54 protein-coding genes and 1 pseudogene (1 of these 55 cut by a window edge) are annotated in these 57,671 nt (G+C 38.7%); 22 read left to right on the top strand and 33 right to left on the bottom strand.

From position 1 onward, the window contains the following. Positions 1-328: 328 nt before the first annotated feature. From JMN32_RS07700 to JMN32_RS07645, 12 genes are all read right to left on the bottom strand, one after another. On the bottom strand, positions 329-1,060 hold the full coding sequence (locus tag JMN32_RS07700) for a sensor histidine kinase (protein WP_202855729.1): 732 nt from the start codon (positions 1,058-1,060) through the stop codon (positions 329-331). A gap of 43 nt (positions 1,061-1,103) precedes the next feature. Next, the gene (locus JMN32_RS07695) at positions 1,104-1,577 is read right to left on the bottom strand and encodes a hypothetical protein (protein ID WP_202855728.1); all 474 of its coding nucleotides are present in this window, start codon (positions 1,575-1,577) and stop codon (positions 1,104-1,106) included. A 306-nt stretch (positions 1,578-1,883) separates the two neighbouring features. Beyond that, positions 1,884-2,540, bottom strand: coding sequence for a response regulator transcription factor (locus JMN32_RS07690; protein ID WP_202855727.1), 657 nt, complete (start codon positions 2,538-2,540; stop codon positions 1,884-1,886). Positions 2,541-2,547: 7 nt separating this feature from the next. After that, positions 2,548-2,910 (bottom strand): response regulator transcription factor, encoded by a 363-nt coding sequence (locus JMN32_RS07685; RefSeq protein WP_202855726.1) that lies wholly within the window; start codon positions 2,908-2,910, stop codon positions 2,548-2,550. Then, on the bottom strand, positions 2,888-5,257 hold the full coding sequence (locus JMN32_RS07680; RefSeq protein WP_202855725.1) for a hybrid sensor histidine kinase/response regulator: 2,370 nt from the start codon (positions 5,255-5,257) through the stop codon (positions 2,888-2,890). The genes JMN32_RS07685 and JMN32_RS07680 overlap by 23 nt, the downstream gene beginning before the upstream one ends. Continuing rightward, positions 5,247-5,429 (bottom strand): HAMP domain-containing histidine kinase, encoded by a 183-nt coding sequence (locus JMN32_RS07675; RefSeq protein WP_202855724.1) that lies wholly within the window; start codon positions 5,427-5,429, stop codon positions 5,247-5,249. The genes JMN32_RS07680 and JMN32_RS07675 overlap by 11 nt, the downstream gene beginning before the upstream one ends. Positions 5,430-5,476: 47 nt before the next feature. Then, the gene (locus JMN32_RS07670) at positions 5,477-6,001 is read right to left on the bottom strand and encodes a response regulator (RefSeq protein WP_202855723.1); all 525 of its coding nucleotides are present in this window, start codon (positions 5,999-6,001) and stop codon (positions 5,477-5,479) included. Further along, a complete protein-coding gene (locus tag JMN32_RS07665; RefSeq protein ID WP_202855722.1) occupies positions 5,994-6,425 on the bottom strand; it encodes a response regulator in 432 nt (143 codons plus the stop codon). The genes JMN32_RS07670 and JMN32_RS07665 overlap by 8 nt, the downstream gene beginning before the upstream one ends. An 11-nt stretch (positions 6,426-6,436) precedes the next feature. Then, on the bottom strand, positions 6,437-8,974 hold the full coding sequence (locus tag JMN32_RS07660) for a PAS domain-containing protein (RefSeq protein ID WP_202855721.1): 2,538 nt from the start codon (positions 8,972-8,974) through the stop codon (positions 6,437-6,439). Positions 8,975-9,209: 235 nt separating this feature from the next. Beyond that, positions 9,210-10,028, bottom strand: a complete 819-nt coding sequence (locus tag JMN32_RS07655; protein ID WP_238354379.1) for a toxin-antitoxin system YwqK family antitoxin — start codon at positions 10,026-10,028, stop codon at positions 9,210-9,212. Positions 10,029-10,138: 110 nt separating this feature from the next. Beyond that, complete coding sequence (gene htpG / locus JMN32_RS07650; RefSeq protein ID WP_202855720.1) at positions 10,139-12,031, bottom strand: molecular chaperone HtpG; 1,893 nt, start codon at positions 12,029-12,031, stop codon at positions 10,139-10,141. A gap of 273 nt (positions 12,032-12,304) precedes the next feature. Next, positions 12,305-12,787, bottom strand: a complete 483-nt coding sequence (locus JMN32_RS07645) for a DUF4293 domain-containing protein (RefSeq protein ID WP_202855719.1) — start codon at positions 12,785-12,787, stop codon at positions 12,305-12,307. Between the two features lie 69 nt (positions 12,788-12,856). Between JMN32_RS07645 and JMN32_RS07640 the strand changes: the two genes are divergently transcribed. From JMN32_RS07640 to JMN32_RS07615, 6 genes are all read left to right on the top strand, one after another. Then, a complete protein-coding gene (locus JMN32_RS07640; protein ID WP_202855718.1) occupies positions 12,857-14,056 on the top strand; it encodes a thiolase family protein in 1,200 nt (399 codons plus the stop codon). A gap of 15 nt (positions 14,057-14,071) precedes the next feature. Next, positions 14,072-14,701 carry a chloramphenicol acetyltransferase gene (locus JMN32_RS07635; protein WP_202855717.1) on the top strand — a complete coding sequence of 210 codons (630 nt, stop codon included), beginning with the start codon at positions 14,072-14,074 and terminating at the stop codon, positions 14,699-14,701. Continuing rightward, positions 14,698-15,441, top strand: coding sequence for a tRNA pseudouridine(38-40) synthase TruA (gene truA, locus JMN32_RS07630; RefSeq protein ID WP_202855716.1), 744 nt, complete (start codon positions 14,698-14,700; stop codon positions 15,439-15,441). Before JMN32_RS07635 ends, truA begins: the two co-directional genes overlap by 4 nt. A gap of 47 nt (positions 15,442-15,488) precedes the next feature. Continuing rightward, positions 15,489-17,222, top strand: coding sequence for an ABC transporter ATP-binding protein (locus tag JMN32_RS07625; protein WP_202855892.1), 1,734 nt, complete (start codon positions 15,489-15,491; stop codon positions 17,220-17,222). A gap of 154 nt (positions 17,223-17,376) precedes the next feature. Continuing rightward, positions 17,377-18,099 (top strand): hypothetical protein, encoded by a 723-nt coding sequence (locus JMN32_RS07620; protein ID WP_202855715.1) that lies wholly within the window; start codon positions 17,377-17,379, stop codon positions 18,097-18,099. Positions 18,100-18,428: 329 nt separating this feature from the next. After that, positions 18,429-18,950 (top strand): hypothetical protein, encoded by a 522-nt coding sequence (locus JMN32_RS07615; RefSeq protein WP_202855714.1) that lies wholly within the window; start codon positions 18,429-18,431, stop codon positions 18,948-18,950. Positions 18,951-19,350: 400 nt separating this feature from the next. Here the strand turns inward: JMN32_RS07615 and JMN32_RS07610 are convergent, their stop codons facing one another. Further along, on the bottom strand, positions 19,351-21,141 hold the full coding sequence (locus JMN32_RS07610; RefSeq protein ID WP_202855713.1) for an ABC transporter ATP-binding protein: 1,791 nt from the start codon (positions 21,139-21,141) through the stop codon (positions 19,351-19,353). A 224-nt stretch (positions 21,142-21,365) separates the two neighbouring features. On the opposite strand from JMN32_RS07610, the gene JMN32_RS07605 reads away from it, so the two are divergent. The 7 genes from JMN32_RS07605 to coaE all read left to right on the top strand — a co-directional run bounded on the left by JMN32_RS07605 (position 21,366) and on the right by coaE (position 26,651). Further along, positions 21,366-22,469: a Glu/Leu/Phe/Val dehydrogenase gene (locus tag JMN32_RS07605; protein WP_202855712.1), complete on the top strand. Its 1,104-nt coding sequence runs from the start codon at positions 21,366-21,368 to the stop codon at positions 22,467-22,469. A gap of 110 nt (positions 22,470-22,579) precedes the next feature. After that, positions 22,580-23,722, top strand: a complete 1,143-nt coding sequence (gene nusB, locus JMN32_RS07600) for a transcription antitermination factor NusB (protein ID WP_202855711.1) — start codon at positions 22,580-22,582, stop codon at positions 23,720-23,722. A gap of 12 nt (positions 23,723-23,734) precedes the next feature. Next, complete coding sequence (locus JMN32_RS07595) at positions 23,735-24,052, top strand: YtxH domain-containing protein (RefSeq protein ID WP_202855710.1); 318 nt, start codon at positions 23,735-23,737, stop codon at positions 24,050-24,052. 80 nt (positions 24,053-24,132) lie between these two features. Beyond that, on the top strand, positions 24,133-24,672 hold the full coding sequence (locus JMN32_RS07590; protein ID WP_238354378.1) for a DUF1573 domain-containing protein: 540 nt from the start codon (positions 24,133-24,135) through the stop codon (positions 24,670-24,672). 105 nt (positions 24,673-24,777) lie between these two features. Beyond that, positions 24,778-25,104, top strand: coding sequence for a preprotein translocase subunit YajC (gene yajC / locus JMN32_RS07585; RefSeq protein WP_202855709.1), 327 nt, complete (start codon positions 24,778-24,780; stop codon positions 25,102-25,104). A 13-nt stretch (positions 25,105-25,117) separates the two neighbouring features. Continuing rightward, entirely contained in the window at positions 25,118-26,059 is a 942-nt protein-coding gene (locus JMN32_RS07580) for a YbbR-like domain-containing protein (RefSeq protein ID WP_202855708.1), read from the top strand. Continuing rightward, positions 26,049-26,651: a dephospho-CoA kinase gene (coaE, locus tag JMN32_RS07575; RefSeq protein WP_202855707.1), complete on the top strand. Its 603-nt coding sequence runs from the start codon at positions 26,049-26,051 to the stop codon at positions 26,649-26,651. The genes JMN32_RS07580 and coaE overlap by 11 nt, the downstream gene beginning before the upstream one ends. Positions 26,652-26,780: 129 nt before the next feature. Here the strand turns inward: coaE and JMN32_RS07570 are convergent, their stop codons facing one another. The 3 genes from JMN32_RS07570 to JMN32_RS07560 form a co-directional block, all read right to left on the bottom strand. Continuing rightward, positions 26,781-27,389 carry a hypothetical protein gene (locus JMN32_RS07570; RefSeq protein WP_202855706.1) on the bottom strand — a complete coding sequence of 203 codons (609 nt, stop codon included), beginning with the start codon at positions 27,387-27,389 and terminating at the stop codon, positions 26,781-26,783. Positions 27,390-27,720: 331 nt separating this feature from the next. Further along, positions 27,721-28,776 (bottom strand): lysylphosphatidylglycerol synthase transmembrane domain-containing protein, encoded by a 1,056-nt coding sequence (locus tag JMN32_RS07565; RefSeq protein WP_202855705.1) that lies wholly within the window; start codon positions 28,774-28,776, stop codon positions 27,721-27,723. After that, positions 28,777-29,526 (bottom strand): segregation and condensation protein A, encoded by a 750-nt coding sequence (locus JMN32_RS07560; protein WP_202855704.1) that lies wholly within the window; start codon positions 29,524-29,526, stop codon positions 28,777-28,779. It abuts the gene before it with no gap. 188 nt (positions 29,527-29,714) lie between these two features. Between JMN32_RS07560 and dxs the strand changes: the two genes are divergently transcribed. Together dxs and JMN32_RS07550 are read left to right on the top strand one after the other, a co-directional pair. Beyond that, positions 29,715-31,640 (top strand): 1-deoxy-D-xylulose-5-phosphate synthase, encoded by a 1,926-nt coding sequence (gene dxs / locus JMN32_RS07555; protein ID WP_202855703.1) that lies wholly within the window; start codon positions 29,715-29,717, stop codon positions 31,638-31,640. 3 nt (positions 31,641-31,643) lie between these two features. Then, positions 31,644-32,414, top strand: coding sequence for an alpha/beta fold hydrolase (locus tag JMN32_RS07550; RefSeq protein WP_202855702.1), 771 nt, complete (start codon positions 31,644-31,646; stop codon positions 32,412-32,414). Here JMN32_RS07550 and JMN32_RS07545 read toward each other — a convergent pair. Next, positions 32,411-32,563: a hypothetical protein gene (locus JMN32_RS07545; protein ID WP_202855701.1), complete on the bottom strand. Its 153-nt coding sequence runs from the start codon at positions 32,561-32,563 to the stop codon at positions 32,411-32,413. The two genes, JMN32_RS07550 and JMN32_RS07545, sit on opposite strands and share 4 nt — an antisense overlap. Positions 32,564-32,815: 252 nt before the next feature. Here JMN32_RS07545 and JMN32_RS07540 point away from each other — a divergent pair, with 252 nt between their 5' ends. Beyond that, positions 32,816-34,864: a S9 family peptidase gene (locus JMN32_RS07540; protein ID WP_238354377.1), complete on the top strand. Its 2,049-nt coding sequence runs from the start codon at positions 32,816-32,818 to the stop codon at positions 34,862-34,864. Between the two features lie 62 nt (positions 34,865-34,926). Here JMN32_RS07540 and JMN32_RS07535 read toward each other — a convergent pair whose 3' ends face one another. The 4 genes and pseudogenes from JMN32_RS07535 to JMN32_RS27715 all read right to left on the bottom strand — a co-directional run. Continuing rightward, positions 34,927-35,511 carry a hypothetical protein gene (locus tag JMN32_RS07535; protein ID WP_202855699.1) on the bottom strand — a complete coding sequence of 195 codons (585 nt, stop codon included), beginning with the start codon at positions 35,509-35,511 and terminating at the stop codon, positions 34,927-34,929. Next, complete coding sequence (locus tag JMN32_RS07530; RefSeq protein ID WP_202855698.1) at positions 35,504-35,998, bottom strand: RNA polymerase sigma factor; 495 nt, start codon at positions 35,996-35,998, stop codon at positions 35,504-35,506. The genes JMN32_RS07535 and JMN32_RS07530 overlap by 8 nt, the downstream gene beginning before the upstream one ends. Continuing rightward, the gene (locus JMN32_RS07525; RefSeq protein ID WP_202855697.1) at positions 35,998-36,831 is read right to left on the bottom strand and encodes an alpha/beta fold hydrolase; all 834 of its coding nucleotides are present in this window, start codon (positions 36,829-36,831) and stop codon (positions 35,998-36,000) included. Before JMN32_RS07525 ends, JMN32_RS07530 begins: the two co-directional genes overlap by 1 nt. 137 nt (positions 36,832-36,968) lie before the next feature. Beyond that, positions 36,969-37,295, bottom strand: a pseudogene (locus tag JMN32_RS27715) (NADase-type glycan-binding domain-containing protein); the annotation flags it as partial. 505 nt (positions 37,296-37,800) lie between these two features. On the opposite strand from JMN32_RS27715, the gene JMN32_RS07520 reads away from it, so the two are divergent. From JMN32_RS07520 to JMN32_RS07510, 3 genes are all read left to right on the top strand, one after another. Then, positions 37,801-38,025, top strand: coding sequence for a FeoA family protein (locus tag JMN32_RS07520; RefSeq protein WP_202855696.1), 225 nt, complete (start codon positions 37,801-37,803; stop codon positions 38,023-38,025). Next, complete coding sequence (gene feoB / locus JMN32_RS07515; RefSeq protein ID WP_202855695.1) at positions 38,026-40,140, top strand: ferrous iron transport protein B; 2,115 nt, start codon at positions 38,026-38,028, stop codon at positions 40,138-40,140. It begins immediately after the preceding gene. 205 nt (positions 40,141-40,345) lie between these two features. Next, positions 40,346-42,136, top strand: a complete 1,791-nt coding sequence (locus JMN32_RS07510) for a MutS-related protein (protein ID WP_202855694.1) — start codon at positions 40,346-40,348, stop codon at positions 42,134-42,136. Positions 42,137-42,234: 98 nt separating this feature from the next. Here the strand turns inward: JMN32_RS07510 and JMN32_RS27510 are convergent, their stop codons facing one another. The 3 genes from JMN32_RS27510 to JMN32_RS07495 all read right to left on the bottom strand — a co-directional run bounded on the left by JMN32_RS27510 (position 42,235) and on the right by JMN32_RS07495 (position 45,231). Next, positions 42,235-44,217 carry a TonB-dependent receptor plug domain-containing protein gene (locus JMN32_RS27510; RefSeq protein ID WP_202855693.1) on the bottom strand — a complete coding sequence of 661 codons (1,983 nt, stop codon included), beginning with the start codon at positions 44,215-44,217 and terminating at the stop codon, positions 42,235-42,237. 265 nt (positions 44,218-44,482) lie between these two features. Beyond that, a complete protein-coding gene (locus JMN32_RS07500) occupies positions 44,483-44,629 on the bottom strand; it encodes a hypothetical protein (RefSeq protein ID WP_202855692.1) in 147 nt (48 codons plus the stop codon). A 296-nt stretch (positions 44,630-44,925) separates the two neighbouring features. Continuing rightward, the gene (locus JMN32_RS07495; RefSeq protein WP_202855691.1) at positions 44,926-45,231 is read right to left on the bottom strand and encodes a hypothetical protein; all 306 of its coding nucleotides are present in this window, start codon (positions 45,229-45,231) and stop codon (positions 44,926-44,928) included. 613 nt (positions 45,232-45,844) lie between these two features. Here JMN32_RS07495 and JMN32_RS07490 point away from each other — a divergent pair. Beyond that, entirely contained in the window at positions 45,845-46,279 is a 435-nt protein-coding gene (locus JMN32_RS07490) for a helix-turn-helix domain-containing protein (RefSeq protein ID WP_202855690.1), read from the top strand. Between the two features lie 14 nt (positions 46,280-46,293). Here the strand turns inward: JMN32_RS07490 and JMN32_RS07485 are convergent, their stop codons facing one another. The 9 genes from JMN32_RS07485 to JMN32_RS07445 all read right to left on the bottom strand — a co-directional run bounded on the left by JMN32_RS07485 (position 46,294) and on the right by JMN32_RS07445 (position 55,379). After that, complete coding sequence (locus JMN32_RS07485; protein WP_202855689.1) at positions 46,294-47,631, bottom strand: tetratricopeptide repeat protein; 1,338 nt, start codon at positions 47,629-47,631, stop codon at positions 46,294-46,296. Positions 47,632-47,740: 109 nt separating this feature from the next. Beyond that, a complete protein-coding gene (locus JMN32_RS07480) occupies positions 47,741-47,902 on the bottom strand; it encodes a hypothetical protein (RefSeq protein WP_202855688.1) in 162 nt (53 codons plus the stop codon). 428 nt (positions 47,903-48,330) lie between these two features. After that, on the bottom strand, positions 48,331-48,804 hold the full coding sequence (locus JMN32_RS07475; RefSeq protein WP_238354376.1) for a DinB family protein: 474 nt from the start codon (positions 48,802-48,804) through the stop codon (positions 48,331-48,333). 76 nt (positions 48,805-48,880) lie between these two features. Continuing rightward, the gene (locus tag JMN32_RS07470) at positions 48,881-49,828 is read right to left on the bottom strand and encodes a hypothetical protein (protein WP_202855687.1); all 948 of its coding nucleotides are present in this window, start codon (positions 49,826-49,828) and stop codon (positions 48,881-48,883) included. 74 nt (positions 49,829-49,902) lie between these two features. Further along, on the bottom strand, positions 49,903-50,433 hold the full coding sequence (locus JMN32_RS07465; protein WP_202855686.1) for a hypothetical protein: 531 nt from the start codon (positions 50,431-50,433) through the stop codon (positions 49,903-49,905). Between the two features lie 224 nt (positions 50,434-50,657). Beyond that, the gene (locus tag JMN32_RS07460; RefSeq protein WP_202855685.1) at positions 50,658-51,230 is read right to left on the bottom strand and encodes a hypothetical protein; all 573 of its coding nucleotides are present in this window, start codon (positions 51,228-51,230) and stop codon (positions 50,658-50,660) included. A 140-nt stretch (positions 51,231-51,370) separates the two neighbouring features. Beyond that, complete coding sequence (locus tag JMN32_RS07455) at positions 51,371-52,822, bottom strand: N-acetylmuramoyl-L-alanine amidase (protein ID WP_202855684.1); 1,452 nt, start codon at positions 52,820-52,822, stop codon at positions 51,371-51,373. A 191-nt stretch (positions 52,823-53,013) separates the two neighbouring features. Then, positions 53,014-54,042, bottom strand: a complete 1,029-nt coding sequence (locus JMN32_RS07450; protein WP_202855683.1) for a SanA/YdcF family protein — start codon at positions 54,040-54,042, stop codon at positions 53,014-53,016. 209 nt (positions 54,043-54,251) lie between these two features. Beyond that, the gene (locus JMN32_RS07445; RefSeq protein WP_202855682.1) at positions 54,252-55,379 is read right to left on the bottom strand and encodes a CNNM domain-containing protein; all 1,128 of its coding nucleotides are present in this window, start codon (positions 55,377-55,379) and stop codon (positions 54,252-54,254) included. Positions 55,380-55,499: 120 nt separating this feature from the next. Here JMN32_RS07445 and JMN32_RS07440 point away from each other — a divergent pair, with 120 nt between their 5' ends. Next, complete coding sequence (locus JMN32_RS07440; RefSeq protein WP_202855681.1) at positions 55,500-57,455, top strand: peptidylprolyl isomerase; 1,956 nt, start codon at positions 55,500-55,502, stop codon at positions 57,453-57,455. A gap of 37 nt (positions 57,456-57,492) precedes the next feature. Then, positions 57,493-57,671 carry the 5' portion of a 5-(carboxyamino)imidazole ribonucleotide synthase gene (locus JMN32_RS07435; RefSeq protein ID WP_202855680.1) on the top strand. 964 nt of this gene lie beyond the right edge of the window, so the window shows 179 of its 1,143 coding nt (coding positions 1-179); its start codon is at positions 57,493-57,495; the stop codon falls past the right edge of the window.

The raw sequence follows: 57,671 nt of genomic DNA, 5'->3' as shown, positions 1-57,671 counted from the left end.
CTTCCAATTGCTCATTGTACCACCTCGAACCAAACCGTGTGCTATTCTTATGATGATCTGCCGCAGTTTGAAAAACCCAGAAGCTTATTGATATCAGCCTGATTTTCTTCTTTTTTTGTTTTATAAATGGCGGACTCATCAAACTTCGCCTGAAAGCTTAATAAATCATCTTTGAATGATTTAATGGTGCTGTTTGACTCATGTTCACTTTGCTTAATTATACAATTTTTCAACATCGCCCTCAAAGAGGGGATCTATTGAGTGTTGCAGGCTGCAAAAAATAAGGACAGCCCAAATAGTAATATTGTGTTTGCTATCAAAAAACCATTTATAAACTGTTTGGTATTTTTACTATAAAATTGCTTCCTACACCTTTGGAGGAAGCCACAGAAATCTCCCCTTCAAGTTTATTGACAGCTTCTTGCACTATATACAGCCCCAAGCCTGAGCCCTTGGAAGACTCAGATGACCTGTAAAACATTTGAAAAATATCATCGATATTTTCTTTTGAAATCCCTTCCCCATTATCACAGACTTCAATGGTCGCATACTTGGGAGTTACCTTCACATCTATATCCACAAACTTTTCTGTCTTTTTTAAATCCTGAAACACCACAGCATTTTTAATGAGATGCTCAAGAATGAGGGATATGCGCAGCTGATCTGACACAAATTTTTGATCCTGCTTCACACGTACACGAAATCTAATTTTATTTGAACGTACATATTCCAGGTAGTGGTCCAATACCTTTGCAATAGTTTCATTAAAATAGATTGCCGATCTTTCAAAGGGACTACGGGCATTACCAACATAAGACTCTAATGACTTTAGAAAGTTATCCATACGCAATACACTCTCATTGATCAGGTGCAGGCACTCTTCTGTTACATCATCTCTGGTAGATTTTTCAGCCAAGCGGATCAAACCTTTGATGGAGGCAAGAGGCCCTTTGAGATCATGAGAACAACTATAAACAAATTTATCCAATACTGAATTTGCTTCTGATAACTCTTGGTTAAGCATGTGATTCATTTCCTTAATTTTTAGTGTTGTTCCCATCTTGATTTTAGTTTAGGTTAATTTCTTCGATCAGATCTCACTCTCAAATTAACAGCACTAACACCTTCAATGCTGGTACTTTCGAGACTTTTACTATTTGCCAGCACCCCAATTGGAGCCCAGCCTTTGTCTCAATAAAAAATTGAACGAAGTCTTTTTCCTCCTGAACCCAGTATATAACCACGATGTACAGGATAATAATTAGTGGCATTAACCCTACTGAGAAATGGCTCTCTACGAGAGGTTTTTCATTACCTTCCCGTTCAGCCAAATCTATAGAAGGGCTATAAAATTTAATATTTTGATTACTTAATTCAGTTAGCATATAGGTGCTGCCAAAAATGAAGGCAGCACCCCCTCCATCCTCAAAAATATCGAGAGCCTCCCGCTCTAGCACATCATTTACCAATGTGTCACACGAACCTTCAATACCTTTAAGGCTAAAAAGGGAGTTGTCTTCTTCTGCTATGCCTTCAGGTTGATATTGAGCGCTGGACTTAAAAAATGGGAAAGCCATCACACAAAAAAAGGCCGACGCTCTAAAAAAATATTTAACAGATGTATAAAACAATGTCATGGCTATCGAAATCTTGTATTACAAATTTGGCAATAACCATGGCTGCTTTTATGAGAGAATTCCTGAAAAGGAAAAATCAGAAGTATCCTTATACAATATGGCAGAAAAGCTGGAATAAAGAGTTTTTGACAATGTGCTGAATGTTTTGAGCCTAGACAACCTGAACTATGCTAGGGTAACTTTAAGGGAAGTAGTTAAAACACTAATGAGTATATCAGGGTAAACCCTGAAACTTTAGAGCCAAATCTAAAGTTCGATGATATTATTCTTAATGGCATATTTTACAAGTTCAGCAGTATTTTTTAGTCCTAGCTTGGAAAGTATGTTTGTTTTGTGAGTTTCAACGGTTTTAATACTAATAAATAATGCATCAGCCACTTCCTGATTAGACTTTCCCATAGCCACCTGCTCAAGCACCTCAAACTCTCTGGTAGTAAGTTCCTTACTTTTCTGAGCTGGTTTCTTTTCATCAGCCTCTTGATTATAGAACTGTTCAAATACAATATTCATAATGGAAGGACTAAAATACTTTTCTCCACCATAAACCTTCCTTATCGCATCTATCAAAGCCTCTCTGCTTACATCCTTGGGCAAGTAGCCATTCACTCCAACCTTTGCGCTTAGAGATATATAATCCTGATTCACTTCTCCAGATAGAAGTATAATCTTTACATTATTATTTTGCTCCTTGATCCAGCGCGTAGCTTCTATACCTGTCATTCCTTTCATCATTATATCCATGAGTATTACATCAGGGTATAGCTCCTGGGCGGCATTTATGGCTTCCTCCCCACTTTCAACCTTGCCCACCACCTCAATGAACTCTACATTTTTTAACATAGATGCTATACCTTCTCTCATTAGGGCATGGTCATCTACTAAAAGTACGCGGATATGTTTCATTTTAATTTTATTTAAGCAGTTTTTCTATAGACGAAATAAGTTGATCTGCAGTACAGGGTTTCCTTATGTAAGCATCGGCATTGTATTCCTTGGTCTTTTGTTCTGTCTCCTTAGTTGCCTGAGCAGAAAGTACAATAATTGGGGTAAGCTGATGTTTGTTTATAGACCTTATTTTAGAAATTAACTCAAAGCCATTCATTTCTGGCATCAATAAGTCTGTAATAATCAAATCAGGATTCATAGTACTAATTTTACGCATACCTTCAAAAGCATCATATGCAGTAATCACCTCATATCCTTCCATTTGCAGCAAATCACTTATTTCTTCCAGAAGGTGTAGCGTGTCATCAATAACTAATATCTTTTTCATCGACTAATGGAATCTGAATCTTTATTTTGGTCCCTTTTCCAACCTCACTATCAATCTCCACTGAGCCTTTTTGCAACTCCACAGCCTTCTTAACAATAGAAAGCCCCAGCCCTGTACCCTGAATAGCACCAGCACTATTAGTTCTGTGAAAAGGCTCAAATATTTTTTCCTGATCCTCTCTTTCAATACCCATTCCCCAATCCTTGACCTGCATATTCAACATTCCATGCGCACATATAACATCCAAAAGAACTCTATCCTTTCCTGGAGAAAATTTAATGGCATTGGTTAAAAGATTAATCAATATATTCCTTAAAAGTTTTTCATCTATGGCAATATCTCTTTCCTCGGTAGCTATCGAAAACAAAATCTTGTGTGTCTTCTTGGTACTATGCGTAACCTCTTCTATAATTTTTTTACAGAAATCTTTAATGTTAACCACTATTCGGTGCAGCCTTATTTTCCCGGATTCGCTTTTACCTATCAGCAGGACATCATCTAATAGATAAGTCATATGACCCACCTGCTCCTCAATCTTATCCAGCTTGCGTTCCATTTCGTCAATGCTAAGCTTTGCTTTGTATCTTTTAATGAAATTGGTGGCAAAGGTTATGGTCGACAAGGGAGTTCTAAACTCATGAGAGGCCATGGAAACAAACTTTGACTTAAGTGCTACCAGTTCCTTTTCTTTTAGCAAAGCCTCGTTAAGCTCCTTGGTGCGCTCAGCAACCTTCATTTCCAATCTTTCACGATATTCGATAAGCTCTGTTATATTCTGCCCTACACCAATAACTCCGATTATTTCAGAACTGAGGTTTCTTCGAGGAGCAGCATTAAATAGTATTGTCACTACTTTTCCTGTTCTGGTATAAATAGGTAGCTCATAGTTTGTCACCTCTTTACCTCTCAGAGCATTTTTAAGCAGATCAGTAACAGCAACTTTGTATCCATCAAGAATAAACTCATCGATCAGTTTCTTACCTAGCACCTCCGTTTTAGAATACCCGGTAAGCTTTGCACTTACCTGATTCCATTCATTGATACGCCCGTTCCAGTCAATACCAAAAATCGGAGCGTTGGCTGTATCAATAAGTGTTGTCAACTCTCTGGCAACAGACGTAACGCGATCTTCATATAACTTTTGTTCGGTGATATCAGAAAATGAGACTACAACACCCAGGCGACCATTAGGCTGTAAAAACGGCTCTGAATTGATGGACAGCCAAATCAAGTCCCCCCTGTCTTTGGCTCCCATAATTATCTGCGAGCAGGGTTTACCCGTTCGTAGGGTAACTTTAGAGGGAAAATTATCCGAAGGAAAAACTTCCATGTTTGGTTTAAAGAAGCGGTACCTGTCGGTAAGTTCCTCCTCAAATTTACGAGCGTTGGTAGTTTTTGACCTTAATATTTTCGATGCACTCTTATTGAATGTCACAATACGACCTTTATCATCATACAATACAAGTCCCTCAGCAATAGACTCTATAACTCCCTGATACTTGGCCTCACTCTCTATGAGCAGGTTATGCGCAAGCTTTTGCTCTGTAATGTCTCGGGAAGTACTGACAATTCTAATCAACCGATCTTCCTCATAGACGTGTTGAACCATGGTTTCAACGTAAATGTATACACCATCTTTGCGCCTCATTCGATATGAAATGGGTTTACATTCACCCTCTGCTTTTTGATCAAAAGGGCTAATGTTTTTTTCCTTAAGGTCTTGCGGGTGAATTAAATCCAGGTGTTTTTTACCTATTAATTCCTCTGCGTGGTACCCTAATATACGATCCGTAGAAGGGCCCACCCAAAGGTATGTTGAATCCGAACTATGTAGGCAAACAAGGTCCTGAATGTTCTCTGCTAGTAGCCTATAACGCTCCTGACTTTCCTCTAAAGCCATATCTGCCAAACTCTTAGCTTTGATCAATTCGGCATCCCTAATCTCTCGCTCAATAACAGGCATTAACCTGGCCATATCGTTCTTCAACAAATAATCGTTAGCACCCAACCTCATGGCCTCTACAGCAGCCTCTTCTCCAATGGTTCCGGACACAATGATAAAAGGCATATGAGGATATTTTTTTCTGGTGATCTCTAAAGCCGACTTGGCATTAAAATGCGGTAATGAATTATCGCTAATGATCACATCCCACTCCTCTTTATCAAGTGCTGCCTCATATTCATCAGCAGTTTCCACCCGTATGGCATTTATCTGATATCCTTCATGCCGAACTCTTCTTTTTATAAGCTCATAGTCGTCCTCGGAATCCTCAATGATCACTACATTAATAGGTTTCCATCTGTTAACTTGCGTTTTAGCAAACTCCTGTTTTTCTTTAATTTTCATCGTAATCTGTTTCCGGTGGCTGTTTCCAGTCGGGAACTATAACATCAAATTTAAACCCTCCATCTTTCTTGCTTTCAAGCATAATCGAGCCATTGACCTTTTCAATTGCATTTTTAACGATATACAAGCCAAGTCCAGACCCTAACGAGAACTCATGCGCCCTGTAAAACATATCAAAAACTTTATCCTGTAGCTTCTAAAATATTTCTATCGTTGATATTAAATTCCCTTTTTGACGGCACCATTCCAATGAATAATCTTAAGGTCTTTATTAAGCGCTATGAAAGCATCTTCAATGCTTCCCGATAAAAATTGATACATTTTCTGGCTTTTAGCCAGTTTCTGCTCTATAGCCCGTCGCCTTAACCGATTGTGAGCCTCTTTTAATTCCCGCTCTATAGCTGGTATTAAGCGTTTAAGATTACCCTTTAAAATATAATCATTAGCTCCAGCACGCATGGCTTCTACCGCTGCTTCTTCACCAATAGTCCCTGACACAATAAAAAATGGAACATTTTCATTTCTTGATCGCGTTACACTAAGTGCAGTAGGAGCATTTAAGCGAGGCAATCTGTTGTCACTTATAACAAGATCCCACCGTTCAGTTAAAGACTTTTCTAAATCTTCAACCGTCTCCACACGCTCTGCCTCTGTCATGGATCCACCTTTCCTGATTTCTCTTAGCAGCAGCTCGTAATCATCTTCCGAATCCTCTATTACCAGTATTTTTAATATATTACTCATTGATCTGTGGATTAGGTTCGTTTAACACAAGCCAATAAAGACCCAGTTGACCAATAGCCTCGGTGAACTGAACAAAATCCACTGGCTTTCTTATATAGCTATTCGCCCCTAAAGAATAGCTTTTAATAATATCTTCTTCCTGATTAGATGTGGTTAGCACTACCACAGATAGCCCTTTTGTACTTTCGTACTTTCTTATTTCTTTTAATACCTCCAACCCATCTCGCTTCGGAAGCTTCAAATCAAGAAGAATCAAAGCCGGCCTAAAAACACCTTTACCATTACGCCCGAAAAGAAGGTCCAACGCTTCAACCCCATCACGCGCAATAATGACATCGTTGGCTATATTTTTCTTTTTTAAAGCACGCAGAGTCAGGGTTATATCATCTTCATTATCCTCAACTAGTAATATTTTTCCAGACATTATGGGTTATTTTAGTTTAGTGTAAAGTAAAATGTCGACCCTTTGCCTATGGCACTTCTAGCCCATATCTCTCCTCCATGACGGTGAATTATACGCTTAACCGTGGCCAGGCCTATCCCAGTACCTTCAAATTCACGGTCTCCATGCAGCCTTTGAAACGCTCCAAAAAGTTTATCGGCATAATTCATATCAAACCCCACCCCATTATCTTTAATATAAAATACTTGCTTGTGATTAATGATCTCTTCACCAATTTCCACTTTTGGAGCACTCGATTTCCTTGAATATTTTGCTGCATTTTCAATCAAATTTTCCAGCGCCACATTAAGTAGACCTTTATCTGCCTGAGCATTTAAGCCATGTGCTATAACAAACTCTGTTTTGCTATACTGATCGTTGACTAGATCTTCTACTATATGAATCGCAAGAAGGGTGACATCAACAGGTTGAAAATTTATCTCTTGTCTGGATATTCTTGACAGGCCAAGAAGGTCATCTATCAGCCTACCCATTCTCACGCTGGCGGACGACACCCTATTCAAATAGTCCTTACCAGTGCCATCTAGCTGCTCTGAATAATCCTCCATCAGTGCTTGGCTAAATCCGTGAATACTTCTAAGCGGTGATCGTAAATCATGAGAAACGGAATAGCTAAAGGCCTCTAGCTCCTGATTGGTTGCCTCAAGTTGGGCTGTTCTTTGTCTGACCACTTCATGAATACGCCTTTCTGCCATTTTTCGCTCAGTGATATCCATAATTTGGGTAATAAAGTATTTAATATTACCCTTGGTACTCCGTACCGCTGAAACATTCTGCTGAACCCATATAACTTCTCCCTTTGCATTTAAATACCGCTTGTCCAACTGGTATGTATGTACATTACCTTGTTGCAATTTTCGAAGGTATTTCTGATCAAGGTTTCGATCATCCGGATTAGTAATTTTATGAAGTCCAAGTTTAATAAGGCTTGCCTCAACATAACCCAGCATTTCTGTCAACGCCTTATTTACTTTCAGTAACTTGCCGTCCGTTCCTAAGAGTGCTACTCCTATGGGACTATAATCAATTGTAGCTTTAAGCCTTTGCTCACTTTCCTTAAGGTTTTTCTCATAAAGTTTTTGATCCGTGATATTCATACAGATGCCAATCATACCTATGGGCTCTCCATATTCATCTTTATTAACTTCTCCCCTTGAATGAAGTATTCTGATTTCTCCTTCCATAGTGATTATCCTATAGATAATATCATATTTAATATCTTTTCGAATAGTGTCTCCTATAGCCCGACTCACCAAATCAGAATCATCTGGATGGATGCGTTCAGTGAAGTCCTGTATGATGCCCCGAAAGTTTTTTTTAGGATGATCCATTAACTTGTGCATATAATCATCCCATTGGAGGGAGCCTGTTTTAATATTCCAATTCCAAGCTCCAATTTCACCGGCTTCAAGTGCCAATGAAAGCACCTTTTTACCGGCTTCCATTTTTTCCTGAGAAGCTTTGGCCTGGTCTATATTCATTAGCAGCCCCCTTAGTGACTCCATTTTTCCATATTTAACCACGGGTAAACCAACAACTCTGACCCAAATACTGTTTTTTTCAGCCGTTACCATTTTGACTTCTATGTCATAACTCTCGCAAGTCTTCTCGGCATGAGCAATCACCTGCTTCAACTTATTGCGGTAGTCTTTATGAACAAAGCCAAGGGCCTTTTCAAAATTGAAATCGGTTATGCTTTTGAGTTCAAGAATACGATAGACTTCTTCTGAACAGTATATTGAACTTTCATCTACATTCATCTGCCAAACCCCAATTTTACCAGCTTCTTGAGCCGATCGAAAAAGCTCATTAGTTCTTTTTAGAATACTATTAGATGCTTTAAGGTCTTGGGTACGTTCATCCACTTTTCTCTCCAGATCTTCATTAAGCCGTTTTAATTCGCCCTCTGCCCTTTGTCGCTGTAGAATCTCATCCTTTAGCCTCCTGTTGAGTGCGGTTAACTCAGAAACCAGCTTTTCTAACTCCTCGGGACTTTTATATTTCAGTACCTCAGGCGTAAGCCTCACCAAAGCAAATACTGCTCCCAGGGAAACCATTGCAGTAATAAACCTTATCAAAGCACTAAGCCTATATACCGGCCACCAGAATATAACTGCATCTACAAAATGTGTAAGTCCGCAGAAAAGAATGAAAGCAATAAAAAGCAAAAATATGGACTTGAAGGGAACCTCATTTTCTTTCTTATACAAATAATACCCCAAGATCATAGGGATCAGAAAATATGCGAACCAGATCAGGAAATCAGAAACAATATATAGCCACCCATGAAATGGGGTCCATATTCCGCAATTCCACCTGGCTGGCCAGTTTTCTACGCTAAAAAGCCCGGCTATAAACCCGGGCTGAACTGCTACTACATCATTTGATTCATAAGAAACATGGCATGTTGTTGGTATTTCATTTGGTGTAGTATTAGCCACTGTACTGAATACCAAAAATGATAATGGGATACAACTAATGAAAAAATGCCTCCTAATATTTTTCATCATGGTACTATTATTGCCCGTTCCAGAAAACTAGTGATAAAGTAATCTAGTAAAATGTTCTCACTTTTGGAAATACATAAAATTGGCACATGTAAGATAATACAGGCAAAATTGTAGCCAGAGAGGCAACTTATAAAATAAAATTAATTTTAGATAAGACAAAACAAATAATTGGTGTAGAATTAAAATTATTACATTTGTAATATTTTAAAATCATTAATGAAATACGGCTTAAAGGCTATCTTCTTTGATAGACGAGCTTTCCTCGCCTGTTCCACTCTTTAAAAATGTAGGGGCTGCTTTGCTTATCAAAAGGGTCTTTTGAATACCTGATTATTTTTTTTCTGCGTCCACTCGAGTAATACTCTACCCAGTCTCCCACTTTATAATCCCATTTGTATTCTCCCTTTACGGCTACCTTTCCACTCTTGTGAAAATAATAATAGTAGCCTTCTTTCTCTCCGTACTCAATAGGGATAATTTCCTTCATTTTCTCCCTTTTCTGATCATAATAACTCACTAGTGACTCCTTAGGCCAGCCTTTGTAGTATTTTTCTTTATCAACAAGTAGATCATTCTTGTCATACCTTACCCACCGGCCATGCTTCATTCCTTTGTAGAATATTCCCTCTTCCAACACCTGATCTCCTTGCATTTTTTTGTAAGGTCCATGCAATATCGCTCCATACTCCTTATCTACCTTGCCCTCGCTTCTGATCTTTCCTCGACGATAATCAATCCAGTATATATCTCTTACATAAGGATCTGGCTCTTCATATTCCTTCAACACATAAAAAAGCTCATAGGTCTTTCTATCACCACTCCCTTTTTGAGTATAACGTTTTTTAGTTTTGAGCCCATAAAACACATTTTTTTTAGGCTTCTTCTTTTTAGGCTCCACATAGTCCTCCTCCTTCTCATCGCTTTCAAGGTCTAAGGTTATAGGTGTGTTGATCGTGAACATTTTATCCGTACTTTCAGGGTCAGATTCCTGAGCATACAGATGGGCGACTAACAATAACGTAACGGATAGTGAAACTATAGATTTAAGAAACATTGACCTATTTTATTATTTGGCAACGTAAATAACCATTTTTTATTTTCATCTCAAAAATAAAAAAGCCACCTGAAAAGTTCCAGGTGGCTCTGTTTGATAAACTTTGTAGGCTATTCACCCGCCAGCTCTATACTTCGCCTAATAAAATTAGTAAGATCTGAGCCGGAAAGCATATTTTGAGACAGCATCGCCAAATCATAAGCTTGCTTGGCTAGCAACTCTTTTTTCTCCTCTTTTTTTGCTCTTAAAATTTTTCCTATTATCGCATGATTACCATTAACGGTTAAATTAAATTGATCCGGCATATTACCCATCATAGCATATCCGCCACCGCCCATTTTGGCCATGTCTTTCATTCTTCTCATAAACTCTGACATCGTAATGGTAACCGGCATCTCATCAGGGGAAAGCGATTCAACAGAGATATTCATACTCTTGTTGTTAACCGCTTTTTCAAAGATCTCTTTTACCTTTTCTTCCTCTTCCTTGCTCAGTACACTATCAATTTTCTCATCCTTGTCAATCAGCTTGTCAACGGTTTCCGCATCTACCCGTTTAAGTTGTGTTTTTTCAAGCTTTTGTTCCAGGAAATTAACAAAGTGACTATCTATAATTCCATCCATTAAAAGGATGTCATAAGACTTTGCCTTTGCTGCTTGTATGTAGGTGTCCTGCTTTGCAGCATCAGTAGTGTACAGATAGACAAGATTTCCGTCCTTATCTTCTTGGGTTGTCTTTACTTTTTCTTTGTACTCATCAAGCGTTGCAAAAGCACCTTCAGTATTTTTCAACAAAGCAAAGTCTTTAGCCTTTTCATAGAATTTGTCTTCGCTAAGCATACCATATTTAACAAAAACACCTATATCATCCCACTTGTCTTCATAAGACTTTCTATCGTTTTTAAACAGTTCACTTAGCTTATCCGCTACCTTCTTTGTGATGTGGTTATTGATTTTCTTAACGCTACTGTCCGACTGCAAATAACTTCTTGATACGTTCAGAGGAATATCAGGGGAATCAATGACACCATGCAGCAACATCAGGAATTCAGGCACTACGTCTTTCACCTCATCGGTGATAAATACCTGCCTTGAATATAATTGGATCTTGTTTTTCTGTACTTCGAAGTCATTTTTCGCCTTAGGAAAATACAAGATACCTGTTAGGTTAAAGGGATAGTCAACATTCAAGTGAATCCAAAAAAGTGGGTCTTCAGACATTGGATAAAGGTCTCTGTAGAATTTCAGATAATCCTCATCTTTAAGGTCTGCAGGAGTTTTTGTCCATAAAGGCTCAGTATCATTGATAATACGGTCCTCCGTTACCGTCTTATACTTAGGCTTATCCTCCTCATCTTTGCCATCTTCTACTTGCTTGTCCTCTGTACCAAATTTCACTTGTACGGGCAGGAACCTGCAATATTTTTCAAGAATAGACTTAAGCCTCCACTCATCTAAAAACTCCTCCGAGTCATCCGCAACATGAAGAATTACATCTGTACCTCTTTCTTTCTTATCTGCTTCAGAAATTTCGAATTCTGTAGAACCATCACATGTCCATTTGGCAGCCTCTGTGCCCTCTTGGTATGACTTGGAAACCAACTCTACCTTTTTGGCTACCATAAACGCCGAGTAGAAGCCAAGACCAAATTTACCAATGATGTCTTTCGCGTCTCCCTTGTCTTTAAACTTCTCCACAAACTCGGTAGCACCCGAAAAAGCTATTTGGTTAATGTACTTTTTAATTTCGTCAGCAGTCATACCGATACCTCTATCGGAGACCGTTATTGTTTTCTTCTCTTTATCAAAGCTTACCTCTACAGTGGTATCACCGATATCTTCCTTGAGTTCGCCGAGAGATGACAGCCTTTTCAGTTTTTGGGTCGCATCAACAGCATTAGAAACCAATTCTCTTAAGAAAATCTCGTGATCAGAGTACAGAAACTTTTTGATAATCGGAAAAATATTTTCCGTGTGAATCGAAATAGTACCTTTTTCAGCCATTTTTATCCTTTATTTTATAGTCTATTTTTCATATTTACCCTACTGCATTTCCAAATACCATTCCAGCCGACAAAAAGTGACATAATGACAGGGTTGATGTAACCCGCCATCCTTTACTTCAGCTAAGTAGTAAAAAAGATCGGCAAAAGAGCAAAACTATTTAGGTCGCAGGAGGTGAGGTATGGTAAAGATTTTGAATGTAGAATGGAATAAAAAAGCACCTTCGCTAAAAATGGTGCTACTAAATCATCTCTATTCAGTTGACAGCTTATCTTACCTGATTCGATCAACAGAGCGAACCAGGCGTTCATCTTTACGGATGAAGCGGTTGGCTATAACATTACAGATCATGGCTGCTGCAGGAAAAAAGATAGCCATTCCATAACTCCAACCATATTGAAGTTGCTTTTCATCCATCAGGTTGCTGGCAAAATATAGGCTTAAACCCATAGCTCCCGCCATAAATAATGAGTTAAGAGCACCTAACTTCATTTGGAGCAAACGGTTTTTAAAGCTTGAGATTTCAACTATACCAACAAGAGCTGCTGATATGGCCAATACTGCTACAAAAACATAAGGTGAATAAACCTTTGTTGTTACGGCTCCGGTGCCTTCCTGAGCATCAAGATAGAATGAGGTCAAGATATAGGTAAGACTACCGTCTTCGGCCTGATATGTCCATAAAGGGAATAATAACATCAGGAGCATTAACACTACTACGAGTAACAGAAATACAGTTTGAATCCTTTGTAACATATGGCTATTGGCTTAAATTGCGACTGCAAATTTAAATCAAACCGCCCCGGTTTACAAACTGTAATTGAAATGAAAACAGCATACATTGTAGATATATTAAGGACACCCATAGGCAAATTTGGTGGCACACTCTCTTCGGTAAGGCCCGATGATCTTGCAGCACATGTTATTAAATCTTTGATCAGCAGAAACTCTAACCTGGATGCAAAACTGATTGAGGATGTAATTTTGGGAGCGGCCAATCAGGCCGGTGAAGACAATCGAAACGTAGCGCGCATGGCACTATTAATAGCGGGACTACCTGTTGAAACCGGTGGGGTTACGGTAAATCGCTTGTGCGCGTCCGGCCTCCAATCCATTATGGACGCATCTCGTGCTTTGATGTTGGGAGAAGGGCAGGCCTATATTGCCGGAGGTACGGAAAGCATGACAAGAGCCCCCTTTGTAACCGCCAAATCAGAGACCCCTTATGGTCGAGCAGTAGAAACATACGATACCACCATCGGCTGGAGGTTTCCTAATCCAAAGCTTTCAAAACTACACTACCCATATGCCATGGGTGAAACCGCTGAGAATGTAGCCGAAAAATGGAATATTTCCAGAGAAGAACAAGATGAATTTGCATACAACTCGCAATTAAAGTATAAGACGGCTTTTGAGGCTGATAAATTCAAAAATGAAATAACTCCTGTAGAAATACCACAACGGAAAGCTGATCCTATTCAATTTGACGTTGATGAACACCCTCGCTTTTCACCACTGGAAAAACTGGCTGCTCTTAAACCTGCCTTCAAAGATGGGGGGACCGTAACAGCGGGAAATTCGTCCGGGATTAACGATGGAGCAGCAGCATCACTAATAGTTGATGAAGACTTACTAACGAAATTTAACCTTAAACCAATAGCTCGGGTAGTTTCTATGGCCATTGCAGGTGTTAGTCCCGACTGTATGGGTATAGGGCCGGTACCCGCTACTCAAAAAGCACTCAAAAGAGCAGGCCTACAAGTAAAGGACCTCGACTTAATTGAACTCAATGAAGCGTTTGCTTCACAGTCTATAGCATGTATACGTGATTTAGATCTGGATCCTGCTAAGGTAAATGTTAACGGAGGTTCAATTGCAATTGGTCACCCTCTAGGAGCAAGTGGTACAAGAATAAGCGCCACACTGATCCACGAAATGCAAAAAAGAGAGCAGGTTAGGTACGGACTTGCTACCATGTGTGTCGGAGTTGGTCAGGGTGCCGCTATCATCTATGAAAAACTGTAATAGCAGAAAGAAGTATTGAAAACATACCTGGATATAGATAAATGGGACCGAAAGGATCACTTTTCCTTTTTTAAGGGCTTTAACGAGCCCTTTTTTGGCGTTACGGTTGAGGCTGATTGTACAATAGCCTATGCCGAAGCTAAAAAAAGAAAGGTTTCATTCTTTTTATACTATTTGCATAAGTCATTAGCCGCTGCAAATCAGATAGAAGCCTTCAAGTACAGAATAGAGGGTGAAAAAGTTGCTGTATACGAAACTGTTAATGCATCCCCAACTGTGCCAAGGTCCAATGGGACCTTTGGTTTTTCTTATATGGAATACCAACCTGCCTTCAATGACTTCTATCCTGCTGCTCTCAAAGAAATGGATCGCGTAAGCAGTGACAGCAAGCTAGTTCCTGCTACAAGTAATGAAAACGTTATTCACTACTCTGCACTACCGTGGATCAAATTTACCTCTTTATCTCATGCGCGGCATTACGACATGTCTGATTCTATTCCAAAAATCAGTTTCGGAAAAATGTATCAAAAGGATACTATAAAATTAATGCCGGTTTCTATCCATGTTAATCATGCACTTTTGGATGGCTATCATGTAGGGCTGTATATAGATTTGTTTCAGAATCTGATGAACGAAACACTATGAGGTACTTTTTTGAAGTAGCATATAATGGTACTAACTATCATGGCTGGCAGATACAACAAAATGCAACCACTATTCAGCAGTTGATAGAGGAAGCCCTTAGTGTAATACTAAGAACAAAAATACCTATAATGGGTAGCGGTCGAACGGATACTGGTGTACATTGTTCTCAACAATATTTTCATGCAGATCTGCCCGAAAATGCAGCTATTAGTAATTTACGGTACAAGCTTAACAGTTTTCTGCCTCCCGATATCAGCATCAATTCTATCTGTAAGGTTACTGATGATGCTCATGCTAGGTTTACAGCACTTTCACGAAGCTACGAGTATAGAATCACCCAATGCAAAGATCCCTTTCTTCAAAATATGAGTTATTTCTATCCAAAATCCCTGGATATCACAACTATGAATGAAGCGGCTTCGTTATTAGTCGGGAAGCAGGATTTTGAATCTTTTAGCAAAGTTAAGACTGATGTTAATAACTTTGTGTGTGATATAACTGAAGCTCAGTGGGTTGAAAAGGGGGATCTTTTAATATTCCATATCACAGCAAACAGGTTTCTGCGTGGTATGGTGCGGGCTATAGTAGGCACCCTATTAATGGTAGGAAAAGGAAAACTTCGTAAAGAAGATTTTAAAAAAATCATAGAAAGTAAAGACCGAAAAGAAGCTGGAGCCGCAGCTCCGGCAGCAGGTTTATTTTTGACAGCAGTAAAATATCCCCGGGAGATTTTTCCCTGACAAGTAATTTGGAAAAAGAAAAAATTAACAGCGGCAATATTGTAGACATGCAGGTGCTGAAGAGGCTTATGAAGTTCATAAGTCCTTACAAAGGCAAGTTCTATTTTCTTATATTTCTTACGGTAGCCCTAGGTATACTAGCACCTGCCAGGCCACTTCTTATACAGATAACCTTGGATTATTTTGTGGCCTTGGGTGATTATCATGGTATGCTTATGATGATAGCAATCTTAACAGGCCTACTAATTCTGCAAGCTATCGTCCAATATCTTCACACTTACTTATCTGGTTGGCTTGGACAATATGTAATCCGCGACATCCGTATTCAACTTTATAAGCACCTGGTTAATCTAAGGCTTAAATTTTTTGACAATACTCCCATCGGTCGTCTTGTTACAAGAACAATCTCAGATGTAGAAACTCTTGCAGACGTATTCAGTCAAGGCTTGGCGGCCATGATGGGTGACCTTCTCCAGCTACTATTCATACTTGCAGTAATGTTTTACAGCGATTGGAGGCTTGCCCTTATAAGCTTGTCAACTTTACCTATTCTATTGTTAAGTACTTACATTTTCAAAGAAAAAATTAAGGTCGCTTTCAATGAAGTAAGAAACGCGGTTTCAAACCTAAATTCATTTGTGCAAGAGCACATTACTGGAATGAGCGTAGTCCAGATCTTTGGTAGCGAGCACCGGGAATACGAGAAGTTTAAGGAAATCAATCAGGGGCATAAAAAGGCCAACCTTAAGTCAGTGCTATACTATTCAGTTTATTTTCCTGTAGCCGAGATCATAAGTGCTGCTGGGATAGGCCTGTTAGTATGGTATGGTGCTAAGGGAGTACTGCATGAGACTGTAACAGGAATAACCATGGGAAAGCTCATCGCTTTCATCATGTACATTCAAATGTTCTTTCGCCCTATTAGAATGATCGCAGACCGCTTCAACACTTTACAGTTAGGAATAGTAAGTTCTTCAAGAATATTGAAGCTTCTGGATAATGACGAGCATATTCCAAACAATGGCAGCCACACACCTGATCATATTGATGGCTCCGTTGAGTTTGACAAAGTCTGGTTTGCCTATAACGAAGGCGATCATGTGTTAAAAAACATCTCCTTTACAGTAAAGCCTGGCGAAACATTGGCCCTGGTTGGGGCCACAGGAGCAGGAAAATCATCCATTATTAACCTGCTCAACCGCTTTTATGATATCAATCGTGGAACAATAAAAGTTGATGGAGAGAGCATAAGCAATTATGAACTAGGCTCACTAAGATCAAAAATTGGCGTTGTACTTCAAGATGTTTTTCTTTTTAGTGATACTATTCTCAAGAACATCACACTGGATAATGAAAATATAAGCCAAGATCAGGTTCTTCATGCTGCTGACCTTGTTGGCGCTAGAAAGTTTATTGAGCGTCTTCCTGGAGGACTGGACTATAATGTGATGGAAAGAGGTTCCACCCTTTCCGTCGGACAACGACAGCTTATATCGTTTGTAAGAGCCATGGTATACAATCCAAAAATATTGGTGCTTGATGAAGCAACCTCATCTGTGGACACGGAAACAGAAGAGCTTATACAACAGGCGATTGATAAAATGATGAAGGGCAGAACATCAATTGTCATTGCCCATCGGCTATCCACCATTCAAAAGGCTGACAAAATTATCGTGCTTGATAAGGGTGAAATTAAAGAGATCGGAAACCACGAGGAGTTGCTTTCTAAAAATGGCTACTACACTCAACTCCATAAAATGCAGTACAAAGAAATTATTTAACTATTTTGCAGGAACATATGCATCTTCGCGTACATTTTTAAAACATATACATCAGATTAAGAGCTCCTTACTATGCAAATATTGGTTTGTTTGGCAATGGTAGCGATGTATAATTTTTTTAGGTTAATATTTAATTAGTCTATATTTACGGTCAATGCCCTTTGCACTTTTCAGGTATATTATCTTTTTTCTTTTTTGCATTTTTATTGCGGGGCATAGCCATGCTCAAAAAAGAAACAAAAGCAAATCCTTCTACAAAGGCAGATACAAATCTGTTAAAGTTTCAAAAGCAAAGGCCAAAGTGGTATGCCCAATATTTGAGCATAGTAAATATCCATACCAGGGTATTGGCGTTAAACTGGGAGATCCGTTTGCTGTTACCTACAAATTTTATGCTACCAAAAATTTTGCTGTTGCCATAGATTTTGGCTCTGCTGCTAGCGGACTTTATAATAAATATCACCGAGACAATTTTATCAATTATTCAGCAACTGATTCCGTACTTGGTAGTGAATCCATAAGTTATTTAGGGCATAAAGTTAAATCAGAATGGGTATCAGAAGGTAAACTACTTTATCATCATGATGCTTCAAAACTGCTAAGTGGCCTCCAGTGGTATATAGGTGCTGGCTGGCAGCTACGACAGCTCAATATAGAGTATGAGTATTTTTTAGAAATCAATAGCAATGAAAATGAACTCGGCAAGTTTGACGTTAATAGGTTTACAATGGGTCCAACAGGTGCCCTTGGTCTTGAATACGCTTATTTCGAACTGCCCGTTTCTGCTTTCCTCGAAATAGAAATGTTCTCGGACATGGTAGAAGATCCGGGATGGATAAGGTTTCAAGGCGGAGTTGGTATCCGCTATGTTTTTTAGAATTTAGAACGTTACGTATCACTTAACGTCTTCCTCACCTTATAGAACAGATGTGCTTTGCATAATACCTTCCTTTCGAATGTTGACTATTGAAGTTTAGGCGAACGGCTACGACTCTCAAAGGTCGCATACACCTAGCACTCAAGCTCCCATACAAAAACAAATGTAAACCTTAACCGGAGGGCATTTTGAGAGTGGAATATAAGATTTAAAAGACTATCCGGGTGATTCTGCCAAGTAAGCCTTCTATGAGAAATAATTGATAAACCGTTTAGATTTTGTTTCTTTGCCGCGTCAGGTGTAGGATACGTCTCATAATTTGCTATAATATGTTAAAAAGGATTTTGATCGGGCTAACTGCATTGCTTTCAATTGTAGCCTTCATATTTTATTACAAGCTGGGCGGAAATCAACCGTTGGAATACAAGCTGGAGACTAGTCCAGAATTTTATATAGTTGGAAAATACTTCGAGGGGAGATACAATGACCCTGAAGCGGAACAGCTCTTTTTCGATGCAAAATCAAGAGCCGAGAGAGATGGAAACGCTAATCTCACCATTATAAATTACCCCTCAAAAGAGAATGGTAAGATTATCAAACAATTCATCGGTGCAGGCAGGCCCCAAAAGCCTGATACTATCATAAAAAATATAGAGGTAAAGCGAATCCCGAGACAGCAAATAATATTTGCATTAATCAACTCACACAACTTTGTAATGCCATCACCTGAAGATGTAAAAAAAGGAGCTTTGAAGTTTGCACTGGAAAAAGGAGTAGAAATTGACACTATAACGTGGGAGACTTACACCTCAGACCGAGAGCTTATAGTTAGTTTTCCTCTAAAAAAGTAAAACCATGAGTATCTCCTGCTTCAGAAGCGAAAACCTCATATTTCCATTTAGTGCCAGCTTTACACTAAGCAGGCAGGAAATCACAAAAAACTACTCAAGAACATTGTTTAAGCACTTCTTGTCTTGATACCAAAGATTCAATGCGAGATGCTTTTTTGAAGCCAAAACCACAACATTTCCTCCAATAGTATATAATAAAGGATACCTGTTTACTCACAACAAATTCAGTCTGAGAGAGAATCGTTAATGGTTAATGTTTCTTCATTCCCAAAAGGAATCAACTTCGTGAGCCTGCAGGGAAACTCCCAGTACACCACAAAGATGTTAATAGTTAAATAGTAAGATATAAATTTCCTAATGTGAAGAAATCCGACATTGTGTCTGGTCTTTTTTATGTAAACTATTCCTCAAGTGTCTCTTCAGTGAGCGTTTGTTTTTCAAACAACTCTTTATACATACCATTGATTTTCATGAGTTCATCATGTGTTCCCTCCTCAAGCACATAACCATCATCCAGCACTATAATTTTGTCTGCAAGTTTGGCAGAAGATACACGGTGCGAGATAATCAGCGAAGTCCTCCCTTTCATGATACGTTTCATACTATTCAAGATAGTGTTTTCAGTCTTTGTATCTACGGCAGAAAGAGCATCATCCAGCATTAATATCTTAGGGTCCCGAGATATCGCTCTGGCAATTGAAACCCTTTGCTTCTGACCCCCACTCAATGTAATGCCACGCTCCCCAACACGGGTATTAAAACCATCGGGGAATTCTATAATATTATTGTAAACATCGGCTTCACGAGCTGCATCAAGAATTCTCTCCTCTGTAGCGTCAGTGGCGCCAAAGGCAATATTGTTATAAATGGTATCACTAAAAAGAAATACATCCTGAGGCACGTAACCAATTTGACTCCTCAAGCTTATCAGATTATACTTTTCAACCTCACGCCCATCTATTCTTATTTGCCCGCTGGAGGTATCATACATTCTCGAAATAAGGTTGGCAATGGTGCTTTTTCCAGAACCAGTGGTTCCTATAATCGCCAATGACTGACCTGGCTGTACTTTGAAGGAAACGTCCTTTAGAGCCTGGATACCTGAATCAGGATATACAAAGTCGACATGATCAAATTCGATTTCGCCTCTAAGCTCCTCTACCAGGTTTTCTGTACTAACAATGTCATTTTCTACTTTCAAAAACTCGTTTAGTCTTTTCTGCGAAGCAGCAGCACGCTGAATAATACTGCTTATCCACCCAAGAGAGGTTACTGGCCATGTTAGAAGATTCACGTAAATGATAAATTCAGCAATATTACCAAAAGTCAAAGTACCTTTTATTACCTCCGCGCTACCAGCATATACGGTTAATATGGTGCTAAGACCAATGAGCCCGAGAATCAAGGGGAAAAATAAAGACTGCACCTTCGTCAATTTAAGAGACCGGTCCCTATATTCATTACTCTCACTGCTAAACTTCCCAATAGAATCATTTTCCCTGGTGAAAGACTTCAGAACCCGAATACCGGAAAACGCCTCTTGTACAAAGGTGGATAATGATGACTGACTCTCCTGTATCTCTTCTGACCTCTTGTTGATTATATTGTTAACATAATATATACTCACTGATAGAACCGGAAGAGGAACTAGGGCATATAACGTTAGTGTAAGGTTGATAGAAAGCATATAAGGTATCAGCATGGAAAAAAGGGTGATCATGCTGAGTCCATACATTATTGAGGGGCCAAGATACATACGCACCTTGCTTACATCTTCAGAGATTCTGTTCATCAGATCTCCGGTATTATTTCTTCTGTAGAAACTTAAAGGCAACGATTGGTAATGCGCATAAATTTCGTTTTTCAAATCAAACTCTATCAGCCTTGACATTACTATAATGGTCTGACGCACCATAAAAAGGAATACACCACGAAGCAGGGCCATAACAAGGATCAGAACCGCATAGATTAAAATGCTTCCTGCAAAAATGTCATAAATGTTATTTTGTAAATCAACGCCTTCGAAGGCCCGGTACACACTGATGTTCTCACTCACAAGGTTCATCGCATACCGCACCATCGGTGCAGGAACAATTTGAAAGATGTTCGAAATGATGATAAATATCGTGCCGAGAACAAGGTGATATTTATATTTCCAGAGATATTTGTTGAGATAGCTAAGTTCCTTCATTCAGCGAGAGTCCTGTCAAGATAAAATGCTCCGTTAAAGTCCATTAACCAAATTTTATATGGGTTAATCTCTAAAACGGCCGGAGACGTTTCAGGTTTTTCGCAAACGTTACCGGAATTGAAAAAATAACAAAAAAGCCTTAATTTTGACCGACCTTTTTTCTAGAGCATTCCTCTTTTATCAAGGTTCAAAACTACAATAAACTAATTATTTAACATTATTATATGATGGAAATAAATGAAGTGGAAAGAGTAGGTGAAGATACTGTCTTTGGCGGTCTCGCTAAACTCAATCATGAGCAGGTTGTCTTCTGCCATGATCAAGCTACGGGCCTAAAGGCAATCATAGGAATCCATAACACAGTTTTGGGTCCTGCTCTTGGAGGCACAAGAATGTGGAACTATGCTTCAGAAAAAGAAGCACTGACAGACGTACTTCGACTGTCAAGAGGAATGACCTACAAAGCGGCCATTACAGGTCTCAACCTAGGTGGTGGGAAAGCCGTAATTATTGGCGATGCAACCACTATGAAAACCGAAGCGTTTCTCAGAAGATTTGGCAAGTTTGTAGAAAGCTTGAATGGTAAATACATCACTGCTGAAGATGTTAACATGAAAACCCGTGATATGGAGTACATTGGCATGGAAACTTCCCATGTAACTGGACTACCAGAAAGCATGGGGGGCGGTGGAGACCCATCTCCAGTAACCGCTTACGGAACTTATCTCGGCATGAAAGCTACCACTAAAAAAGTATTTGGTAGCGACAGTCTCACAGGAAAAAAAATTGGTGTTCAGGGAGTTGGCCAGGTTGGTATGTATCTGGTCGAATATCTGACGAAAGAAAATGCAGAGGTATACATAACTGATATCAATCAGGATAAGCTTAAGCAAGTGTCATCCGAGTATGGTGCTAAGGTGGTTGGCATGGACGAAATCTATGACATAGATATGGATATTTATTCTCCATGTGCTCTGGGAGCCACTTTGAATGATAACACTATTGGCAGGTTGAAATGCCAGGTAGTAGCCGGTGCCGCCAATAACCAGCTTGAAGACGAGCATAAACATGGCTACATGCTAATAGATAAAGGTATAACCTATGCTCCGGACTTTCTAATTAATGCTGGGGGTCTAATCAATGTATACGAAGAGCACCTGGGGTCATATAACCGTGACAGGGCTTACAACACAGCTGAAAAAATATATGACACCTGTCTTAATATTTTAAATGTTGCACAAAATAAAGGTATCTCTTCACAAGAGGCTGCAATAGAGTTAGCAGAAAAACGAATTGCAGATATAGGTAGAGTTAAATTACCACGATAAATAAATATTTAACTAATTTTGCAAGGCTGTTTCAGAAGTTAAAATAACTGGCTTTTGAAACAGCCTCATTTTTTTATTTTTTAGAAAGTCAGTTCTTTCAATTATTGTAAATGCTTAATAGACGAACATTAAGAATTAAAGGGATGCAGACCATATTTGCTTTTCAGCAAAGCAAAGGGGCTAACTATGGTCTGGCACAGGAATTTATCAAGGAAAGTTTTGCTCCTGACCTCAACTCAATGGAGGTGCAGGACAAAGAATTACTTAACAAGCAAAAGCAAGAGGCTCTACAGATTTTTGAAGAAAATTATAAATCACAAAACTTTACCAGCTCCAAAGGCTCCGTTAATAAAGTTAACGAGGTAGTGAATGAAGCTATTCGTGATTATTATCAACAAATTGATAAGGATTTCAAGTTCTTTAAAAAAAATATGGTGATCGAAGCCGAAAAAGTACTAGATCGCTATATATCTATCTTGAACCTGCTTATTGAATTGGGCAATCTGGCTGAAAGCGACGCAAAGCAAGATCACAGCAACTTTGTTAAAAATTTGTTAATAAAAGCATTAAAATTTAACAAGTCTCTGGAAAATATTAGCTTGAGGAGAAATATCAGTTGGGATAGTTTTGAAGGGGAGGTCAGGCAATGGTTCAAGGAATTAATCAAGACAGATGAAGCTTATATCAGTTACAGAAAACTGGATAACCCTTCATTTGAACAAGACAAAGATATTGTCAATCACATTGTAAAAAACATTCTTTTTAAGAATGACCTGATTGACAAATTCATGGAAGAAAAAGACCTCAACTGGAATGAGGACAGACCAATAATTAAAAGTCTGACTACCAAAACTATAAAATCAATCACTGAAGACTTCGGTGACGATTTTGAATTACAAGAGTTGTCCTATAACTGGGAAGATGATAAGGCGTTCTTTATAAGGCTGTTTGAAGATACCATAAAGGTGGAAGGGGAATACGAGGATTTAATTGCCAAAAAGACAAAAAACTGGGACATTGAACGCATTGCCACTACGGATAAAATCATATTGGAAATGGCAATTTGTGAAATGATTAATTTCCCTAGCATCCCTGTAAAAGTGACAATTAATGAATATATTGAGGTCGCAAAAAGGTACAGTACTCCGAAGAGTAAAACCTTTATAAATGGAGTGCTTGATGTGATAGCTTCTGAGCTTACTGACTCTGGTGCTATTCGAAAAAGCGGACGTGGATTAATCGACAACAAATAAAATGCATTAATTATGAGCAGTAAATCAGGAAATTCTTTTTTTGCTTTTTTATTGGGAGCGGCAACAGGCGCAGCATTAGGTGTTTTGTATGCCCCTGATAAAGGATCAAATACCAGAGACAAATTAACCTATAGGCTAGATAAGTATAAGCAAATGCTTGAAGAACTGGTAGAAGATCTAATGTCAGAGAAAAACTCAAACCTTAGCGAAGCCAAAAGTCATGGACAGCGAGTAGTGAACGATGCCAAAGAAAAAGCCGAAAGACTGCTGGAAGATGTAGATCAATTGATCTCACATATTAAAAGCGGGGAAAAAAACGAAAAAGGATAATCGAACGATTTTTATAAATTTTTGTTTTACCAATTGTTATAATAATAAGAGCAAAGCTCAATTTAAATTAGTTAATTAATATGAACAAAGGAATCAAGTTATCATTGTTAGTGGCTGTTTTCGCAATGGTTTTTGCCGCGTGCGGAAACAACAAAGAGGCTGAGAAGAAAATAGCCGAATTGGAAAACAGGTTGGCAGAAGTAGAGGGAAATAAAACACCAACTACTCCCGAAGCTACCAAACCAGAGGAAAAACCAGAAGGTCCTCTTCCTGAATTTAAGTTTGAAGAAGATTTCCATGATTTCGGTACTATAAATGAAGGTGATGTTGTAAAGCACACTTTTAAATTCACAAATACCGGAGAAGCCCCATTGATCATTCAAAATGCACAGGGTTCTTGTGGTTGTACAGTACCTACATGGCCTAAAGAGCCAATTCCAGTCGGAGGAACCGGCGAAGTCGTTGCTGAGTTTAATAGTAAAGGCAAGCCAAACGTTCAAAACAAAACCGTTACAATTACAGCTAACACATGGCCAAAGCAAACAAGGCTAAGAATTAAAGCTGAGGTAACCCCTGCAGCTGGAGGAGAAACTCCTACAGAAGGTCCGGTGAAAAAATAAGCCAGATTAAAGAACTTAAACTTTTCATCCCAGCCCCTGCAAAGGAGTTGGGATGTTTTTTTTATTAGCGTATTTTAGCAAAAATTTTAACGACTTAACACGATTATGATCAAGACTATATTATTGCAGGCTGGAGATGGCGGAGGCTTATCCTCACTTATTTTATTTGGGGGTGTCGCTCTCGTTTTCTACTTTTTTATGATCAGGCCGCAACAGAAGAAGCAAAAAGAGCAAAAGAAATTTATTGAAGAGATCAAAAGAGGTGATCAGGTCGTTACCATTGGTGGTATCCATGGCAAAGTAATGAGCACGGATGAAACAACTGTTGTTCTTGAGGTAGACAAGGGTGTAAAAATGACTTTCCAAAAAAGTTCAATATCCCTGGACGCCACTAAACCAGCTCCGGCTAAGGATCAAAAAAAAGTTGAGTAAACTACATGACATATTGAAACCCTTAAGACCCGATAAGACGAACCGTCTTCGGGTCATCATTTTATGTGTGTTTGCCGCCACTACTTTCTGGTTTTTAAATGCACTGAATGAAAATTATTCCACTACATTAAAATACCCCTTGCACTTTGTCTATGACAAAGAAAAATATATTGCAGTGGATGACCTGCCTGAAAATATTCAGGTAAACGTCAGCGGATTAGGCTGGAATTTATTTCGAAATAGCCTGGGCATTAAGGTCACTCCTTTGAGAATAGTATTGGAATCACCTCCTGAACTCAAAAAAATTACCGGAGGAACTCTTCCCGCATTAATATCAGATCAAATCAGTGAGGTAGAGCTAAACTATGTGCTTACCGATACGCTACATATCAACATCGACAGAAAAGCAAGCAGAAAATTTCCCATAAAAATCGACAGTGCTGGAATTTCTCTCTCTTCTGGGTACAGGCTTATAAGTTCCATTAGATTCAACCCTGACTCTGTTACCCTGGAAGGGCCAGAGGGTATACTCACCGGAATGCCAGACACACTTCTAGTAAGTATACCACAAAAAGAGGTTGATGAAAATTTTAAAGAAGACGTTCCTGTCAACACACCTAATAACAACTTAATTAAACGAAATCCACCTACCCTGAACATTGCATTTGGTGTAGAGGAGTTTACAGAAGTATCTGAAAGTACGCCTTTAAAAACAATGGGCTTTCCTGAAAATGGAAAAGCATATATAGAAAAAAATACGATTAGTGTCCATTTCTTTGTTAGCCAATCAAAAAGAGACCTCGTGAAACCTGACGACTTTGAAGTGATAGCTGACTATAAAGACATGGACATGACAGATTCTACCCTTACTCCAAAACTTGCCAAACATCCGGGATTTATTCAAGAAGTTTCATTAGACACAGCTAAAATCAAAGTTCACTTCAATGAAAAATAAACCTCTTGAAATAGGGGTAACCGGAGGTATAGGGTCCGGGAAGAGCCTTGTTTGCAAAATTTTTTCCCTGCTAGGTATCCCTATTTACAATGCGGACAACAGGGCAAAATGGCTCACCTCCTTTAATGATGAGGTTAGAAGAAAAATAATAAAAAAATTTGGAGCCTCAGCATATACAGATAAAGGCCTAGACAGAGATTATATAGCTGGCAAGGTGTTCAGCGACCCTAACCAATTGAAAGCTCTTAATGGTATAATACACCCCGCTGTTGGCAAGGATTATGATCAATGGGTGGCAGATCATAATTTTTATACATATGTCATAAAAGAAGCTGCTTTGATCTTTGAAGCAGGCTCTTATAAAAGATTGCATAAAGTAATAAACGTATCAGCACCGGAAGAACTTCGGGTCAAACGTGTATTGCAACGAGACCCTTTTCGAAATGAGAAAGAAATAGAGTCTATTATTGCAAAACAAATGACCGAAACTGAAAGGCAACAACGTGCTAATTATATCATTTTCAATGACGGACAACATATGTTGATCCCTCAGATACTGCAATTACATGAAGTGATTTCACACTTTAGGTAATGGCTCTATCCACACTGGTCAGAATAAAACATCCCGAAACTGTTGGGCTTAACCTAAAAAATAAGGCTGTATTTTTCAATACAGCCAAATGCCATGTTAATGTGTAAGTCTAAAGTATGAGACTATACTTTATAGCTCATACTTCTTTACTTCACCGTTGACCTTTACTTCTATTGTAGTATTTTCACTCATACTTTTAAAATTGTAAAGCTTGCAAAAAACCCTTTCAAAAGATTCTTCGGAGCTATACACCACATTTTGATCCTCATCCAAAATTCTTATTGCGGCTTTTGCTCCTCCTGAATTGATTATCGTAAGCTTATAAACACCTTCCTTTTCAGCTATGGGGGATAGCCTCACGATATTCAAGTCTACAGTAGGCTCTATGCTTAGAACAACTGACCCATGATAAATGGTCTTTTTACTTACAGTATTTCCTTCAATTACTTCTAAAGTATACACACCATCGGGCAGTTGGCTGAAATTGTAGGGCCTTACAAATGCACTGACTTTTTTAATGGTTTCAGTAAACACCAACCTGTTTTCAGCATTTCTGATATTGATGGTGGTTTTGTCATCACTATTACCCATGAACAATACACGGTAGATGTTGCTCTCTTCAGTACTTACTTCTACTTTTGGAGCCGCTTTGCTATTTCCTTTTTCACCATCCGTGGCATGTGCAGCTAAGCTTAATACTGTAAAAAGCATAGCTAAAATTGCATTTCTTGTTTTCATGTTTGTTTTAATTTTGAGTTTAATTTTTTACTGACATTGCAAATGTCGACACGAAAAGTGGATTAAGTGTTTATGAGAGCTTCAAGGCATTCTTAAGTATTCGTTACCAGAAAGCCTCTTTTTGGACTGGTTGTTATGCCTGTTTTACTTCAGTCCCCCTTAACTAGTAAATCGGCAGGACTTAAAATTTTGCAAGTAAGCAAAAGGTCGAAAAGCTGATATTTTACTTTATAAAAACACCAAATTTTAAGTGGATGGCACTTATAATACCAAAGAATAGTTTGTGGTAATAATGGCTTAACATTGGACTATACTCAATGCCTTACATACCTTAGGACTTAACGTATGCATCTTTCTTTTTGGCTATAAAAAAAACCTTTTTGATCCACCTGGGCAAAATAAGTGCACCTATTATCAAATAAGGATAGTACGTAACGAGCCTCCAGAACAGGGTAACCCCCAGTGTAAACTCATTAAGGTATACCGTAAAGAATTCAATAAAAAAGTTCTCTGCCAAACCCGAGCCTCCTGGGGTAGGCGATATCAGCATCACTACCCAAAGTATCAAGTGTTTACCTAGCAGTAAAAGGTGATCTGTCAAAACAAGATCATTAGCATAAGCGGCTATCAAACAATTAAGAATAGTATAACGAGCCACCCAAGCCGCAATGGTAGCTAATATTATTTTTCCCCAGTATCTCTTTTTCTTATCCTTTATTAATGAAGAAGCCCACATCACTTCATTTCCGTGCTGGTAAGCAGCATACCTCCACTTTCTTAAGAATTTAATAGATGTAATCTTGATAAGTACCCACTTAAATAACCGCGGCCTAAAAAATAAGGCAAAGATCATAACGAAAGTATAGATTGCAATAAGTGAGTAACTTGAAATGAATAAGCCTTTCAACGTACCTTCAAAATCTGGAAAATGATTGGGGTCAATAAGTAGGAGAGCTATAGGAGCAAAAACCACAAAGAAAAGGTTATCCAATATAGCTGTCAGCATAGTATATGCGATTGATTTTCCTAGGTTAATCCCTTCCTTAAGCAAAATAAAAACGGCTACTGCCGTTCCTCCCACAACTGAAGGAGTAACAGCTGAAGCAAACTCCCAAAGCAAGATTACATAAACACTACTAGACCAACTCAAATCCTCGTTTGTCAGTGTCCGGATACGGTAGATATATGCGAGTTCCTTAATAGCAAGAACAACAAAGGCCAGGACTATCGGAAAAAGATCTGCTTGAAAAACAAGATTGATTTTTTGAGGAGTAAAGCTATCATCAGAGATAACTAAAAATGCAACAAACCCGACACTGATGGCCACTGGCAACCAGATCTTGTTAGGATTCAGCGTCTTCAGTATTTTTTGTGTATCCAGGTTCATCTACTCGGCTGCCACTTGCTCCAGTTTTTCGATCCAGAAGTTATTGAACCCCTCCCCAAGGTGCATGGTGATAAGGTTCATCTGAAGCAGTTCAAGTATTGCCAGAAAGTTAAATATTACGGCTATCTTATTTGGGTCGTGAGCAATTATTTTTTCAAAAGGAAGTCTAGGAGTTTCAATAAGCGCATTCATTACATAGTCTCGCTGCCCGGAAATTGTGTATGGGTATTGCACTACTTCATGCTTTGGCTTGTTTTTTTCTACTTCATAACGCTCCATCACTTTGAGGTAAACCTTTAAGAGCTTGTAAAGGTCCATATCCTGAAGTTCAGATTCCACATTAACTGTTTCAGAAAGTGATTTTACCTCCTTCATCAGGTTACCCCGTTTTTCTTTATCGATTTCAGCCTCCTCCATTTGCTGGAGCTGCTCTAGCACTGACTTGTATTTTTTATACTCAAGTAAGTGCCTTACAAGCTCCTCCCTAGGGTCTATCTCATTCCCCTCTTCATCGAGTTGAGGTCTGGGCAATAGCATCTTGGATTTGATGCGCATAAGTGTAGCCGCTACAAGAATGAATTCACTGGCCACTTCAATATTCATTTCTTCAAGCCTGTGCAGATAGTCAAGAAAATCACTGGTGATGTTTGATATGGGAATATCATGTATGTCGAGCTCGTCTCTTTCGATAAAAAAGAGCAGAAGATCAAAAGGGCCTTCAAAAAGCGGTAATTTTATTTCAAAGCTCAAAACAAATAATTGCTTTAAATTTTTCTTGCAGAACTTCAAAGATATTACTTATACCCTTAAATAATATCCGGTTGTTAAAAAAAATGTAATTTTGAACTTTATAAGAAGAAATAGCCGTTTGCAATAGGTAAATAAAACACTTAACTTAAGTTATTGTTTAACAGATACATCATCGATTTTTCTATACAATGCTGATTGAACCCGGAAAACTTTTAGCCACTGTAAACAACCCTGACGATTTAAAAAAACTAGATCAGACACAGTTGGTGCAGTTATGCGAAGAACTGCGAAATTTTATTATCGACAATGTGTCTGTATATGGAGGCCATTTTGGGGCGAGCTTGGGGGTGGTAGAGCTTACAGTAGCACTCCACTATATATTTAACACCCCAAAAGACCAGCTTGTCTGGGATGTAGGCCACCAGGCTTATGGACATAAAATACTTACTGGTAGAAGAGACATATTCCACAGCAACCGAATGTACAAAGGCATGTCGGGATTTCCTAAAATGAAGGAAAGTGAGTATGATGCCTTTGGCGTGGGGCACTCATCTACTTCCATTTCAGCAGCTTTAGGAATGGCTGTTGCATCCAAATACAAAGGTGACGAAGAAAAGCAGCACATTGCTGTTATCGGTGATGGTGCCATGACCGGAGGTCTTGCTTTTGAAGGTATGAACCACGCTGGGGTTTCTAACTCTAACCTTTTGATCATTCTCAATGACAACTGCATGTCCATTGACCCGAATGTCGGAGCATTAAAGGATTATCTCACTGATATTACCACATCACATACCTACAATAAGATGAAGGATGAGGTCTGGAATGTACTGGGTAAGATCAGCAAATTCGGGCCAAATGCCCGTGAAATTATTTCCAAAGTAGAAAATAGTATCAAATCATTTTTGCTTAGCCAAAGCAATATGTTTGAGTCTCTTAACCTAAGGTACTTTGGCCCTGTAGATGGTCATGATGTTAACCACCTGGTAAGCATACTCGATGACCTGAAAGACATTAAAGGACCAAAAATTCTTCACTGTATTACCCGTAAAGGAAAAGGGTATGGTCCCTCGGAAAATGGTAACCAAACTACGTGGCATGCACCTGGTAAATTTGATAAGCTAACAGGCGAGATACGTAAAAAAGTGCATGATACCCCTCAGCCTCCCAAGTACCAGGATGTATTTGGTCACACACTGGTAGAGCTGGCTGAAAACAATCAAAAAATAATGGGGATTACCCCCGCTATGCCCTCCGGCTCTTCGATGAACATCATGATGAAAGCTATGCCTGACCGTGCATTTGATGTTGGCATAGCAGAACAACATGCGGTTACATTTTCAGCAGGGCTCGCTACACAGGGCTTAATTCCTTTCTGTAATATTTACAGCTCTTTTATGCAAAGAGCCTACGATCAGGTAATCCATGATGTATGTATTCAGGACCTGGCCGTTAACTTTTTTCTAGACAGAGCTGGGTTTGCCGGAGCCGATGGCCCTACCCACCACGGTGCCTATGACATAGGGTACATGCGTTGCATTCCAAACATGATCGTGGCCGCTCCTATGAATGAAGCGGAGCTCAGAAACCTAATGTATACTTCCCAGCTACCCCGCAAAGGGCAGGCCTTTACTATTCGTTATCCACGCGGACAAGGTGTTATGCCTGAATGGCGAACTCCAATGGAAGAAGTAAAGATAGGTACTGGTAGAAAAATCAAAGACGGTGAAGATATTGCAATACTTACCATCGGACACATTGGAAACTACGCCGTTGAAGCTTGTGAGAAATTAGCTAAAAAAGATCTTAATCCGGCACACTATGATATGCGCTTTGTGAAACCTTTGGATGAAGAAATGCTCCATGAAGTTTTCGCTAACTATAAAAAAGTTATAACCATAGAAGACGGATGTCTAATGGGAGGTTTCGGTAGTGCAGTCTTAGAATTTATGGCAGAAAACAACTACTCCGCGCAGGTAAAAAGACTTGGTATACCTGATGCCATTATAGAGCATGGCGAACAAATAGAGCTTCAGAAAGAATGTGGGTTTGACCCTGAAGGCATAGAAAAAGCTGTAATTGCGCTTACAGAACCTGCAATGGCAAAAAGTTGATCTATGGCAATTTCTTTTTCTGAAAAAGGTAGTGGCTTCCCTGTTGTTTTAATCCATGGTTTTTGCGAAACAAGAGACATATGGGGGGCATTTCTTGATACACTCTCTGCCCATTATAGAGTAATAACCCCTGATCTTCCCGGATTCGGTGGTAGTGCGCTGCCAGCGGGTGATTTCTCTATTGACAATGTAGCAGATATAATATATGAATGGCTCCAGGAGTTGGGGGCAAAAAAAGTAATTATGATAGGCCATTCATTAGGAGGGTATATTACACTTGCTTATGCTAAAAAGTATTCTGATACACTAAGAGGTATAGGCCTTTTTCATTCAACGGCCTTTGCTGACTCTAATGAAAAGAAATCTTCCAGAAACAGGACCATAGACTTTGTAAGGGAAAGAGGTGTGGAGGTATTTGCCCATTCATTTGTGCCCCAGTTATTCTACCTAAAAAACCGAACCGCCCTTAAACCTGAAATTGAAGGGGTTGTAAATACGGCAGCTCAAACACCCGAAGCCAGTCTGATCGGTTATACCAAAGCCATGCGTGACCGAAACGACCGAACGGATGTCTTACAATCACTAAATGTACCTGTTTTGATTGTAGCAGGAGATAAAGATACTTCCGTGCCTATAGAAGCTATTTACGAACAGGAGCTTATGCCCAAAAAAGCCATAGTGCACATCTTTGACAATGTTGGGCATATGGGAATGTTTGAGAAAAAGCAACAGTCTCTAAAGGCAATTCAGGATTTTGCTGCATACTGTATTTAGCCTCCACAACCCAGGTTTTTCTTCAAATCCCTATTGGGAAGAATCCCTCTATACTCCTCCTCTTCGTCCAACTCGGTTTCTTCCACATCCTTCTGCTCTTTCTTCTTAGCTTCCTCTTTCTCCTTTAACTTTTTCTGTTTGTCACTCATATATCAAAATCTTTATCCATTTAAAGGCAATAATGACCACCGTAAAAAACCATGTATCACATTTAACACATTTTGCTGATATTCAGTTTATGTTAAACTGAATAATTATACTGCTATTGTAGACTTAAATGGACAATAACAAAACATAGTAATCGAAACCGCCAACCAGACATGAATTTATTACTTCAATACACCCTCGCTCTGCTGATAAGCTGTATTTTTACAAGTTGCGTAAAAAAAGAGAAAGAAACGATGAATAAACCTCTACCTCCAAAGGCAGAAAAAATTGAAAAACGACTAATTGCCCACGGGCAAACCCGAATTGATAATTATTACTGGCTTAATGACCGGGAAGACCAAAAAGTAATAGACTATCTGAAAGCTGAAAATGCTTATACAGATACACTGATGAAACATACCGAGGGTTTTCAGGAGAAATTATACAACGAAATCGTAGGCCGAATCAAGCAAACCGATGAGTCAGTGCCTTATAGGTCAAATGGCTACTGGTACTACACCCGTTATGAGAAAGGTAAGGAGTATCCTATCTACTGCCGCAAAAAGGAGTCATTAGACAACGAGGAAGAAGTAATGCTCAACGTCAACGTAATGGCCGAAGGACATGAGTACTACCATGTTACTGGCTTGAATGTTAGCCTCGATAACAATTTACTGGCATTTGGTGTAGATACAGTAAGCCGCAGACAATACATTATTCGTGTTAAGAACCTTAGTACAGGACAACTTTTAGAAATGTCAATTGACAATACTACTGGGAGTAGCACTTGGGCCAATGATAATAAAACACTTTTCTACGCCAAGAAAGACCCAAACACATTAAGATCTAACCAAATATTTAAACATCGTCTGGAAGCCAAAACCGAAGACGAACTAATATTTGAGGAAGAAGATGAAACCTTCTACACCGGTATTTATAAAACAAAGTCAGATCAATACCTTATTATCTGGTCCGGAAGCACTTTGACAAATGATTATAAAATATTAAACGCCAATAACCCAGAAGGAAAGTTTAAACAATTTTCTCCTCGCGAAAAGGGTTTGGAGTATTCTATAGAGCATTACAAGGACCGGTTTTATATAGTAACAAATCTCGATGCGGTGAACTTCAGACTGATGGAAACACCTGTTGAAATGACCTCTAAAGAAAACTGGAAGGAGGTCATTGCCCATGACCCTGAAGTCTATCTTGAAAACATAGAAGTTTTTGAAAACTATCTGGTTATAGAAGAGCGATCCAAAGGTCTCTCTCACCTGAGAATAATTGACCAAAAGACAAAAAAGGAGCACTACCTGGACTTTGGGGAAGAGGCTTATACGGCTTATATCTCTGTGAACCCGGAATTTAGCTCCGGCCTGTTGCGTTACGGATACACTTCTCTAACCACGCCGAACTCTACCTTTGACTATAACATGAAAACCCGTGAAAAGACTTTACTTAAAGAACAAGAGATAGTTGGTGGGTATAATAAGGAGGAATACCAAACCAAGAGGTTGTATGCTGAAGCAAGAGATGGAGTGAAAGTACCTATATCATTAGTTTACAAAAAAGCACTTAGGAAAATGGATGGCAATCCCATGCTTCTATATGGTTATGGGTCATATGGAGCTACTATGGATCCTTCTTTTAGCTCTACGCGTTTGAGTTTGCTGGACAGAGGTTTTGTATTTGCGATAGCTCATATCAGGGGTAGCCAGATGCTGGGTCGCGAATGGTATGAGGATGGAAAAATGTTTAAGAAGAAAAACACTTTCAATGATTTTATTGACTGTGCAGAACACCTGGTAAAAGAAAAATATGCAGACAAGGACAATCTGTTTGCCATGGGGGGTAGTGCTGGAGGCTTACTGATGGGTGCAATAGTTAACCAAAGACCCGACTTGTGGAAAGGTGTAGTTGCTGCAGTACCGTTTGTAGATGTAATGACTACCATGTTGGATGAGAGTATCCCCTTGACTACCGGTGAGTATGATGAATGGGGAAACCCTAACACACTGGAGTCATATGAATACATGCTTTCTTATTCGCCTTACGACAACGTGAAAGTGCAGAATTACCCAAATATGTTGGTAACTACCGGGTTGCATGATTCACAAGTACAATACTGGGAGCCCGCCAAATGGGTTGCCAAGCTTCGTGAAATGAAAACAGATGATAACAAACTCCTGCTTAAAACCAATATGGATACGGGCCATGGAGGTGCTTCAGGAAGGTTCGAAAGGTTTAAGGAAGTTGCTCTGGATTATGCTTTTATTCTTGATCTGGCAGGGGTCCGGGAATAAAAAATAGTAAAAGACTAATACCATTTGCCCCGTCCATTCTATAAACCGACGGGGCTTTTATGTTACTCTAACTCAGACCTTATATCCTTAATTTCCCTTAAAGCGGCCATCTCCTTTTTTATTCCTGTATAAATAACAATGGTTAGAATAACCGCTATAATAACATAGCCTATATCCATAATGACAACCCAAAACTTCGGAATATAGTCTAAAAACTCAGGAGTTAATAGATAAAAACCCAAAGAGTAAAGTGAAACAATAGTGACAGTAACAGGTCCATGTATACGTTTTCTCCAGTTATAAAATTTAGATGCCTGAAGGGCTGTTGTTTTTGTATCTACATTGAATTCGATTTGATCTGCTTTTCTATGGCTAACAAGTTCTATGACTATTCTTACAACCAAGCCTCCTACCATCAACACAATTCCCAGCCGACTTATAGCCTCCTGCATAGGTGCTATAAAATAGAAGAATAGACTAATTCCTATACATACCAAAGCCAATATAGCTACATTGCCCAAATGAAACTTCTTGGATTTACTATGGTTTTGCATGGCAAAGTGCTGCATATCCTTAGCAGTCATTCCCGCATGAGCATCTTGTTTGCTATCTTTCCATGCCGATTGTAGTGATTCAAAATTATCCATGGTTATTCATTAATTCGTTTAACTTTTGTTTTATGCGGTGAACCTTCACCCGTAAGTTGCCTTCCTTAATACCCGTCACCTCTGCTATTTCATCGTATTTCATCTCATCGAGAACCAACATGATAATAATACGGTCAACGTCATTTAATCGGCCAATAGCCCAATACAATTCTTCATACTTATCGTTTGCATCTGACTGTTGAACCAGGCGGTCATACTGCTCATCAATAGGTTGCATATTAAACTTTTTTGTGTTTCTGATATGCAACAAACAGGTATTAACGCAGATTCTATAAATCCAGGTTTTTGGCGAGGCTTCATTCCTAAACTTTGGAAGTGCTCGCCATACCTGAATAAAAACTTCTTGGGTTAGATCTTGAGCCAAATCTTTCTCCCCTTTCATATAGCCCAGACACAAAGTATAAACCATGCCCTGATAGTTATTATAAAAGCTTTGAAATTGTTCCTGATGTTCTTGGGGCGACATTACTGCTGTAGAAATTCTTTAACCTGTGTAGTGAACCAGTCTTTTTGGTCAAACATAATAAAATGCTTGCTTCTATCAGCGATTCTAATCTCTTTAGAGCTTAGCTTTTCAAACTGATCATTTAAACCCTTACTGACCATTTCTTTCGAAGGGAAATCGGCAGCTATAATCAATGTCTCTGCCTTAATAGAGCTAATATCATCTCTCAGGTCAATCTTGAGTAATTCGGTATACCCATAAGCATAAGTTTTCCGATCTGCCTCCTCTATCCATGCAATCAGCTGTTCCACCTTTTCAGGCTGATTAGTCATGGAACTAGCCATATATTTGGCATTCTGGTGAAAATCCTCGTCACTCATGGTCAGCATACGCTGATTATATGGATTGTCAAAAGTAATATCCTCAGCTTTCATATGTGGCATCATTAGTTGCCTGAGGCAGGGAAGTGCATCCACCAAAATCAGTTTTTCTACCAATTGTGGTGATTCAGCTGCAATATCCATGGCCAACATACCGCCCATACTATGACCTATTATAATCACCTTACCAAGATTTTGCTCAGTAATATAGGTTTTCAGATCGCCTTTAATAGTTTCATACCATGGCATATTTATAGGTTCAATACCGTTAAAACCTGCATACGAAACCTGATGATATTGGAAGTTGGAACCTAATGACATAACTGTTTCATCCCAAATTTCTCCCGGACAAGTAAACCCAGGTAAAAGCAATACCGGTGTTCCGTTTCCACTTTTGTCAATCTCAAACGACTGCTGTGCGTAAGCATGGATGATTAATAAAACCGCTGAAGCTAAAAAGATTAATTTTTTCATATGTATCTATTTTTTTATTTCCTTGGATACAAATGTTTAACGATTGTTACAGCAAGGTGAAATTTTTTCGTCGAAGTGATTATTAGATATTTCCCAAGGATGGTCACTTTGAGCTTAGATTCCATTAGCCACCTACCTCATAAAGCATTACAATGTTCAATGGACGTCGATTCCGTCAAAATAAACTTCCGTGATAGCAATATCGGAATACTTAAACTCTCAACTTCTTTATCCTTCAGTTTGTATTCCACGCAGATAAGCTCTTTAACATATCCATTTGTAATTATTATTTCGGTAATTCGGAGACTGTCTGGCACAAATTCGTAAATCAGATATTCGCCGATTCCGTACTCCTCAACACATTCAACCCAGGCATTTTTATAATTTCGATCATGAGCATCTTTGGCTGATAATGGCTCTCTCCCTGACTTGCAAAAATGATTTGAAGCAGAAACTGATTTGGGACCACCTCCGCAATGCTAGCTGAAGCCATCCCCCGACACCATCTTTAATTTCGTCGCTATATTTCAAAATGTTATGTTCAGGTGCTGTTAACTCTTGGCTGTTTCTTCCTTCAGCATTCATTTTTCTAAAGACCTTATCACACTCATCAAATGGCCCGGGAGAGTTGAGTTTTTCTATGGCCCAAAGGAATAGGGATCAAGTATCTGAATATATTGACTTTTAATTCTGTAGAGTACAATCAAGACTATTGTGCAATAGTAATTGCATTATTCTCTTTATCTAAAAGAGAATAAATTAAAACATGTGGAAAATTTTACTCTAGCCAAAAAGCTTGACCAGTACTTATAATTGAACTTAAGATCAACTGCTGTTAATAACACATATCTCAAAAATTATGACAAAAATCAGCTAAAGAAATGATTTGTTTTTGAAGCAATTCTTTGGCAATAACGTCATTAGAGTATATATTCGCAATAGTTTATAATTAATCTAAATAAAGAGTACGTGAATTTAAGAAGTGTAGCAGATTTAACGCCCGGTGAAAGTGGTATAATCAACGGATTCATGGACGACACCCTTTCTTTAAAGCTTCTGGAAATGGGCTGCCTCCCAGGCCAACCGATAAAATTCAATTTTGCAGCACCATTGGGCGATCCTATCTGCGTAAGTGTAGCAGGTTATAACCTTTCTTTAAGGCTGGACGAGGCGATCACTATTTCCATTCAATAAATGTCTCATAGTGATACCCCAAAAATTGCGCTGGTTGGGAACCCCAATTCCGGTAAATCATCCCTTTTCAACCACCTAACAGGCCTAAATCAAAAAATAGGTAATTTCCCGGGTGTAACTGTTGATAAAAAAACCGGGTATTGTAAACTTGATGACCACACTAGGGCTAAGATCATCGACCTTCCTGGTACTTATAGTATCTACCCCAACTCTACTGATGAAAAGATCGTTTATGACATATTAGGAAACAAAGCAGACCCATTACATCCTGATGTGGTGGTTGTTATTGTAGATGCTTCTAATTTTAAACGCAACCTTCTACTATTTACACAAATTCATGACCTGAATATTCCATGTATTCTTGTTTTGAATATGATGGACATCGTGGAAAAAACGGGCCTGGCTATAGATGCTGATAAGCTTTCCTCTGAACTAGGCGTCCCGGTGATCCCTATGAAAGCAAGACAGGGGAAAGGTATTGATGTTCTTAAAAGAGCCCTTCTTGAAAATTTGGAACAGCATTTCCATCCGATATTTAATGCATATGAACTTGCCCCCGATGCTATTGATGCTGTAAAGAAAACTTTTTCGGTTAACGACGACTATGTGGCCTACCAAATGCTACAGCAATACCGAATCAATTCTTTTCTAACAGAAAATGAAAAGAATTTAATCATAGATATTACCGAGAAACATCAATTTAACCGGGATGAGTTAAGAAGAAAAGAAACTCTTGAAAGATATGCAGCTATCAACCATTTCATAGATGGTGCTGTTAAAGAAACTTTTACCCAGCTTCCCAAACGTTGGACACAAAAACTGGATAGAGTTTTTACCCATAAGATTTGGGGCTACCTGATCTTTTTATTTATTCTGTTCATGATATTTCAATCCATCTTTGCCTGGGCAACGGTACCGATGGATTTAATAGATCTTACTTTCTCAGAACTGAGTGTTTATCTGAAGTCGCAATTGCCTGAGGGTGCACTTACAGGGCTTTTAACTGAGGGCATTATTCCTGGAATAGGTGGTATTGTCATTTTCATACCGCAAATCGCCATACTATTTGCTTTTATTTCTATTCTTGAAGAGACTGGCTATATGTCGCGTGTGGTTTTTCTTATGGATAAGATCATGAGAAAGTTCGGCCTTAACGGTAAAAGCGTAGTTCCTCTTATTTCGGGTGTTGCATGTGCTATTCCCGCCATCATGGCTACACGTACCATTGAAAACTGGAAAGAACGTCTTATTACCATATTTGTAACTCCTTTGATGAGTTGCTCAGCAAGGCTGCCGGTTTACACTATATTAATTGCACTTATTATACCGGAAAAAACCATAGGGGGAATATTCAACCTTCAAGGTCTGGCACTCATGGGCATGTATCTACTCGGGTTTGTTGCTGCAATTGTGTCTGCACTGATCATGAGACTGATATTAAAAACCAAAGAACGAAGCTTCTTGGTAATGGAGCTACCTACATATAAGATGCCTCGATGGAAAAATGTAGGCTTAACGATGTATGAGAAATCCAAGACCTTTGTTTTTGAAGCTGGTAAAATAATTCTGGCGATCTCAATCGTACTTTGGGTGCTGGCATCATATGGACCCGGTAATAAGCTGGAAAATGCAGAAGAAATTATAGCTCAAACTTATAGCCAAGAAAACCTCTCTCAGGAGGAATTTAAAAACAAAATTGAGTCTTTTAAGCTCGAGAATTCATATGCTGGGATATTCGGCAAAGCCATAGAGCCGGTGATCATGCCATTGGGATACGACTGGAAAATAGGTATTGCTCTGATCACGTCTTTTGCGGCAAGGGAAGTATTCGTTGGTACTATGGCAACTATATACAGCATCGGCAATGTAGAGGATGAAAGCACGATAAAAAATAGAATGCGCAATGAAGTAAATCCGGAAACCGGCAAAAAGCGCTATGATTTTGCAACAGGACTCTCCTTACTGGTCTTTTATGCATTTGCCATGCAATGTATGAGTACTATGGCTATTGTATTTCGCGAAACCAACGGGTGGAAGTGGCCATTGCTTCAACTATTCTATATGACAGGGCTTGCTTATGTCAGCGCCTTAATAATTTACCAGACTTTGTCTTAAAAACACCATCAGGAAAGTACTGACAGGGCCACTTCAATCAAGACAATAAATTTGCGGGCTAATCAATGGGATCGCTAATAACTGTAGATTAAATAATCTTTCCCAGAAATTTCAAAAATAGTGTAAGTTTTTAGAAAGTTAAATCACTAATACTCTCAGACTACGACCTTCTAAGAGGTATATTTGTATTAAAAATTAAGATAATTTGGACTCCACCAATATATTCAACGAAAGAAAAGCCCTTTTTGAACAATCATTCATAGCGTTAAATAGAAGATATAACTCTATAGCTGCTCTCAGGATCACGCTGTTTATTATGGCCATAGTGCTTATTGTTGTATTTGCTAATATCCGTGATGGACTGGGAATAGGTGTAACTGTCATAGTCTTTCCTATTATCTTCGGCCTCATCGTTAAAAAGCATAATAAAATTGCTGAGCACCGTGACCTGGCTAGATTCTCAGCTTTGATAAATCAGCAGGAAACTGATCGGCTTGCGAACCGCATGACCGAACTAGATCAAGGGAATCAGTTCAAAAACAAAAAGCATCCATACCTTCATGATCTCGACATCTTTGGTCATAACTCCATTTATCAGCTTATCAGTAGAGCCGTTACACCTTCAGGTCAATCGTTAGTGGCCGAATGGCTTTCCAAACCAGCACACAAGCAGGAAATAGTATTAAGGCAGGAAGCAGTTAAGGAGATGATTCCAATGCTTGACTGGCGACAAGCATTTCAAGCCTCTGGCATGCAGCATGGACAGGAAGAGAACAAATTTCACTCGTTATTGCAGTGGATCAATGAACCCAACCGCGTTTTGGACATGGTGCTTTACAAAGCATTAGCCTATATATTACCTGTAATAACCATAACATTAATCATATTAAATATTTATGTTGGGCTAAGTATATACTTCACTATAGGTTTACTGGCAATCAATGGAATTATCCTGAAAAAATTTGCGGAGTATGTTGAAAACATCACCGACAAGACCTTTAAAAGTTTAAAGACTCTGCTAGCTTATGGAAGGATGATTAAAATAATTGAAACAGCAGACTTCAAAAGTGAACGGCTAAAGTTCTTGCAAAGTGTATTTGTCCATGAAGACCATAATGCTTCCGATTCGATACTGAAACTACAAAAGATTCTGGATTACCTACAGGCAAGATCAAACATGTTTTACCTATTCTTCAATTTCGGGCTACTTTTCGATCTTCACCTGGTATTTAAGGCAGAAAAATGGAAAGAGCAGCAAAAGGCTGATGTCAATCAGTGGTTTGATCATATCGGAGAACTTGAAGCCATAAACAGTCTTGCCGGATTTGCATACGCTAATCCGGAATATGTTATGCCCGACATCAGTGAAACTGATTATGTTTTTGAAACAACAGAAATGGGTCACCCTTTAATTCCTAAAACAGAGAGAATATCCAATACCATTAGTATGCAAGGTAAGGGTACCGTTAATATTATTACGGGATCTAACATGTCAGGTAAAAGTACATTCTTACGCACAGTTGGGATTAATATTGCTATTGCACTAGCTGGTGGACCAGTCTGCGCCAAAAACTTTACGGTATCTCGCCTGCAGGTATTTACCAGTATGAGGACAGAAGACAATTTGGAGGAGCATGTGTCATCATTTTATGCCGAGCTACGGAGAATAAGGATGCTCCTTGATATGCTAGAAAAAGACGACGTCCCGGTGCTATATATGCTTGATGAGATATTAAAAGGCACAAACTCAAAAGACCGTCATGCCGGTGCAGCCGCCTTGATTCGCCAAATATCTGATACTAACTCGATGGGTTTTGTATCTACCCATGATCTCGAGCTTGGCCAGCTTACGGATGAACTACCAAACCTGAAAAACTATAGCTTCAATAGCATTGTGGAAGGCGATGAGATCATTTTTAATTATACCCTGGAAGAAGGTATTTGCCATAGTTTCAATGCCAGTAAGTTGATGGAGAAGATTGGGATAAAGATGTAAGCTCTGTTAATGGTAGGCTATCGTTGGTAGAAAATTATTTATACTCTACCCAAATAAAATTTGAGCCGGCTAAACTTTTACAGCCGGCTCAATAATTATCAAAACGTAAGTTTCAAACCCAACGCTGCTATCCTTCCCCTATTTACCACACCAGCATCAGAAAGCGTAGTAGGCGTACGGTAGAGTTCGTCAGTAATATTACTTACTCTGCCAAATACAGTAAGGTTGTCGATAGTCATACCTAACTTTCCATTGACTACCGTATAATTGCTTTGATTTGAAACCTCACTTATCTTACCATGATAGATACCGTTCAAATTAAGGTTAAAAAGACCAAACCTGTAATTCAGTCGTGCAGAAACCATATTTTCAGGCATATAGGCATAGTCATCCATTAATTGTGTATATGTTGCCGTAAGAGATAATGATTCTACAGGCTTCAAAATGGCGGCTACTTCTATTCCGGAGGTATTCACATCTTCATCAAGATTATAAAAAGAAGGCACAAGCAGAGGGTTATTTGGTGCATCTACAGGTAGCGCCACCGGATTTAGAAAAATGAGGTTTTTAATGGTATTGTTAAAATAGGTTACAGTAGCCGAAAAGACAGATAAGTTCTGAGTATAGGCCAACTCAAAAGTTTGAATTTCTTCAGCCTCCAACTCAGTATTACCATAATCAACAGGGTTATACTGATCATAAAGCTCCAGGTAATTGGGGGCACGGAAGGCTTGCCCATACATAGCTTTAATTGTAGATTTGAATGGTGTGCTATAAACTATGGCTCCCCTTGGATTTATGCTTGACCCAAAATCATTATAGCTATCCAGCCTCGCACCAAAGGTTACCCGCAGGTTATCGCTGATAATATGACGATCCTGAACAAAAACACCCAAAATATTTCGCTTATCATCTGTATTATTAAATGGTAAATAGTATTCACGAACACCGCCAAAGTACTCAAATGTCAGGTAGTCGTGTGATGATAGTGAAACAGCCCTACTTATTCCTGCCTGCTCATAAGAAAAGCCTGCCAATAATTCATTCTTTTCACTGATATTGTACTTAGCATCGGTACTGAAGTTAAAAGCCGTGCTTTTCATATATGGACCTGCAAAAAAATCTTCTGTCAAGCCATCAAAACCCGTAGGAAGTATTACAGCTTTAGTCTTCCAGTTTTCTACACGATAACCCGTTTTGATGTTAAAACTTAAATTCTCACCGGCCTTCAGGTTGTAACTGAGGTTTGCCATCGACTGAGAAGATCGTTCATTGTTATTAAAGTCAGAAACACCTCCAAGCCCATAAAATCCGTTAAACTCACGTTCAAAATGTCTTGCCTCAAATTTTAGATCTTTTAATTTAATCCCAACCATAATGTCAACACCCTGTTCCGGGTCCGTCATGTCACCCCTACCTCCCAACAGGTCTTCAAAGTCATCAAACTCATACCCTTCATTGGTAAACCCTTTAATAAATCCGCTTACCTGAATATCGCGCACTTTGGCAGAAAAATTACCCGCCGCAGATATACCCTGGAAACTTCCGTATGAAACTGTGATGTCATTGGCATTTTCTTTGGTGACGATGTTAACCACACCGAGAAAAGCATTAGAACCATATAATGAGGAACCAGGTCCACGTATTACTTCTATCTGTTTAATATTTTCTACAGGGATAAGCCTGTTAATAATCGAAACCCCTCCTGTATACAAGTCATTGATACGATGACCGTTGACAAGAAACAAAATTGATTCCGAGAGTGCAGTGCTTCTTCCTCTTGAACCGATCCTGAACGCCTTACCCTGCTCAATATCTAATCCAGTAAAATAGCCGGGCACAAAGTTAAGGAGTTCTTCAACCGAGGTAACTCCCATACGCTCAATCTCTGAAGAGGTAAAAACATATACTGAAGAGGGGGAGTTAATAACCGATTCACTACCCTTGGAGGCAACCGAAATTTCCATATTCATCACCTCCTCCAAGGTCATTTCAAAATACTCCTCATCTTGGGAATATAATCGCCCTGTGAGGGTGATCAGGAAAAGTAAACAAAAACAAATCACGCACTTTAGCTTCATAATCAAGAAGTTTAGTTAAAAAAAAATCAATCCGTAGTGTTTGTTTTAGAGTTATGTGCTCAAAAACCGTACAACGCCCGTAACGGATTGAATCTATATCATATAAATTATGTGATTTTTTTTAATTAATCCAAGCACAAAAGCTCTCATTAAACTTTAATTGGTTTAACCCAGAGGTTCCATATCATTTATTTGAATTGCTGACTTAGCAATTCTTTCCTTTTGAGACAACTCAAACACAAAAATTAGAGCATACGCAAAAACATTAAATATTTTGCATAGGTGGGATATCCATTGCACCAGACAAACAGCCCCAAAAAGTTGCTTTTTTAATATCTACATCCTGTAAACCTGCCAAAACCGCAATACATCCAAATCCAAGAATACTTTTTGATTCACCATATTCATACATTAAATCAGCTTATATATACAATGAACCCCTAGACCAAACATTCCTAATCACTTGCTTTGACGAGAGAATTAATAGCTCAGGGAAAAAAGAAGAATCATCATCCTAAGGATAAGTAATACCAACGACATGCACTTCTCTTAACTAATAAACAAAATATGCACACAACAGGCCCATCAACCCTGATAAGTGCTATAGCTAAAACAACTGCAAACTGGTATATGCACGTTAAGCCGTTCTTAATACAATATTGGTTTAGAATTGATATGCACTTACTATTACTGTAATCAAATGCTATATCAATTCTTTGGAATATTAATAGGGTCTTTCAGTACCATCAGACTAACAATTTCGCGGTAGCGCTTCAGGCGTTGTATCTGCCCGTGAAGAGAATAATACATATGCATGAACTCCCGTTCATAGTCATCCATAAATTCAGCTTTACGCATTAGCTCAAGGAGTTCTTTCTCATAAATGAGATGAGCAAATTCCATATTATCCTGCTCATAGTGCACAATCAGGTCTCCAGCACTGGCTATTAGGTTATCTAGCCCATTGAGTAGCTCACAATATTTTCTTTTGGAGGTTTCCCATGAAGTATTCATAATGTAAAACGCTTAATTATCATGGCATATTTACCTATGATATAGTTAACAAAATTGCTGCAAAAGTAAACAGGGTCATTACCGTGTTTTAGGGGCGTTATGTGCAAACATCTCCGGGAAGTGCTCTAGCACCTCCCATTGATGGTAATCAACCTAAACCCAATTGGTGGGTAACTTAAATAAAACAAAATAATCTATTCGATTAATAGAATACAAACAAACGCTAAAAAGAATAAAAAATCAACATGATGTAATAATTAATGTTGTTATCACAAGTATTTTAGGTTTATCGATATATAGCTAGCCCTGCTGGGGACTATGTCAAAATTCACCAATGTAAGATTTGAAAAACTAATCACGTTATATCGCATAATTCTACCCTTGGTACACCATTTAGACCGGTTAGATAAATTTGTCTTAACTTGTGGTTCACAGTTACATTCTTTCTTATATTTAAAAAGTAGTTGCTAAAGGCCCTGTTATCACCAAAACACTTGATATTATATTTCTACAGATAATTATAGGGATATTGAAACAAGTTAAAAATAGGTGTTAAGAAGGCTTTTAATACAACTCATCATTATTATATTTGCCCCATAAACACGTTTTTCCCTTGGCATATACTGGTAATAAGATAGCTTACTTTCGTAAAAAGAACGGATTGACCCAAGACGATATCCGAGAAGAGGTGTACAAGCACACAGGTAAAAAATTTAGGCAAGGCACCATATCTTCGTGGGAAAATGGAAAAACAGCTCCTGATATGGATATTCTTAGTGTGCTGGCTTCCATTTTGCGCGTTAATGTTGATGACCTTTACGATAAACCCGAGCCGAAAAGTGAAGATATCATGACGGCTGATCTCATTAGGTTTAAAGATGGCCTGGCGCAGGCACAGGAGCTTTTTGCTCAAATGAAGAAAGAAGAAGCCTATCATCATATGGAAGAGCTCTGTACAGCAATGCTCAAAAAAATGAATGCCATCTCGGGGTCTTATGAAAAAGCTCAGGCCCAGTTGAGAGCTGTACGTGAGATTACGAGGTTGTAATAACACCAACACCCTTACCATTTTAGGACCTGTCTGACCTGGTATATTTTGCGACCAGTGATAAATAATACGGTTCCCGATATTATCACTAGCAACAAAAGCACAACTACAGCATAACTGTATAAGGAGTTTAATTGTACTTCGGCTTTTTTCTGCTTCTTTTCATGATCAAGTTCAACGGATAAGCCCAGTGCAGCTTGCAATGCCATAAAGTTAGTTTTATCTACCAACTCCTGTTCCAGTAGATCTTGTCTGGCATCAAATATCAGCACCTTTTCATATCGCTCAATGTTCACCGGCTTGTTTGCTCTTCGAAGTGCGACATATGATTCGCGAATGAGTCGTAGTGATTCTTGTAAATGCTCATTGATCACATCTTTGCTCGCTACGTTAATAGCACGTTCCAGATATTGAACACCCGTTTCGTAATCACCTTGTAATTGATGTAATCTTCCTAAAATATTGAGCACTCCACCAACGCTTTGAATGTCTTCAATTTGACCCGATAAGGCAAGTGCTTTATTCAACCATTCCTCGGCCTCCTTATACAGGCCCTGTTCCATATATACTTCACCAATATTAGCAAAACCAATGGCTTGCTGTTTTAACTGATTTACATTAATATACCTGAGTGATGTCTGGTAATGATCTATAGCTTCCCGATACTGATCAGCACGGTAATACATCGTTCCTAGCTGAGTATGTATGCGGTTCAAATAATACGACTGGTTTTCCGTTAAAGCTTCTGTCAATGTCAAGGCAGATTGAAAATACATCAGGGCTGAATCATAGTTAGGTGGTGAAGCGGCCAAATGACAAATCCCCAAATTCAGGTTTGCTAGTAGCAAGTGGTTTGGCTTTTTTGAAGTGCGATAAATCGATTTGGTCTTTTGATAAAATTTTTTGGCGTATTCATAATTGGCCGTTTCCATAAATACCACCCCTATGTTATCTAATGTCAGAGCAATTTTTTCTTGATCACCAACCGTTTCAAAAAAGTCAATTGCCTGTAGATAAAGATTAACAGCGCCAATATAATCAAATTGTTTTTTTCTAATAAGCCCCATGTTGTAGCAGGCTCTACCTGCCTTCAGGGGATCTTCGATTTCCATTGCCAGTTCTCTTTGCAAGCTAAGATATTTGAAGGCCGCTGTCATATTAGGTATCTCAAGATGAGCTTTGTACAAGGCATAGTAAATATCTAACTTGACTATATCATCTTGTTCACTGGCCAGCAATGCTTTTAATTGTTCAACATCTTGAGGGAAGTTTTGGTGAGAAGGTTCGGCTATTTCAGAATTACAAGAGACAAACAGCAATACTGTCACTATTGATGCAAAGACATACTTCATTTTCAGGCGTTGGTTTAAATGATCACCCAAATAGAACCTTTAATAAGCACCTTTACAAATACTTTATAACCGATACCTTACATGGTTAACTAATTCCTAAAATTGTATATTACATTGGCTCATGATCTTCTCCTTCATTTCCAACCGTGGCCACGGGCTCTTCAACATTGACTGGTTGAGGTACAATATTCTCAGATTCATCTGTACAGGCCGAAAAGCTCAACACAGTGAAAATTATACCTAGTACGATCATTAAATTTCTTAGTTTCATAGCGATTGTTTTTAAGTTTGTACAAGTATAATTTGAATATCGCTTTTAAAACACGTCAAATACCTGTCTAAAGCACTTCTGTAAGCTCTTTTTGCATGGCCAAAGAAATTTATTCCTAAAATCGTATATTTCATCAACAAAAAGTTGAACAACAAAATATACCTGGTATAACTCCCGTAAGTATTTAGGCCATTTTTATAAGTATACAGATAAACAATAATGAGATTAACAAAAACTTACACCCTGATGAATTATTTTTGCACCACATTATCTTAAAATTGTTGTATTTTTAACAATCCTATTATTACTATCTATCAGCATAGATAGTAATATTAAGTTTGTACAGTGCGAGAATAACAAACTTTGTAAATTCCTCACCCTAAGTTTCATTCCTGACACATGTTGATCGATGAGAATAGCGTTGCTGGCTAAACAAACTTTTCTATATTCATCATAAAGCCTAAATGCAGTCCTTCATGATAATTATTAAATTGGAGAGCATCTTCCAGCGATGCAAGAAAAAACCCAGTACCTGTCATACGTTCATTATAGTTTTTGAATCTTCCTGTAGCAAGGTCAGTCTCTGTTATTGTTATCATTGAGATCAACAAGCCTTTCAGTTCATCAACTTCCTCATGGGAGGTGTTACCTGTTGGCTTGGTTCCTGGTTTATAAAGATCAAACAGCTCGTCCGAAACATAAGCATCAAGACCTGAAGATTTATAAACTAACCCTTGCTGAGCCACTATAACATGTCCTATATTCCAAATCAGATTATTACTAAAGCCTTCGGGAATAGTGTTGAGTTGTTCCAGTGTATAATTTTGAAAATACTTGAGAAATAGATTCCGACTGGTCTTCCATATATTGAGTGTAGTAGTCACGCTTTGCTCTTTAATCATGACAATGTATTTTTAAAGTTATATTTAAAGTTTTTAATCCCTATTACTTAGCTCTGCTACCAATTTGCTTACCATTTCATTTGAGCTTCATTTTTACATCCAGCGGAGTGTATCTAAACTTCGAAATTGCCATCGCGATGGAGTCTATTATCCAAGGCATATCATTACCAAAAACACCTCCTCCAACCAAAGTTGGAAATACTTTAGAACTACCCGTTTTCTCAAAATTGATCAATGCAGCATATAAAGTTGCCTCGTAAGTAGCTTCTAATATTAACCGGGCAAATCGCTCCCAATATATAGACTCTATATTTGTGTATGCTACCGGAAGCGCAGAACAGTAGATTTGAGAAACAACCTGCCTTTCATTGGACAGGGTTACCTCTGTTTGCCACTGAATGCCAACTTTGAGTTTGCCTTTTAGAGCCTCTTTACACTCCTCTGTTGCTTTGGCAAGCATGGAGTTTATTTTCAATAGACCTTCCTGGCCAAGTAAAGCATAACCATTACTCATTTTCCAAAATTGGAATTCGTTGTTGCCTAGTTCCGTACCAATCAACTCCAAACAGTCAACCTGATTAGCAGCAGACTGACCAGACTGACCATTAACCTGAACGAAGTAATTTCTATATATTGTTCCGGCCCCACAGGCTATAGCACATGCCGGTCCTTGCGTAAAATCATGTTCATAACCATCCACCCCCTGCTCAGGGGTAACATGCGGACTCGTCATTTCCAGCAAATTGAACTGAGATGCGGCCTGAATAAGTGCGTTCGAGTTAGCTGTGTTTCTATGTATTTGCTGAATATCGGCAACAACCTCCGAAACACATATACTATCAGTATAAGCGCTTATTGATGGTGCCCGAGCCTTCAATTCATTTAGTGTGGGGACTTGCAATACCCCATATTGAAAGGACTTACTATTAACCTTCGAAACGATATGCATCCTATCTACTAAAAGATGTTCTCTTACATATTCTGGAGATATCTCATCGAAGCCGGTTAGGTTTTTGAACCACATTGTTTATTTACAAAACCTTTTATTCATATAAAGCCAAATTCAGCATAATAACCATTTTAATCAATATTAACTTTTTAAAATCGGCTTTTGTACCAATTAGCATACTCCGCATTCTTTACAGGAACAGGATTAGGAAAACTTATGAACTCTCTACAATACCCCTGACTCAAATCTTGCTTGCCATAGATATCGTAGGGTATAATAGTGTATAAAGGAGCAGCCTTGCCCACTTTAGCATTATAACCCCAAGCATAATTCATTGTGATTGTAATGTCATCTTCAGATATATATACAGATGGGGTACTTACATCAGGCCCTGTAACTCTGTAAGGAACTTCTGCCAACCGCTTTACGGTGGCCCGAATACTAAAATACTGAGGGTTCCATTCACAAGTTACTATTTCCATTGATATCACTTGCATCAGGTAAACTTGTGTTGCAAATTCTCCCTCTGAATCGCAACAATCGCAATAGTCTAAAAGGTATGGGTTTGATCTCAAGTATTTCTGCACTTGCTCTGCCTGCTCAAGCGTCATATTATCCCAAGGGTCTGCCCATGAGAGCATTGGGCATATAACCAGTAGTAATAGGAGGATATTTTTCATTATATTTTTGAAAATGATAGAATATTGACTCCATTAGGTCAACTTGCTCAAAAACCACCAAAATACAAAGTCCATTAATTATTATTAATACAAACTGGCCTTTAACTTTCTAAAGTTCAAAAACCCAATCACAATTTTGCTTTATAATTGCAAATCATCTTAAAAAAACACCCAGTAGCTTACGCTACCGGGTGAACATTAAGAAATAAAACTACCTGATTAAGTTATCTTCGTTTTAAAGCGCTGTGCCCATTACCCAATTCGGGTAAACCAAGGGTCTTTTTCACTTCATTATAATCTGTTACATTAAGTCTGCCTCCACTACTCCAGAATTCACCAGGAACCACAACCACTCTGGCTATCCACTCATCCGTATCCATAGCTGTGAGATCATCCAATGGAAATTCGGCATCAAGAAAGAGCTCGACATCATATTTGGTGAAATCGAAATTGTACTGAAGCATCCCGTTCTCAGTAATTACTGTTTGTGGCAAAGCTCTCCAAATTTCGTTACCATCCTGATCCACCTTCCAAAGCAAATAAACTAAGGCAACATCGGAATCATAACCTTCAAAGTCATCCGGATAGGATAACAATACTTTATAATCAGGAGCTGTAAAATTTATATCAGTATACTCAAATACATAGCCACTCTCTCCAGGTGCTCCTTCAGGACCTTGTGGACCCTGTGGGCCCTGTGGACCTACTGGTCCGGGAATGCCATCATCATCTCCAACATAGCACGATGCCAGTGAGAGCATTATAAGCAGGGCGGGAAGTAGTGAAAGTTTTTTCATAGCCAAATACGTTTGATTATATTATATGACAATCAAACATTAGACCATTTTTTCAAAAAAACAAAAAAACCTCTCATGAGGTCCTAAATCAATGTTTTTTGCAAATAAAAAGAGGCGCTTAAAGCGCCTCTTTTTATATCTTAATTGTCATTCTTACCTTCTTGGTTCTCTTCCTGCTTTTCGATATCCTCTTTGAATTCCCTTTCATCTCCAAAGTCATCAGCATAGAGGGCATCCAGTTTTTTGGAAAATTCCTGATTATATTCCAGCCATTCTTTGATGGCATTAAAGTAGACCTGAGCTACATCCTTAACCCTGCTACTTGTTTTAATACCATTTACAGTGAGATCTTTTTTGCCCAGAAGAGACATTTCTGTTTTGTTGTCTTGATAGAGTGCCTCAGAATATGCAATAGGCCCCTCAACAACTCTCGTTAAGTACAGGTTTCTATGGTACACTCCTTCAGATCTTTCTGAAAGGATAGAATATCGCTTGGCAAAATCAAAATTATTATCCTTCGGTAGCGCATCAACCTTTAATTCATCATTAAGCGCTTTGATGATATTACTAGCGAATACGTCAGATCCCTCAAGATCATGAGAAACCAATAATCTTAACAATTCAAACCTCTGATCAAGACCATCCTTCCCATCAATTTCAATACCTAAGAATGACCCTGGAACAAAGACCATACTGTAATTCTCATTGACCGGAGGTAAATAAAGGTCTCCATACCTTTGGCCTCCCTCACTGGCATTGTAGTGAATCACTAGTGTAAGGTCAGGTTCAAATTCATTAATCTTTTGACCCCTCGACACAAAATCCTTATTTCTAAACACATCATGGAACATCATAAAGTCAGGAGCCTCTCCTGTCATAAGATATTCAAATTTCTCACGGTTATACCAATCCTCCTTATACCCATGGATGATATCCTTTTTATACTCGGTTTTCACCCATTCTTGATAATTCATACCGAATGCACTCTTGCCATAGTCATGCGTTATCATAACCTTAGCACCTTTATTTTCTAACATTTCTTTCAGCACCAAAGCAGTAGTGTAGGCAAGGTTAGCTTCAAAAAACTGTATATCCCGTTTCTGATTAAATAGTTTACCCTCTGCGCGCACATATCGCTGCTCTAATTTTGCCTCCTCAAAGGTAGATGCAATGTGCCCTGGGTCCAACGCAACTTTTAGGCCTTTCCATTCACTTACCGGATAAATCGCAGGGTTAACGTGAGTATCTTTTACACCATAAAAATAATGCGAACCCTTACGACTCAATATATCTATAATATCCTCATCTGTCTGCTTTTCCAACATCTCATTAAAATGAGGCATCTCTCTCCAATAAAGGATAAATTCCGGTTTATTAACTTTCTGACTAGTTGGGTAGACATACAAACCCCGGTCATTAACCAGGACATTATCCAAGCACTCTGCCTCTTTGCACAAAAGCTGCAAGTTCTTGGTAACACGGTCCATATAAAACTTTTTTACAGGTATGGGCTCTAACTTCTGCGATTTTACCTGTCCTATGGTAATAGTAAAAAGCCCAATTAGAACAGTTATAGAAAGTAATCTTTTCATGTGTGTACGTTAATTGTTAACTGTAACGTGTAATTAGCAAACAACCTCTGCCCATCTGAAACGGTTATTGGAGCATTCTGGTTTTTGCTCATTCCATGGTTAACCCTATTAATAAATTAAACTTTTAAAAAATTTGGCCAATATCAAAGATATAGCCTTAAAACAAGTTAAAAAATAATTGACCCCTAACTTTATTTTCCAAAATCAAAGGCATCGTAAGATAGATATACAGCCATACTCAAATATATAAGTATAAAAGAAATTAACACGAGGTCTTGTTGACCAAAAGTTAATTGCCTACGAACTCCTGTTGTTCCATATTCAGGCTGTGTGTTAAGCACCATAATATCCAGAATCATTTTCGGAACGGCCAAATGCTCCCTTACAAACATGGCCATATTCATATCGCCATCAGCAGCATAGCCAATAGCATCGACACCAAAAAACCAGGAAAGAAACAAAGCCCGCTGCAAATGAAACCCCTGGCTTACAATCAATACATTTTGCAAACCAAACAACCTTTTCGATCTTACAATAGAATCCAACGTTCGAAAGCCCGCAAAATCGAGATTAATGATCTTTTGAGGCACCCCCTTCTTTATAAGACTGCGCATCATATCTCTTGGCTCATTGTAATTTTCCTTGCTGTTATCCCCACTGATTAAGATGGTAGATACATACCCTTTTTGATACAATTCAACAACAGCATCGATCCGGTTGGTATAATACAGGTTTTCATTGACACCATCCTGAAGATATTTATTCGTTCCCAATAGCAATACCGTATATTTCCGTTCTACGATATTCTCTATTTTATTGGCTATTCTGACATTCGAATAAAAATCCACAATCAGGTTAGTCATAAAAATAAAAAACAGGGTAGTAAATACTAAACTCAACACCCGCTTGCCAAACCAGAGCATTCCATCCAACACAAACTTACCTGAATAGAATTTATTAAGCCTATAAAGCAAAAAGTGGTCCACCACACTATGCATGATAAGTATGGAGGCGGCTAGAAAAACAAACCCCAAAATATTCCAGCTATCAATATGTTCCAGATAACCGGAAAGATCTTCCAAAACAGAGGACACAGTTTTTGTGCCCTGATTAAGGTCCGAGATAAGGGTACCTACATCACTGTAGTAAAATGGGAGCATAAAAAGTGCTATCAACAAGAATAGCACTCCCATAAAAATTAAAAACTTGAGTCCTTTCATTTAAACTATTGGCAAGCAAAGCATTGTAATCACTTTATACCAACTAAGACAACGGGATCGAAATATAGTAAATCTTGGCTCTAGTATCCATCTAAAACAGACATTATATAAATGTTAATTTTTTATATGGCTATAGGCCAAGTACCAGAAGTTACTTTCTTTAGCGACCCTTGTTTATAAAATTTACATAATATTATTTCTGGCTTGTTTTATTTCTCATTTGGAGGTTGGCCTCCGGTAATACCGTATTTGGCCACTTTATTTCTGCTATTGTTTTCTCCTCCCTCTTCATATGCAATAATACCCAATTCAAGAGCACGCTTTCTCCACCTATTCCTGGCATAAGCCTGCATATCCTCTACGCTGTCATATTCGTCCATAATCTCCATACCTAAAACCGTTTCCATAACATCTTCCATAGTAACAAGACCTGAAATACTACCAAACTTGTCAGTTGCTAGAGCAATATGTTCTTTGCTTTCAAGTAGTTTGTCGAGGATAAAAGGGAGCCTCATTTCTTTGTTAACCATAATAATGTCACGTTTGATCTCGCTGAGGATCATTTCATGGTTATCTTCAGCCATCTCAGTAAGCACATCATTTTTATGTACAAACCCGGTAATGTCATCCCGGTTTTTATTAAAGATTGGTATGCGTGAGAATTTTTTAAATTCAGGGTCCTGATAGAGGTCCGAAATCGTCTTTTCTTTCTGAGCCATGACCACTACTGTACGGGGAGTCATGATATCCTCCACCACTATGTTTCTGAACTTGATCATATTCTTTAACATTTTAGACTCCATCTCATAAAACACCCCCTCCTTATGCCCGATATCAGCCATGGCTGATACTTCTGCTCTACTTATGGTAAACTTTTCCTTGTTGCCAGATATCAGGTAAGTAATTCCCTTCGAAAGTAATACAAGAGGGTACATTAACCAGATCAGTATATTTAATGTCTTCGCCGTAAACCCCCCTAATGATCTCCAATAAGTAGCTCCAAGGGTTTTAGGGATAATTTCGGAAAAAATAAGGATCAGTAATGTCAGTATTGCTGAAACAACTCCCAAATATTGATTCCCAAACACTTCTGCAGCCTGCGCACCTACTCCTGCCGCACCAACAGTGTGGGCAATAGTGTTGAAAGACAATATAGCCGCCAAAGGCTTATCTATATTTTCCTTCAGAACACTTAGCCTTTTCTGAAGTGCATACTTCCCCTCTTCTTTTAACGCTTCTATATATGAAGGGGTAATACTTAGCAGCACAGCTTCCAAAACGGAGCATAAAAATGACACAAATATGGCAATAGCGAGATATAAAAAAAGTAGTATCATAGGTTTTAACTTGTTAGATCAACAATTAAATAAGATGAAAAACTGCCCATCTCAAAAGAGACCCATAAATTATCATTTATAAAGTATGACTATATTTGATAATCCATCAACATAGCATTCATGAGCAAATTTCTTTACAATCTGTATAATTCCGGCTGGTTATTGTTGCTAATATGTGTAATCGCAGCATGCCAAACTAAGGTAGAAAAACCGGCAAACATATCCTTAAACAAATATTCCGACTCCATACTGATACAAATTTATGATTATCAAGACAAAAGGGACACAAAAAATCTGTTGAGTTACTTCAACCATGAGAATTCTGATTATCGAAAGGCCGCTGCCGAGGCTTTCGGTTCAGTACAGGATAGTCTGGCTATTCCCATGCTGAGTCACCTTCTATATGACAGTTCATCTCAAGTACGAAGGGCTGCAGCATACGCGCTGGGACAAAGCTACGACAGTAGCGCAGTACTACACCTGACTCGTGCTCTTCAGGGTGAAGATAGTGTTTTTGTACGTAAGGAGCTCCTCGAGGCCCTAGGTAAAGTAGTGACTCAGCCACAGATACAACTTCTATATCATCACCCAGTCCCTACTACAAAAGAAAAAGAAGGTATGGCATGGGGTCTTTACAGAGCCGCGATCAGAAATGTGCACGATGGAGCCGCCATCCGTTTAGGAGTATCTTTGCTAGATGGTTCAAACAGTTATGAAGCACGATTAGGAGCTGCTCATTTATTGGCAAGGGGCAAAAACCTGGACCTTAAACGATACCAGAATTCCCTTATCACAGCAGCCACTCAGGATATTTCACCCCTGGTACGTATGGCAGTAGCAACGGCTCTACGAAATATACCTACGGAAAAGACGAGAAACACTCTAGCTAAATTGGCTGGCAAAGATTTGGATTATAGGGTAAGGGTCAATGCTTTAAGATCATTGACTGCTTTTGACTTCGAAAAGATCAACTCTGTAGTGTTCGAGTCTTTGAATGATACAAATATTAATGTGGCCATAACCGCCGCAGGAATTATTGAAGCCAAAGCATCTAACAAAGATCAGGACCTCATCACAGAAAATGCTTTGAAAGCCCATAGCTTAAAGATAAAAACCATGTTATTAGGAACAGCACTAAAATTGGCAGATGACAAAGCTCCTTTAGTTGACAGTATAAAGCAAATGTATAACGGGAGCCATAACTCATACTTCAAAGCTGACCTTTTATCTGCTTTGGGTAATGCCTTAATATCGTATGAGTTCTTAATTACGCAAACCTACTCGGAAAAGCACCCTGCGATAACCACAGCAGGAATATCTGCTTTAGCAAAACTGCGAAGCACGGAAAGTTTTCCTGAAGAATTAGAGCCTGCATTTACTGACGTTTTCAAGCAAGCTATCGAATCAGAAGATATTGCTATGATTACTATTACCTCTGACCTGCTAACAAACCCTGAATTTAACCTTAAAGAGGCTTACGATAGTGTCGATTTTTTGTATGAGGCTAAAAGTCGACTTTCGCTGCCAAAGGATAATGAAGCTATTCAATCGCTAAACAAAGCAATTGCATATTTTGAGGGTACTATAGCAAAAGAAGTTATCAACGAATATAATCACCCCATTGACTGGGAGCTGGTAAAATCGCTATCAAAAGACCAAAAAGTAGTTGTAGAAACAGAAAGAGGAAATATCGAGCTACGCTTAATGGTTGAAGAATCACCCGGGTCGGTTTCTAACTTTGTGGCACTTGCACAAAAAGGATATTTTAATGGTAAAAATTTCCATAGAGTAGTGCCCAACTTTGTAGTACAGGGAGGTTGTAATCGCGGAGACGGTTACGGAGGTGAAGATTATTCTATACGTTCCGAACTGGCTAATCTAAGATATACGGAGGGCACAATCGGCATGGCTTCAGCCGGGAAAGACACTGAAGGAACGCAATGGTTTATTACTCACTCTCCTACACCGCATTTGGATGGAAGATATACTATATTTGCACAGGTAACAGATGGGATGGATGTAGTTCATCAACTTCAGGTAGGTGATACCATTCAGTCGGTTAACCTTAAAAACTGATTTTAAATATAACAGCCGGTTGGCTAATTCTTTTCCAATGTCTCAAAGATCTATACAGGCAGAAAAACTGGGCATACTAGGTGGTGGTCAGCTAGGCCGAATGCTCATCCAGTCAGCACTTGATTTTAATCTGGATATTAAAATCCTCGACCCTGATGAAAACGCGCCATGTAAAAAAGTTTCTGGTGAATTTGTTATTGGAAAGCTAACTGATTT

The sequence above is a fragment of the Fulvivirga marina genome, from assembly GCF_016775155.1.
GTDB classification, from domain to species: domain Bacteria; phylum Bacteroidota; class Bacteroidia; order Cytophagales; family Cyclobacteriaceae; genus Fulvivirga; species Fulvivirga marina.
Note: the sequence above shows the minus strand (reverse complement) of the source record. Positions and strands in the feature narration are given on the sequence as shown.

What these genes read in the sequence shown, in the direction of transcription:
- JMN32_RS07700 (WP_202855729.1), bottom strand. Translation starts at nt 1,060, where the DNA reads ATGGGAACAACACTAAAAATTAAGGAAATGAATCACATGCTTAACCAA.
- JMN32_RS07695 (WP_202855728.1), bottom strand. Translation starts at nt 1,577, where the DNA reads ATGGCTTTCCCATTTTTTAAGTCCAGCGCTCAATATCAACCTGAAGGC.
- JMN32_RS07690 (WP_202855727.1), bottom strand. Translation starts at nt 2,540, where the DNA reads ATGAAACATATCCGCGTACTTTTAGTAGATGACCATGCCCTAATGAGA.
- JMN32_RS07685 (WP_202855726.1), bottom strand. Translation starts at nt 2,910, where the DNA reads ATGAAAAAGATATTAGTTATTGATGACACGCTACACCTTCTGGAAGAA.
- JMN32_RS07680 (WP_202855725.1), bottom strand. Translation starts at nt 5,257, where the DNA reads ATGAAAATTAAAGAAAAACAGGAGTTTGCTAAAACGCAAGTTAACAGA.
- JMN32_RS07675 (WP_202855724.1), bottom strand. Translation starts at nt 5,429, where the DNA reads ATGTTTTACAGGGCGCATGAGTTCTCGTTAGGGTCTGGACTTGGCTTG.
- JMN32_RS07670 (WP_202855723.1), bottom strand. Translation starts at nt 6,001, where the DNA reads ATGAGTAATATATTAAAAATACTGGTAATAGAGGATTCGGAAGATGAT.
- JMN32_RS07665 (WP_202855722.1), bottom strand. Translation starts at nt 6,425, where the DNA reads ATGTCTGGAAAAATATTACTAGTTGAGGATAATGAAGATGATATAACC.
- JMN32_RS07660 (WP_202855721.1), bottom strand. Translation starts at nt 8,974, where the DNA reads ATGATGAAAAATATTAGGAGGCATTTTTTCATTAGTTGTATCCCATTA.
- JMN32_RS07655 (WP_238354379.1), bottom strand. Translation starts at nt 10,028, where the DNA reads ATGTTTCTTAAATCTATAGTTTCACTATCCGTTACGTTATTGTTAGTC.
- htpG (WP_202855720.1), bottom strand. Translation starts at nt 12,031, where the DNA reads ATGGCTGAAAAAGGTACTATTTCGATTCACACGGAAAATATTTTTCCG.
- JMN32_RS07645 (WP_202855719.1), bottom strand. Translation starts at nt 12,787, where the DNA reads ATGTTACAAAGGATTCAAACTGTATTTCTGTTACTCGTAGTAGTGTTA.
- JMN32_RS07640 (WP_202855718.1), top strand. Translation starts at nt 12,857, where the DNA reads ATGAAAACAGCATACATTGTAGATATATTAAGGACACCCATAGGCAAA.
- truA (WP_202855716.1), top strand. Translation starts at nt 14,698, where the DNA reads ATGAGGTACTTTTTTGAAGTAGCATATAATGGTACTAACTATCATGGC.
- JMN32_RS07625 (WP_202855892.1), top strand. Translation starts at nt 15,489, where the DNA reads ATGCAGGTGCTGAAGAGGCTTATGAAGTTCATAAGTCCTTACAAAGGC.
- JMN32_RS07620 (WP_202855715.1), top strand. Translation starts at nt 17,377, where the DNA reads ATGCCCTTTGCACTTTTCAGGTATATTATCTTTTTTCTTTTTTGCATT.
- JMN32_RS07615 (WP_202855714.1), top strand. Translation starts at nt 18,429, where the DNA reads ATGTTAAAAAGGATTTTGATCGGGCTAACTGCATTGCTTTCAATTGTA.
- JMN32_RS07610 (WP_202855713.1), bottom strand. Translation starts at nt 21,141, where the DNA reads ATGAAGGAACTTAGCTATCTCAACAAATATCTCTGGAAATATAAATAT.
- JMN32_RS07605 (WP_202855712.1), top strand. Translation starts at nt 21,366, where the DNA reads ATGATGGAAATAAATGAAGTGGAAAGAGTAGGTGAAGATACTGTCTTT.
- nusB (WP_202855711.1), top strand. Translation starts at nt 22,580, where the DNA reads ATGCTTAATAGACGAACATTAAGAATTAAAGGGATGCAGACCATATTT.
- JMN32_RS07595 (WP_202855710.1), top strand. Translation starts at nt 23,735, where the DNA reads ATGAGCAGTAAATCAGGAAATTCTTTTTTTGCTTTTTTATTGGGAGCG.
- JMN32_RS07590 (WP_238354378.1), top strand. Translation starts at nt 24,133, where the DNA reads ATGAACAAAGGAATCAAGTTATCATTGTTAGTGGCTGTTTTCGCAATG.
- yajC (WP_202855709.1), top strand. Translation starts at nt 24,778, where the DNA reads ATGATCAAGACTATATTATTGCAGGCTGGAGATGGCGGAGGCTTATCC.
- coaE (WP_202855707.1), top strand. Translation starts at nt 26,049, where the DNA reads ATGAAAAATAAACCTCTTGAAATAGGGGTAACCGGAGGTATAGGGTCC.
- JMN32_RS07570 (WP_202855706.1), bottom strand. Translation starts at nt 27,389, where the DNA reads ATGAAAACAAGAAATGCAATTTTAGCTATGCTTTTTACAGTATTAAGC.
- JMN32_RS07565 (WP_202855705.1), bottom strand. Translation starts at nt 28,776, where the DNA reads ATGAACCTGGATACACAAAAAATACTGAAGACGCTGAATCCTAACAAG.
- dxs (WP_202855703.1), top strand. Translation starts at nt 29,715, where the DNA reads ATGCTGATTGAACCCGGAAAACTTTTAGCCACTGTAAACAACCCTGAC.
- JMN32_RS07550 (WP_202855702.1), top strand. Translation starts at nt 31,644, where the DNA reads ATGGCAATTTCTTTTTCTGAAAAAGGTAGTGGCTTCCCTGTTGTTTTA.
- JMN32_RS07545 (WP_202855701.1), bottom strand. Translation starts at nt 32,563, where the DNA reads ATGAGTGACAAACAGAAAAAGTTAAAGGAGAAAGAGGAAGCTAAGAAG.
- JMN32_RS07540 (WP_238354377.1), top strand. Translation starts at nt 32,816, where the DNA reads ATGAATAAACCTCTACCTCCAAAGGCAGAAAAAATTGAAAAACGACTA.
- JMN32_RS07535 (WP_202855699.1), bottom strand. Translation starts at nt 35,511, where the DNA reads ATGGATAATTTTGAATCACTACAATCGGCATGGAAAGATAGCAAACAA.
- JMN32_RS07530 (WP_202855698.1), bottom strand. Translation starts at nt 35,998, where the DNA reads ATGTCGCCCCAAGAACATCAGGAACAATTTCAAAGCTTTTATAATAAC.
- JMN32_RS07525 (WP_202855697.1), bottom strand. Translation starts at nt 36,831, where the DNA reads ATGAAAAAATTAATCTTTTTAGCTTCAGCGGTTTTATTAATCATCCAT.
- feoB (WP_202855695.1), top strand. Translation starts at nt 38,026, where the DNA reads ATGTCTCATAGTGATACCCCAAAAATTGCGCTGGTTGGGAACCCCAAT.
- JMN32_RS27510 (WP_202855693.1), bottom strand. Translation starts at nt 44,217, where the DNA reads ATGAAGCTAAAGTGCGTGATTTGTTTTTGTTTACTTTTCCTGATCACC.
- JMN32_RS07500 (WP_202855692.1), bottom strand. Translation starts at nt 44,629, where the DNA reads ATGTATGAATATGGTGAATCAAAAAGTATTCTTGGATTTGGATGTATT.
- JMN32_RS07495 (WP_202855691.1), bottom strand. Translation starts at nt 45,231, where the DNA reads ATGAATACTTCATGGGAAACCTCCAAAAGAAAATATTGTGAGCTACTC.
- JMN32_RS07485 (WP_202855689.1), bottom strand. Translation starts at nt 47,631, where the DNA reads ATGAAGTATGTCTTTGCATCAATAGTGACAGTATTGCTGTTTGTCTCT.
- JMN32_RS07480 (WP_202855688.1), bottom strand. Translation starts at nt 47,902, where the DNA reads ATGAAACTAAGAAATTTAATGATCGTACTAGGTATAATTTTCACTGTG.
- JMN32_RS07475 (WP_238354376.1), bottom strand. Translation starts at nt 48,804, where the DNA reads ATGATTAAAGAGCAAAGCGTGACTACTACACTCAATATATGGAAGACC.
- JMN32_RS07470 (WP_202855687.1), bottom strand. Translation starts at nt 49,828, where the DNA reads ATGTGGTTCAAAAACCTAACCGGCTTCGATGAGATATCTCCAGAATAT.
- JMN32_RS07465 (WP_202855686.1), bottom strand. Translation starts at nt 50,433, where the DNA reads ATGAAAAATATCCTCCTATTACTACTGGTTATATGCCCAATGCTCTCA.
- JMN32_RS07460 (WP_202855685.1), bottom strand. Translation starts at nt 51,230, where the DNA reads ATGAAAAAACTTTCACTACTTCCCGCCCTGCTTATAATGCTCTCACTG.
- JMN32_RS07455 (WP_202855684.1), bottom strand. Translation starts at nt 52,822, where the DNA reads ATGAAAAGATTACTTTCTATAACTGTTCTAATTGGGCTTTTTACTATT.
- JMN32_RS07450 (WP_202855683.1), bottom strand. Translation starts at nt 54,042, where the DNA reads ATGAAAGGACTCAAGTTTTTAATTTTTATGGGAGTGCTATTCTTGTTG.
- JMN32_RS07445 (WP_202855682.1), bottom strand. Translation starts at nt 55,379, where the DNA reads ATGATACTACTTTTTTTATATCTCGCTATTGCCATATTTGTGTCATTT.
- JMN32_RS07440 (WP_202855681.1), top strand. Translation starts at nt 55,500, where the DNA reads ATGAGCAAATTTCTTTACAATCTGTATAATTCCGGCTGGTTATTGTTG.